The 57,671-nt window shown below is 60.3% G+C and carries 48 protein-coding genes, 2 tRNA genes, 1 other RNA gene and 2 pseudogenes (1 of these 53 running past the window's edge); 40 read left to right on the top strand and 13 right to left on the bottom strand.

Annotated elements, in window-relative coordinates; genetic code table 11:
• Positions 1-238: 238 nt before the first annotated feature.
• From COA65_04400 to COA65_04420, 5 genes and pseudogenes are all read right to left on the bottom strand, one after another.
• Positions 239-1,711: pseudogene (locus tag COA65_04400) on the bottom strand (glycine--tRNA ligase subunit beta).
• Between the two features lie 3 nt (positions 1,712-1,714).
• Complete coding sequence (locus COA65_04405; GenBank protein PCJ60080.1) at positions 1,715-2,587, bottom strand: glycine--tRNA ligase subunit alpha; 873 nt, start codon at positions 2,585-2,587, stop codon at positions 1,715-1,717.
• A gap of 12 nt (positions 2,588-2,599) precedes the next feature.
• Positions 2,600-2,815: a hypothetical protein gene (locus tag COA65_04410; protein PCJ60081.1), complete on the bottom strand. Its 216-nt coding sequence runs from the start codon at positions 2,813-2,815 to the stop codon at positions 2,600-2,602.
• Between the two features lie 100 nt (positions 2,816-2,915).
• Positions 2,916-3,686, bottom strand: coding sequence for a methyltransferase (locus tag COA65_04415; GenBank protein ID PCJ60082.1), 771 nt, complete (start codon positions 3,684-3,686; stop codon positions 2,916-2,918).
• A complete protein-coding gene (locus tag COA65_04420; GenBank protein PCJ60083.1) occupies positions 3,670-3,894 on the bottom strand; it encodes a hypothetical protein in 225 nt (74 codons plus the stop codon). The genes COA65_04415 and COA65_04420 overlap by 17 nt, the downstream gene beginning before the upstream one ends.
• 76 nt (positions 3,895-3,970) lie before the next feature.
• Here COA65_04420 and COA65_04425 point away from each other — a divergent pair, with 76 nt between their 5' ends.
• The 3 genes from COA65_04425 to COA65_04435 all read left to right on the top strand — a co-directional run bounded on the left by COA65_04425 (position 3,971) and on the right by COA65_04435 (position 7,651).
• Positions 3,971-5,056: a farnesyltranstransferase gene (locus COA65_04425; GenBank protein PCJ60084.1), complete on the top strand. Its 1,086-nt coding sequence runs from the start codon at positions 3,971-3,973 to the stop codon at positions 5,054-5,056.
• A gap of 113 nt (positions 5,057-5,169) precedes the next feature.
• Positions 5,170-5,246 (top strand) — tRNA-Pro (locus tag COA65_04430).
• 71 nt (positions 5,247-5,317) lie between these two features.
• Entirely contained in the window at positions 5,318-7,651 is a 2,334-nt protein-coding gene (locus COA65_04435) for a hypothetical protein (protein PCJ60085.1), read from the top strand.
• Between the two features lie 21 nt (positions 7,652-7,672).
• Here COA65_04435 and COA65_04440 read toward each other — a convergent pair whose 3' ends face one another.
• On the bottom strand, positions 7,673-8,800 hold the full coding sequence (locus COA65_04440) for a hypothetical protein (GenBank protein PCJ60086.1): 1,128 nt from the start codon (positions 8,798-8,800) through the stop codon (positions 7,673-7,675).
• Between the two features lie 697 nt (positions 8,801-9,497).
• Here COA65_04440 and COA65_04445 point away from each other — a divergent pair.
• From COA65_04445 to COA65_04465, 5 genes are all read left to right on the top strand, one after another.
• Positions 9,498-10,004: a (Fe-S)-binding protein gene (locus tag COA65_04445; protein ID PCJ60087.1), complete on the top strand. Its 507-nt coding sequence runs from the start codon at positions 9,498-9,500 to the stop codon at positions 10,002-10,004.
• 18 nt (positions 10,005-10,022) lie between these two features.
• Positions 10,023-11,870, top strand: a complete 1,848-nt coding sequence (locus tag COA65_04450) for an aldehyde ferredoxin oxidoreductase (GenBank protein ID PCJ60088.1) — start codon at positions 10,023-10,025, stop codon at positions 11,868-11,870.
• 125 nt (positions 11,871-11,995) lie between these two features.
• Positions 11,996-13,249: an FAD-dependent oxidoreductase gene (locus COA65_04455; protein PCJ60089.1), complete on the top strand. Its 1,254-nt coding sequence runs from the start codon at positions 11,996-11,998 to the stop codon at positions 13,247-13,249.
• Positions 13,246-13,497, top strand: coding sequence for a molybdopterin synthase sulfur carrier subunit (locus COA65_04460; GenBank protein PCJ60090.1), 252 nt, complete (start codon positions 13,246-13,248; stop codon positions 13,495-13,497). The genes COA65_04455 and COA65_04460 overlap by 4 nt, the downstream gene beginning before the upstream one ends.
• Complete coding sequence (locus COA65_04465; protein PCJ60091.1) at positions 13,497-13,814, top strand: hypothetical protein; 318 nt, start codon at positions 13,497-13,499, stop codon at positions 13,812-13,814. Before COA65_04460 ends, COA65_04465 begins: the two co-directional genes overlap by 1 nt.
• 1 nt (position 13,815) lies before the next feature.
• Here the strand turns inward: COA65_04465 and COA65_04470 are convergent, their stop codons facing one another.
• The 3 genes from COA65_04470 to COA65_04480 are packed head-to-tail and all read right to left on the bottom strand — an operon-like array spanning position 13,816 to position 16,241.
• Positions 13,816-14,805 (bottom strand): GTP 3',8-cyclase MoaA, encoded by a 990-nt coding sequence (locus COA65_04470; protein PCJ60092.1) that lies wholly within the window; start codon positions 14,803-14,805, stop codon positions 13,816-13,818.
• A 51-nt stretch (positions 14,806-14,856) separates the two neighbouring features.
• Positions 14,857-15,576 (bottom strand): ABC transporter ATP-binding protein, encoded by a 720-nt coding sequence (locus COA65_04475; GenBank protein ID PCJ60093.1) that lies wholly within the window; start codon positions 15,574-15,576, stop codon positions 14,857-14,859.
• Positions 15,573-16,241 carry an ABC transporter permease gene (locus COA65_04480; protein ID PCJ60184.1) on the bottom strand — a complete coding sequence of 223 codons (669 nt, stop codon included), beginning with the start codon at positions 16,239-16,241 and terminating at the stop codon, positions 15,573-15,575. The genes COA65_04475 and COA65_04480 overlap by 4 nt, the downstream gene beginning before the upstream one ends.
• 170 nt (positions 16,242-16,411) lie before the next feature.
• Here COA65_04480 and COA65_04485 point away from each other — a divergent pair, with 170 nt between their 5' ends.
• From COA65_04485 to COA65_04640, 32 genes and pseudogenes are all read left to right on the top strand, one after another.
• A complete protein-coding gene (locus tag COA65_04485) occupies positions 16,412-17,020 on the top strand; it encodes an ATP-binding protein (protein ID PCJ60094.1) in 609 nt (202 codons plus the stop codon).
• The gene (locus COA65_04490; protein PCJ60095.1) at positions 17,005-17,811 is read left to right on the top strand and encodes an iron export ABC transporter permease subunit FetB; all 807 of its coding nucleotides are present in this window, start codon (positions 17,005-17,007) and stop codon (positions 17,809-17,811) included. The genes COA65_04485 and COA65_04490 overlap by 16 nt, the downstream gene beginning before the upstream one ends.
• Positions 17,812-17,860: 49 nt before the next feature.
• Positions 17,861-17,934, top strand: a tRNA-Gly gene (locus COA65_04495).
• A 57-nt stretch (positions 17,935-17,991) separates the two neighbouring features.
• Positions 17,992-18,816, top strand: a complete 825-nt coding sequence (locus COA65_04500; GenBank protein ID PCJ60096.1) for a sulfate transporter — start codon at positions 17,992-17,994, stop codon at positions 18,814-18,816.
• A gap of 98 nt (positions 18,817-18,914) precedes the next feature.
• Positions 18,915-19,592, top strand: coding sequence for a DNA-binding response regulator (locus tag COA65_04505; protein PCJ60097.1), 678 nt, complete (start codon positions 18,915-18,917; stop codon positions 19,590-19,592).
• Complete coding sequence (locus tag COA65_04510) at positions 19,585-21,036, top strand: two-component sensor histidine kinase (GenBank protein ID PCJ60098.1); 1,452 nt, start codon at positions 19,585-19,587, stop codon at positions 21,034-21,036. Before COA65_04505 ends, COA65_04510 begins: the two co-directional genes overlap by 8 nt.
• Before the next feature lie 104 nt (positions 21,037-21,140).
• On the top strand, positions 21,141-21,335 hold the full coding sequence (locus COA65_04515) for a hypothetical protein (GenBank protein PCJ60099.1): 195 nt from the start codon (positions 21,141-21,143) through the stop codon (positions 21,333-21,335).
• Positions 21,336-21,367: 32 nt separating this feature from the next.
• Positions 21,368-21,649, top strand: a complete 282-nt coding sequence (locus tag COA65_04520; GenBank protein PCJ60100.1) for a hypothetical protein — start codon at positions 21,368-21,370, stop codon at positions 21,647-21,649.
• A 167-nt stretch (positions 21,650-21,816) separates the two neighbouring features.
• Entirely contained in the window at positions 21,817-22,569 is a 753-nt protein-coding gene (locus COA65_04525; GenBank protein ID PCJ60101.1) for a molecular chaperone DjlA, read from the top strand.
• Positions 22,570-22,572: 3 nt separating this feature from the next.
• Positions 22,573-23,439 (top strand): multidrug DMT transporter permease, encoded by an 867-nt coding sequence (locus COA65_04530; protein ID PCJ60102.1) that lies wholly within the window; start codon positions 22,573-22,575, stop codon positions 23,437-23,439.
• Between the two features lie 23 nt (positions 23,440-23,462).
• Positions 23,463-24,194: an N-acetylmuramoyl-L-alanine amidase gene (locus COA65_04535; protein PCJ60103.1), complete on the top strand. Its 732-nt coding sequence runs from the start codon at positions 23,463-23,465 to the stop codon at positions 24,192-24,194.
• A gap of 33 nt (positions 24,195-24,227) precedes the next feature.
• Positions 24,228-24,600: RNase P RNA component class A (gene rnpB / locus COA65_04540), an RNA gene on the top strand.
• Between the two features lie 327 nt (positions 24,601-24,927).
• Positions 24,928-25,398 (top strand): transcriptional regulator MraZ, encoded by a 471-nt coding sequence (locus COA65_04545; GenBank protein ID PCJ60104.1) that lies wholly within the window; start codon positions 24,928-24,930, stop codon positions 25,396-25,398.
• Positions 25,399-25,400: 2 nt separating this feature from the next.
• Positions 25,401-26,402, top strand: a complete 1,002-nt coding sequence (locus COA65_04550; protein ID PCJ60105.1) for a 16S rRNA (cytosine(1402)-N(4))-methyltransferase — start codon at positions 25,401-25,403, stop codon at positions 26,400-26,402.
• A complete protein-coding gene (locus COA65_04555; protein ID PCJ60106.1) occupies positions 26,399-26,689 on the top strand; it encodes a hypothetical protein in 291 nt (96 codons plus the stop codon). Before COA65_04550 ends, COA65_04555 begins: the two co-directional genes overlap by 4 nt.
• Complete coding sequence (locus COA65_04560) at positions 26,686-28,395, top strand: penicillin-binding protein (GenBank protein PCJ60107.1); 1,710 nt, start codon at positions 26,686-26,688, stop codon at positions 28,393-28,395. Before COA65_04555 ends, COA65_04560 begins: the two co-directional genes overlap by 4 nt.
• On the top strand, positions 28,382-29,872 hold the full coding sequence (locus COA65_04565; protein PCJ60108.1) for a UDP-N-acetylmuramoyl-L-alanyl-D-glutamate--2,6-diaminopimelate ligase: 1,491 nt from the start codon (positions 28,382-28,384) through the stop codon (positions 29,870-29,872). Before COA65_04560 ends, COA65_04565 begins: the two co-directional genes overlap by 14 nt.
• Positions 29,869-31,296 (top strand): UDP-N-acetylmuramoylalanyl-D-glutamyl-2, 6-diaminopimelate--D-alanyl-D-alanine ligase, encoded by a 1,428-nt coding sequence (locus tag COA65_04570; protein ID PCJ60109.1) that lies wholly within the window; start codon positions 29,869-29,871, stop codon positions 31,294-31,296. Before COA65_04565 ends, COA65_04570 begins: the two co-directional genes overlap by 4 nt.
• A gap of 11 nt (positions 31,297-31,307) precedes the next feature.
• The gene (locus COA65_04575; GenBank protein ID PCJ60110.1) at positions 31,308-32,396 is read left to right on the top strand and encodes a phospho-N-acetylmuramoyl-pentapeptide-transferase; all 1,089 of its coding nucleotides are present in this window, start codon (positions 31,308-31,310) and stop codon (positions 32,394-32,396) included.
• Between the two features lie 4 nt (positions 32,397-32,400).
• Positions 32,401-33,810 (top strand): UDP-N-acetylmuramoyl-L-alanine--D-glutamate ligase, encoded by a 1,410-nt coding sequence (locus COA65_04580; protein PCJ60111.1) that lies wholly within the window; start codon positions 32,401-32,403, stop codon positions 33,808-33,810.
• The gene (gene ftsW, locus COA65_04585) at positions 33,807-34,931 is read left to right on the top strand and encodes a putative lipid II flippase FtsW (GenBank protein PCJ60112.1); all 1,125 of its coding nucleotides are present in this window, start codon (positions 33,807-33,809) and stop codon (positions 34,929-34,931) included. The genes COA65_04580 and ftsW overlap by 4 nt, the downstream gene beginning before the upstream one ends.
• Entirely contained in the window at positions 34,931-36,076 is a 1,146-nt protein-coding gene (gene murG, locus COA65_04590; GenBank protein PCJ60113.1) for an undecaprenyldiphospho-muramoylpentapeptide beta-N-acetylglucosaminyltransferase, read from the top strand. Before ftsW ends, murG begins: the two co-directional genes overlap by 1 nt.
• The gene (locus tag COA65_04595) at positions 36,073-37,503 is read left to right on the top strand and encodes a UDP-N-acetylmuramate--L-alanine ligase (GenBank protein ID PCJ60114.1); all 1,431 of its coding nucleotides are present in this window, start codon (positions 36,073-36,075) and stop codon (positions 37,501-37,503) included. Before murG ends, COA65_04595 begins: the two co-directional genes overlap by 4 nt.
• Positions 37,500-38,474, top strand: coding sequence for a UDP-N-acetylenolpyruvoylglucosamine reductase (locus tag COA65_04600; GenBank protein PCJ60115.1), 975 nt, complete (start codon positions 37,500-37,502; stop codon positions 38,472-38,474). The genes COA65_04595 and COA65_04600 overlap by 4 nt, the downstream gene beginning before the upstream one ends.
• A complete protein-coding gene (locus COA65_04605) occupies positions 38,471-39,397 on the top strand; it encodes a D-alanine--D-alanine ligase (protein ID PCJ60116.1) in 927 nt (308 codons plus the stop codon). The genes COA65_04600 and COA65_04605 overlap by 4 nt, the downstream gene beginning before the upstream one ends.
• Entirely contained in the window at positions 39,385-40,242 is an 858-nt protein-coding gene (locus COA65_04610; GenBank protein PCJ60117.1) for a cell division protein FtsQ, read from the top strand. Before COA65_04605 ends, COA65_04610 begins: the two co-directional genes overlap by 13 nt.
• Before the next feature lie 20 nt (positions 40,243-40,262).
• Positions 40,263-41,513 (top strand): cell division protein FtsA, encoded by a 1,251-nt coding sequence (gene ftsA, locus COA65_04615; GenBank protein PCJ60118.1) that lies wholly within the window; start codon positions 40,263-40,265, stop codon positions 41,511-41,513.
• 94 nt (positions 41,514-41,607) lie between these two features.
• Positions 41,608-43,221 (top strand): annotated as a pseudogene (locus COA65_04620) (cell division protein FtsZ).
• A 168-nt stretch (positions 43,222-43,389) separates the two neighbouring features.
• Complete coding sequence (locus COA65_04625) at positions 43,390-44,319, top strand: UDP-3-O-[3-hydroxymyristoyl] N-acetylglucosamine deacetylase (GenBank protein PCJ60119.1); 930 nt, start codon at positions 43,390-43,392, stop codon at positions 44,317-44,319.
• A gap of 178 nt (positions 44,320-44,497) precedes the next feature.
• Positions 44,498-45,355, top strand: a complete 858-nt coding sequence (locus COA65_04630; GenBank protein PCJ60185.1) for an outer membrane protein assembly factor BamD — start codon at positions 44,498-44,500, stop codon at positions 45,353-45,355.
• Positions 45,356-45,370: 15 nt separating this feature from the next.
• Positions 45,371-47,074: a DNA repair protein RecN gene (gene recN / locus COA65_04635; protein ID PCJ60120.1), complete on the top strand. Its 1,704-nt coding sequence runs from the start codon at positions 45,371-45,373 to the stop codon at positions 47,072-47,074.
• Entirely contained in the window at positions 47,071-49,176 is a 2,106-nt protein-coding gene (locus COA65_04640; protein ID PCJ60121.1) for a DNA ligase (NAD(+)) LigA, read from the top strand. Before recN ends, COA65_04640 begins: the two co-directional genes overlap by 4 nt.
• Here the strand turns inward: COA65_04640 and COA65_04645 are convergent.
• The 4 genes in view from COA65_04645 to COA65_04660 are tightly spaced (at most 50 nt apart) and all read right to left on the bottom strand, a layout consistent with a single transcriptional unit that may run on beyond the window.
• Entirely contained in the window at positions 49,173-51,176 is a 2,004-nt protein-coding gene (locus COA65_04645; GenBank protein PCJ60186.1) for an X-Pro aminopeptidase, read from the bottom strand. The two genes, COA65_04640 and COA65_04645, sit on opposite strands and share 4 nt — an antisense overlap.
• 49 nt (positions 51,177-51,225) lie before the next feature.
• On the bottom strand, positions 51,226-53,487 hold the full coding sequence (locus COA65_04650; protein ID PCJ60122.1) for a DNA helicase II: 2,262 nt from the start codon (positions 53,485-53,487) through the stop codon (positions 51,226-51,228).
• 50 nt (positions 53,488-53,537) lie between these two features.
• Positions 53,538-54,050: a thioesterase gene (locus tag COA65_04655; GenBank protein ID PCJ60123.1), complete on the bottom strand. Its 513-nt coding sequence runs from the start codon at positions 54,048-54,050 to the stop codon at positions 53,538-53,540.
• Positions 54,051-54,084: 34 nt separating this feature from the next.
• A protein-coding gene (locus COA65_04660) for a methionine synthase (protein ID PCJ60124.1) crosses the window boundary here: on the bottom strand, positions 54,085-57,671 show its 3' portion. Its footprint extends 115 nt past the window's final position; only the last 3,587 of its 3,702 coding nucleotides appear in the window; its start codon lies beyond the right edge, outside the window; its stop codon occupies positions 54,085-54,087.

Consider the following 57,671-nt stretch of genomic DNA (forward strand, 5'->3'; position numbering starts at 1 on the left):
TGGTCAGCCAGCTGTCGAAGCCGGGAATCAGCTGGGTCTGCAACCCCAGGTTGGTTCGTGCGGCGGTGCGCAGGGCGGGCTGGTCCAGTCGGTCCCGGTCGCCGCGCGAGAGGATGCGATCCAGGTAGAGCTGTTCCAGACAGCGATGCGTTAACAGAACGGTTGCGTCGACGGGGGCCACGTCCCGCATCCCGACGGCCTCGGGCAAGCGCCGGGCAGCCCTCTCAAACACCGCGCGCAAGCCAAGCCGCAAGCCGTTCTCCAGAACAAGGCGAATGATGCCAAGGGCGGCGCGACGAAGGGCGAAGGGGTCTTTTGAACCCGTCGGCTTTTCGCCGATCGCGAAAAAACCGACCAGCAGATCAATCTTGTCGGCAAGGGCCAGGGCAACGCTTGCCGGTTTCGTCGGGCAGACATCTTTTGGCCCCTTGGGCGCGTAATGTTCGGCAATCGCGTCGGCCACTTCCGGCGGCTCACCATCGCCAAGGGCGTAATAGCGCCCCATGACACCCTGAAGTTCTGGAAATTCATGGACCATGCCGGAAAGCAGGTCGCATTTTGCAAGCTGGCCGGCGCGGCGTGCGTGGGCCGGCTTGGCCCCGGTCTGTTTCGCCAGACCCGACGCCAGTTCCTGCAGGCGAAAAGCGCGATCCGCAAGGGTGCCGAGGCCGCTATGGAAAACCACCCCATGCAAACCGGGGAACCAATCCACCAGGGCCGATTTTCGATCCTGATCCCAGAAAAATTTTGCGTCCTGCAGGCGGGCACGAAGCACACGTTCGTTGCCGGCAATGATTTCCAGCCCGCCATCGGCGGCCTGCACATTGGCAACCACAAGAAAACGCGGCGCAAGGCTGCCATCCGGTTTCAAAAGAGAAAAATATTTCTGATGCGTCCGCATCGCCATCGTCAGCACTTCCGGCGGCAGTTCCATAAAACGGGAGTCAATATCGCCCAGCAGCACGACAGGCCATTCGACAAGGCCCGCGACCTCGTCAAGCAGGCCGTCTTCGCCAAGCAGGGCCAGGCCATCGTTCTTTGCCGCCAGCGCCGCGTCCGCAGCAATGGCCTGGCGGCGATCGTCCTTGTCCAGCATGACATAGGCCCCACGCAGGCGATTGTGGTAATCGGCAAAGTCCTTCACCTGGAAGGCCTCTGGAGCGAGAAAACGGTGGCCCACCGTCTGGTCCGTGGCCTGGACGCCACCGAAAGAAACCGGCACGACCCGGCCATCGAAAAGGCAGGTCAGCCCATGGAGGGGCCGCACCCAACGCGTGCGGCCCGAAGCCCAGCGCATGGATTTCGGCCAGGGAAAACGGGACAGGATGTCTTCAAGCAGCGGCGCCAGCACGTCCGCCGCCGGCTGGCCCTTGCGTTCAATCGTGGCGAAATAGAATTCACCTTTTGCCGTTTCCCGGCGCTCGCATGCCTCAAGGGAAAGCCCCGTGGACGCAAGAAAACCGGCAACCGCCTTTTCCGGCGCACCCACCCGGGGGCCGCGCCGTTCCTCAACAATATCGGGCTGTGCCTTTGGCAGGCCCGTTACCACCAGCGCCAGCCGCCGGGGCGTTGCGTAAGCGTCAATGGCATCGAAGCCAAGCTCGGCCTGTTTCAGCCCGGCCGCAACGAGGCGTTTGAGATCAACCGCCGCCGGATTCTGCATGCGCGCCGGGATTTCCTCCGAAAGAATTTCGAGAAAAAGCTCTGCCATCGTTTACGCGCCGCCCTCGCCTTCAAGCCAGGCTTCACAGCACGCGCGCGCAAGCTGACGGACGCGCCCGATATAGGACGCGCGTTCAGTCACGCTGATAACGCCGCGCGCATCCAGCAGATTAAAAATATGGCTAGCCTTGATGCACTGGTCATACGCCGGAAGGGAAAGTTTCTGGACAATCAGGTCCTTGCATTCAGCTTCGACGTCGGCGAAGTGATGCAACAGGCGTTCCGTGTTTGCATGTTCAAAATTATAGGCCGAATATTCACGCTCGTTCCGAAGGAACACATCGCCATAGGTCACGCGCGCCTCACCGGGCGCACCATTCCAGTCAAGGTCGAAGACGTTTTCGACCCCTTGGACGTACATCGCCAGACGTTCCAGCCCATAAGTAATCTCGGCCGAAACCGGATCGCATTCGATGCCACCCACCTGCTGGAAATAGGTGAATTGCGTCACCTCCATGCCATCGCACCAGACCTCCCAGCCAAGCCCCCAGGCACCAAGGGTCGGGCTTTCCCAATCGTCCTCGACAAAGCGGATGTCGTGACGCGCCGGGTCAATCCCAAGATGTTTAAGGCTGCGCAGATAGATTTCCTGAACGTCTTTTGGGGACGGTTTTAAGATCACCTGAAACTGGTAGTAATGCTGCAAGCGGTTCGGGTTCTCGCCATAGCGCCCGTCCGAAGGCCGGCGCGAGGGCTGAACATAGGCCGCGCGCCATGGCTTGGGCCCAAGGGAGCGCAGCGTCGTCGCCGGATGAAAGGTGCCGGCACCGACTTCCATGTCGTAAGGCTGCAACAACACGCAGCCTTCCTGCGACCAGAAGGCCTGAAGCCGTAAAATGAGTTCCTGAAAAGAAGGGACTGTCATCGCCGTTCCGCTTTACTTATAGGGACAGTCTTCGATATCGCAGGCGAAGGCGCCCTGGACCGGGCGATAAATTCCACAAACCGGGCATTCCTTCATTTCCAACGCGTCGGAGCCCTTGTCCGTGCCAGGCCGATGCCCGACCATCCCACTAACCCACCGATAGCCGTACCAGAGAACGCCGAGGACAACGCCGGCAACAAGCAGCTTCACAAGACCAAGTGCAAACATATTGGTTCCTCAAATCCGGCACCCATCCAGACCAGACCCGAATGGCACACGCAGATTTGGCAAACATACGGCGAGGAAGGCAGGTTGCCAACCAGCGCCATCACACCGCACCCAGAACCAACGCGTCGGCGGTGCGAAGAACGGCCTGGGCAGCCTTGGTATAGCTGCCGTCCGGTTCGTGAAGCACAAGCCCGTCGCAGAAGTTCTGCGACGCCGCAGCCCCTTTCCGGCCCTGAACGAGGACACGCTTGGCCGCCTTCCCCGCCATGGGAAGAAGCGGCAGGACCTGCAACGCCCCGGCGCCTTCGGCCAGCTGCGCCAGCAATTCCTCGCACCGGTCAAAACGGTGCAGAAAGGTCAGCGTCGCCCCCGGCCGGGCCATGCGAAGCGCAAAGCGCACCCAATCGGCCAGACACGCCCGGCCTTCCACATGGGCGATGGCGCGGTCGGCCGCCGCCGGCAAGACAGCCTTCGCGGCTTCCAGATGCGGCGGGTTCGCCATGACATGGTCATAAGACGCCCCTGCGAAGGGCGCCCCTGCGAAAACCGCAGGCGGGTCCAGCAGATCGCCGGACAGAACCCGCACGCGATCGCCAACGCCGTTCAGGCCGATGTTGCGTTCCGCCAGAAGGCACATGGCGTCCTGAATTTCAAGGCCGTCCACCGCCACGCCCCCAACACGCCGGGCCAGGCAAAGGGCGGCGGCGGCACTGCCAGTGCCGATGTCCAGCACATGGTCGCCATCGCGCGCCGGCACGGCGGCGGCAAGGAAGACCGAATCCATCGCCACGCGGTAGCCGCTTCGCGCCTGGACCAGCCTGACGCGGCCATCCAACAGCGCGTCCTCGCTCCATTCAGGTGCCGTTTTCATTTCCCATCGCTTCCACCTCCTGAAGAATTTCCCGGGCCCTGGAAAAACCGGCTTCGGCCACCATCAACCGCCTTGGGATGGCCGCAGCGCTCCCCTCCAGAATGCTCATATAGGTGTCGAGAACAACCGCCGGAATGGCTTCTTCCTCCAGCCTTGCCAGCATCAGGGAAAGCAGCACCGGTTCGTTCGTTCGTAGCAATTCGACCATAATTTTGCGTCTTTCAGACGGAATGGCCCGCGTTTTTGGACGACAAGCGCCTTGACCGACGCGGAACGGGACTTCTATGCTCGCCAGACCAGTTGCATGTCAAGCAACGCAAGGGATAGAGGTTCAGGTGGGAGTCGTCGTAAACCTTGGCACCGCAAGCCTTGGCGCCGCCGATCACAAGGCGCATGCCGGTTTTGCACAGATAAGCGCGCTGGTTCGCGAGGACTTAAACGCAGTCAATCAGGTCATTCTCGAAAACCTGCAAAGCCGGGCACCCCTTATTCCACAACTTGCCCAGCACCTCATCGCATCCGGCGGCAAACGATTACGACCGGCGCTGACTCTTGTCGCGTCGCGAATGTGCGGTCATAAGGGCACGCGCCATATCGGCCTTGCAGCCAGCGTCGAATTTATCCATACGGCGACCCTTCTTCATGACGACGTTGTCGATGAAAGCGACCTTCGCCGCGGCGAAGCCTCGGCAAACGTGCTTTGGGGCAATGAATCCAGCGTGCTTGTCGGCGATTTTCTGTTCGCGCGCGCCTTTCAGCTGATGGTGGCCGACGGATCGCTGAAAGTGCTTGCCATCCTTTCCGAGGCGGCCAGCACCATCGCCGAAGGCGAAGTCATGCAACTGGCGACGGCAAACGACCCGGAAACCAGCGAAGCCAGCTACCTTGAGGTCATCCAGGCAAAAACCGCAGCCCTGTTCGCCGCCGCCTGCGAAATTGGCGCCGTGCTGGCGGATCGCCCCAAGATCGAGGAAGAAGCCCTGCGAAGCTATGGCCGCAACCTTGGCACCGCGTTCCAGCTTGTCGACGACGTGCTCGACTATTCCGCCCAGCAGGCAATTCTTGGCAAGACGATTGGCGACGATTTCCGGGAAGGCAAGGTCACCCTGCCCGTCGTGCTCGCCTTTCGCCGTGGCAGCAAGGAGGAGCGCCATTTCTGGTGCCGGACGGTCGAGGAACAGGATCAAAAAGAGGGCGATCTTGAACGCGCCATCGACATCATGAAGGCCCATGACGCCTTGAGCGATTCCATCGCACGCGCGCGCCATTACGGGTCCATGGCCCGGGACGCGCTTGGCATCTTCCCCCAGGGACCGGAAAAAGAAGCCCTGGCCGGCCTCATCGATTTCTGCATCGAACGCGCCTATTAAGACTGCGCCTATTCGGCCACGCCTATCAGGCCAAAAATCTGCCAACGACCCCGGCCCACGCGCACCCGCTTGTCGTACGTCCGATTTTAGGGGTATAAGGCGCCCTCACGGATCGGAGTGTAGCTCAGCCTGGTAGAGCACCGTCTTCGGGAGGCGGGGGTCGGAGGTTCAAATCCTCTCACTCCGACCAACTAAATCAAATAGTTATGTCGAAAAAAAACAGGGCACAATGGCCTTCATAAAGAACGCACAAAACGATCGATGAGCACCGACACCCTCGCCGAAGCGCTACGCCACCACGAAGCCGGTGAGCTGGAAAAAGCGGCCGCCCTCTATCAGGCCATTCTGGCAAAAACGCCGGACCAGGCCGACGCCCTGCATCTGCTGGGCGTGCTGACCCATCAACGCGGGGACGCGGAAGCGGCCCTTGGCCTGTTGCGCCGCGCCATCGCACAAAACCCGGACATACCTTCGTTCCACGGCAATCTTGGCAATGTGCTGCAGGAATTGGGGCGGAGCACCGAAGCCATCCCCCATTATGAAAAAGCGCTGGCCCTGGACCCGGACCTGCCCCCCATTCATTACAACCTGGCCATCGCGTTGGCGGCAAGCAACCGCCCAAACGAAGCCGTTCCCCATTTCGACGCCTTCCTCGCCCGCCAGCCCGATCATGCGGACGGACGCATGGCCTATGGCAACGCGCTACGCGCCCTTGCCCGACCCGAGGAAGCTGCGGCGCAACTGGAACGCGCCATCGCCCTAACGCCCGACTCGGCGGCGGCCCACAACCAGCTTGGCAACGTCCTGCGCGATTTGCACGCGCCCGAAAAAGCGCGCCGTCATTACAAAAAAGCGCTGCTTTACCAGCCGGATTTTGCCGAAGCCCACTGCAACCTTGGCGAGATGGCCTATGAAAAGGGCGATTTGAAGCGCGCCATGTTCCATTACGAACAGGCGCTGGCCATGGACGCAGCCTTCCCCGAAGCGCCCCGGATTGGCCTGGCCCAGGTGCTGCAATTCCTGCCGTCCCGGACGTACCGGCCGCCGATCGAGAATTTGCTGCTGCAATGTTTTGCGTCCGATGCCGTCGGGTATCAGAAACTGGCCGCCCTTGGCGCCGAGCAGATTCGTTACAAATATCCCGAAATTTTTGCAACGGACGCGCCCGCGTCCGGCACAGCCACCCCCGACGCGTTCTTAAAGGACCCGCTGCTGCTGGCCCTGCTTGCGAAAACAATCAACATCGACCCCGAACTGGAACGCGGCCTGACCCGTCTTCGCCGCCATTTTTTTCTGGCCGGCGACACGGGCGGCGACATGGGCGGCGACATGGGCGGCGACATGGGCGGCGACATGGGCGGCGACATGGCTTCGGGCGCACGGCCATTCCTGAGCGCCCTTGGCGAACAGGGGCTGAACAACGCTTATGCGTTTCTGGTCACGCCCGAGGAGGAAACCCGGCTGGCCGCCCTGAAAGGTGAGATCGAAACCGGCCTTGCCTTGGCTGGCGAGTTGAAGAAAGACGACGCCTTTTGCCACAAGCTGCTTTTGTTTTCGCTTTACGCGCCCCTGCATTGCCTTGCCGGCATCGACAAACAAAAGGCAGAGCCGCTTGCCGACTGGCCGGACTTCCTTCAACCCATCGTGCAGCGCACGTGGCTTGACTGGTTGGAAGAACAGGGAATCAAAGAGAAGCTGGCGACCCTGACCCCAATTGAGGATGCCATTTCGCGCGCCGTCCGCTCCCTTTATGAGGAGCACCCCTATCCACGCTGGTTTTCCGCCGACCGCCCGCAAGCCCCGGCCCCGGCCCCGGCAAAATCACCCGACGACGGCGACGCACCCAATGAAATTCTGGTTGCCGGTTGCGGCAGCGGCCAGCAGGCGATTTTACGCGCGTTGCGCCATCCCCATGTTCCCATTACCGCCGTCGATTTAAGCCGAACCAGCCTCGCTTACGGCGTCCGCATGGCGCGCCGGCTTGGCGTCGAAAACATCGACTTTCTTCAGGCCGACCTTCTAAAGCTGGATATTTTAAAGAAGCAGTTTCCACTGATCGAATGCGGCGGCGTGCTTCACCACATGGCGGACCCCGTCGCCGGGTGGTCGGTCCTGACCAACCTGCTGCGCCCCGGCGGCAGAATGTTTGTCGCCCTTTATAGCGCGCGCGCGCGCGAGGACATCGTCGCGGCCAGAAAATGGATCGCCGACCTTGGCCTGCAGCCAACGCCGAAAGACATGCGCGCGTTACGCAAACGCCTTTTCTTCGATGGCGATGACGCCGGCCTTCCAGATTTTGAGACGTTCAAGCGCTGCAAGGATCTTTTCGATCTAAATGGCTGCCGCGATCTTCTTTTTCACGTCCAAGAGCATCACTTTACCCTGCCGCAGATCGAAAAGATTCTTGACCAGCTTGGGCTTCGTTTCGCAGGCTTTCACCTGGAAGATCCCAGCATGGGGCCAGCCTATGCAACGCAATACCCTGAGGACCCGACCATGACCAATCTTGGCAATTGGAATCGTTTTGAAGCGGCACACCCAAGCGCCTTTATCAACATGTATCAGTTTTGGTGTGAGAAACCGGTCGCAACCTGAGCGCCGTAGCACCCGCCATCTTTATGTGTGCGACTGCGCATTTTCACCAGCACCCAGCTTCGTCATCCGGCCCAGAAGGTATTCAATATCGCCGCCCTCCAAATCCTCATATTGGGTGAGGATGCGTTCGATAATGCGCCGACTGTACCGTTCCTGATCGGCAGGCCCACCGTCGTAATCCGTATCACCAGCAACGTCGATAGCAATCCGAAAGGCCGGGTACAGATTTTTTGGCAGGCCGCTTCGTTCGTAAATCGCCTGCAGCCCCAAAGGCCCTTTGTCAAAAATCAACCGATAGGCATTCGCGAACGGCGCGCCAACGCGGATTGCCAGGCTGGCAACAAAAAAATCAATGTCGCCGACACAGGCTGCGCGCAAAACGATCCCCGGCGTCAAACGGTTGTTCTCGTACAATTGCCGGACAAGCGCCTCTGCTGACGGTTCGTCGGAGCGCCCATCGAGAAGGCCAAGGGTTGCCCGCTCCCGGCTTTGCAGAATGAGGTCGCTTGCCGCGTCCGGCGGCAAGTCGTGATGCGCCACCAGATGTTCGCGCAGGCTGTCGGAAACAAGCGTCACCAGCCGTTCCGAAATTGAAACCGGAAGCTGCGCGCGCTTCACAATCGGCTCTTGGACCAGATCGCTTTCCCCAAAGCCGTCGATAACCTTGTGCAGCGTATCTTCGGAAAGCTCGGCCCCTTCGTTGCGTACCAGATTGGCGACGATTTTGACCTCTCCTGTTTCGACAAGCGCGTCGGAAATCTGTTCAGAAACCTGGCGGCGTCTGGAAATGGCAAGCTGCTTTTCGACACCCTGGTTCTGAATGATTTCAAGAAGGTCGGCATCCGTCAGCACGTCGCTTGCTTCAAGAACAGGCACCGCAACCGTCGCCACATCCTTGGCCAGCGTCACGGCCACGTCATGGGAAAGAAAGGTGCAGGCCTTCAAATTTTGGGAGAGTGCCTCGCGCACACGAAGCGCCGCATCCTGCATCATGACGCGAAAGATCTGTTCGGCAATGTCGCGTTCGGCCGCGTTCAGGCTACCGGCGTCAAACTGGCTTGCGATTTTGGCCGCCGCGCGTGCGCGTGCGTCCGGCGAAGGATCGCTGAGCAGATGCGCGACGTCCGCCTGGTTAAGCCGCTCCGTCATGCCGGGACCGGGACCGGGCCTGGGCCTGGGCCGGGAAAGCTGTGGCCGGGAAAGCTGTGGGTCAAGAAAGCCATTCCGTTGTGGGTCGCCTGTGGATTGCTTTTCTTCTACAAAATTAGGCGGACTTGGTTAAAGTTTCGTTACGCAGGACGGCCCTTGTGCGTCCTTTATTTGCGCCATTTTCCGGAAAAACCAGCCTTCCGGGTGGTTGCAGGGTGTCTCAAGGGGCCCTATACTTGGCGCTGGGCTGGTTGAACCCTCCAAAAGGGGCAGGCATTGGCAGACAATCCAGGCGAAAATCCGGACTCCAACACCGAACTTCCCGATATTCTCTACCGATGCACAGCGTGCATGTACGTCTACCCACTGCAGCAATCGCCCCGAAAGGATGGGGAGCTGACTTGCGCCCATTGCGGGGAGATTTTCGAGATGACCGAAGAAATGCTTGCCGATCTTGAAGTCGGCGCCTGAGAAGAGGTGGCGGCCTTCGAAACAAATCCGGGAAAAACCGGAAAATCGGAAAAACCCACAAATTCTTTAGAGTTACTCTGGCGTCGCGACCGCTATACAATGCCGTCACCGCCGGAGAACAACCGACAGCAGGGGTGCCACGTTGACAGGCACCCCTTTGGCTTTTAGTTTTTAAACATAGAGCGGCACAAAGCCGCCTATAAAAAGATAGAGGGGGGATACCGGAATGCAGAAATCCCTAAACATCGATCCCAACAAATGCACAGGCTGTCTGCAATGCGAGATGGCGTGCGCCTTTGAACTGGAGGGGTCTTTTAACCCTGCGCATTCCCGAATCAAGATTTTCAACTTCGAGGAAGAGGGGCGTTTCGTTCCCTACACCTGTACGCAATGCGCAGAGGCCTGGTGCCTCCAGGCCTGCCCCGTTGATGCCATCAAGATGGATGCCGGAACGGGCGCCAAGGTAGTGGACGAAGCCATCTGCGTCGGCTGCAAAGTCTGCACTATCGCCTGCCCCTTCGGCACGGTGAACTACAATCAGGCAAGCGGCAAAGTCATCAAATGCGACCTTTGTGGTGGCGATCCGGCCTGTGCGAAGGCCTGTCCGACGCAAGCCATCACCTATGTCGATGCGAACTGGACGGGGCTCGACAAGATGCGAGCCTGGGCCGCCAAAACCGATACGGGCGCAGAGTCGACGACGGACACGCCGCAAGTCTCTGCCGGGCACTAAACATCAGGAGAGATCGCCATGGGTTGGCATAAAAAGCTTTTGCGGGTCAATCTGACAAAGGGAACCTGCGAGACCGAGCCCCTTAACATGGAATGGGCGCAACTCTACCTTGGCTCCCGGGGTCTGGCAGCGAAATACCTCTATGAGGAAATCGACCCCGCCATCGATCCACTTTCCCCCAAGAACAAGCTTATTTTCGCCACCGGCCCGCTGACCGGAACCAGCGCGTCAACGTCCGGCCGTTACACGGTGACCACGAAAAGCCCGTTGACCGGCGCAATCGCGTGCTCAAACTCCGGCGGCTATTTCGGCGCCGAGCTGAAATTCGCAGGCTACGACATGGTGATTCTTGAGGGCCGGGCGAAAGAGCCCGTGTATCTTTGGATCAACGATGACGAGGTGAAGCTGCTGCCCGCCGACAAAATTTGGGGCAAGACCGTCTGGGAGACGGAACCATGGATCAAAAAGACCCATCAGGACCCGTTGATCCGCGTCGCGTCCATCGGCATTGCCGGCGAAGCCGGTGTGAAATATGCCTGTGTTGTCAACGATTTGCATCGCGCCGCCGGACGTTCCGGCGTCGGCACGGTGATGGGATCAAAAAACCTGAAGGCCATCGCATGCCGCGGCACCACGGGCGTGCGGGTCGCGAACCCGCGCGAGTTCATGAAAGTCGCGCAGGCGACAAAACGGGACCTGAAGGAAAGCGCCTTTACCGGTGAAGGGCTGCCGCAATACGGCACCCAGGGGGTGACCAGCGTCATCAACGAATCCGGCATCTACCCGACGCGCAACCATCAGGACGTGCAATTCGACGGCGCCAGCCGGATCGGCGGCGAAGCGATGTTCGAAAAGCGGGCATCGGACGGCAAGACGAACATGGTTCGCAACGCCGCCTGCTTTGGCTGCACGATTGCCTGCGGCCGGATTGCAAAAATCGACCCGAGCCATTTTTCCGTAAAGGACAAGCCGCGTTATCTCGGCGCGTCCGGCGGGCTTGAATATGAATCGTCCTGGGCCATGGGCGGCGATTGCGGCATCGACGACCTTGAAGCCCTGACCTTTGCAAACAGCGTCTGCAACGAGCAGTCGATGGATACGATTTCCTTTGGGGCCTCGCTTGCCGCCGCCATGGAGCTGTACGAACGGGGCTACATCACCGACAAGGAAACCGGCGGCATCAAGTTGAACTTCGGATCGGCGGAAGCCCTTGTCCAGATGGTGGAACTGACCGGCCGCAACGAAGGCTTTGGCAAGGACATCGGCCTTGGCTCAAAGCGTTTGTGCGAAAAATACGGCCATCCGGAAATTGCCATGACCGTCAAGGGCCAGGAATTTGCGGCCTATGACCCACGCGGGGCGCAAGGCATGAGCCTGGCCTATGCCACCAGCAATCGCGGTGCCTGCCACCTTCGTGGCTACACCATTGCCGTCGAGATTTTCGGCGTCCATATGAAGGTCGACCCGCTGGTAACGGACGGCAAGGCAGAGGTTACGAAATTTTCCCAGGATGTCACCGCCGCCATCGATTCAACCGGCCTCTGCGTGTTCCCGAATTTTGCCTGGACCCTCGACCAGTATCAGCAGCTCGTCCAGAGCGGCTGCGAAGGCGACTGGTCGATGGAAAAGATGATGGAAGTCGGCGAACGCATCTGGAATCTGGAACGCATGTTCAACAACAAAGCCGGCCTGACGAAGGCGGACGACACGCTGCCGAAACGGCTGCTCACGGAACCGGCGAAGACCGGCCCCGCCAAGGGGCTGGTTGCCCAACTCGACAAGATGCTGCCGGAATATTACGAGCTTCGCGGCTGGACCCCGGACGGCAAGCCATCCAACAGCACGCTGAAACGGCTAAGCATTTAAGCCGCGCCACAGGTGAAGCCGCCACAGGAATGCCAGGGAAGGTGCCGATGCGTACCTTCCCTGATTCTTTTTCGCCGACGTTGCGCGTGCGCGTCTGATTCGGGCCGCAAGGGAAAGGACAGCGAATGAAGCATGTCATCATTGGCGCCGGCCCGTCCGGCGTGATCGCCGCCACCACCCTGCGCAAATTATGCCCGGAAGACGAAATCCTGCTGATCGGCGGCGAAGCAGAGCCACCTTATTCGCGGATGGCCATCCCCTATTATCTGATCGGCGACATCAAGGAAGCGGGCACCCACCTCAAGACCAGCACCGACTATTACAAAAAAAATCGCATCACCTGTCAGCATGGCCGGGTCACAAAAATTGATCCGAAGAAAAAGGCACTCCATTTAAAAAACGGCAAGACGGTCACCTATGACAAGCTGTTGCTGGCAAGTGGCGCCTATCCAACCCGCCCGCCGGTCCCCGGCATTGACGACCCGGAAATCACCGGCTGCTGGACCCTGGAGGACGCGCGCCTGATTGCAAAAAAATGCAGGAAAGGCGTGAAGGTTCTCCAGATGGGTGCCGGTTTCATCGGCTGCATCATCATGGAAGCGATCGCCGCGACGGGCGTCGATCTTACGATCGTCGAGATGGGGGACCGCATGGTCCCGCGCATGATGAACGAAACCTGCGGCGGCCTGATCAAACGGTGGTGCGAACAAAAGGGCATTGCCGTTTACACATCAACAAAGGTTATCAAGATTGAAAAGCGGGAAGACAAGACACCCCGTTATGCCATCCAGATGGAAGGTGGAAGGACGCTGGAGGCCGATCTGATTATTGCCTCAACCGGCGTTGCGCCCGCCCTCGACTATCTTGATGGCAGCGGCATTGAAGCCGACAACGGCATCCTGATTGACCCGCACATGCGGACAAATCTGGCCAATATTTACGCCGCCGGCGATTGCGCCAAAGGACGGGATTTTTCGACCGGCGGCTATGAGGTCCAAGCCATCCAGCCAACGGCGACGGAACATGGCCGCATCGCCGCCCAGAACATGGCCGGCGTTCCAACGCCCCATCCGGGCTCGCTGAACATGAACGTACTGAACACGCTGGGGCTGATTTCCAGCTCCTTCGGGCTATGGATGGGCGTCGAAGGCGGCGAACATGGTGAATTGCTGGACGAAGAAAATTTTCATTACCTGCGCCTGGAGTTCAAGGACGACGTTCTTATCGGCGCCCAGGCCCTTGGACTGACCCAGCATGTCGGCGTGCTGCGAGGGCTTATTCAGACCCAGACGCATCTCGGCCCATGGAAAGACAAACTGATTGCGGACCCGACCCTTATCATGTCCGCTTATCTGGCAACAACCCAGGCACAAGCATGAAAATTACTCTAAAATTCTACAGCTCACTTAGCGACTTTCTGCCCGATGATGCGAAGAAAAATGTGGGCGAGATGGACTTCGCCGACAATGCCTCCGCTCAAGACGTCGTCAACAGGCTTGGCATTGCCATGAAAATGGTTCACCTGACGCTGGTCAATGGCGTTTACGTCGCCCCCAGCGACCTTGCTGCGCAGGCTCTCAAAGAGGGAGACACGCTCGCCATGTGGCCTCCCCTTGCAGGCGGATAATGCCAGACGCGCCGAAAAGCGAGAGCGCGCCGCAACGGCGCGTGCTTGAGCTTTCCTACAGCCATGTCGAATTGTTCCGCGCCTTCCAAAGAATTTTTGACCCCCTCCCCGTCTGCATCCAGGGAACGGGTCTGACCGTAACGGACGGAAAAAAGAAAATCGTCGTTGCCCTTGGCGAAGAGCGCGAGCGGCGGCTTGGCGCCGAGTTCAAACTTCCGGAAACGACAATCGATTTTGCCTTTCACGGCTATAGCGAGGACGAAGCGAACGCCATTCTCAACCACTTCATTCTGCGCACCCGGCGCGGCGGCGGCTGAATTAACCGCCGGTGGTGCTCATATGGCGACGAAGGGCCGGTGCCGCATCGCGCCGGTCGATGACAAAGTCGTGCCCCTTGGGTTTGCGCCCGATTGCCTCACAAATGGCCTGAACCAGAAGGGCATCGCTTTCGCTCTCTCGGACCGGGGTTCTCAGATCGCCCCAATCGTCCTGACCAAGGCACATGTAAAGCTTGCCGGTGCAGGTCAGCCGTACCCGGTTGCACGATTCGCAGAAATTGTGGGAAAGCGGCTCAATAAAGCCAATTCGGCCGCCCGTTTCCCCAACATCCACGTACCGCGCCGGTCCACCGCTTTGATGGTCGCTGTCGCGCAGGGTCCAGCGTTTTTCAAGCCGCCGGCGCAGTTCTGCCAAGGACAAATACTGGTCCATCCGATCCTGTTCGATCTCGCCCAGAGGCATCGTCTCAATGAGAGTCCAGTCAAAGCCCTGGTCCCCGCACCATGCAAGCAAGGCGTCGAACTCGTCTTCGTTCGTCTCTTTCAGGGCAACGGTGTTGATCTTCACCTTCAGCCCCGCTGCCTTCGCCGCCTGGATGCCTTCCAGCACGGTTTCGATCTTCCCCCAGCGCGTGAGCGCGCGGAACCGGTCCGCATCCAGGGTATCGAGAGAAACATTGATGCGGCGAACCCCGGCTTCGTAAAGCGCCACGGCATGTTTCGCAAGATGGTTGCCATTTGTCGTCAGGGTCACTTCGTCAAGGTCGCCGGTCTTTAGATGGCGGCCCAAATTCTGAAACAGGGTCATCACGTCGCGGCGCACCAGCGGTTCGCCGCCGGTGATGCGGATTTTGCGCACGCCCATGGAAACAAAGGCACTGCAGACGCGGTCCAGCTCCTCCAGGGAAAGCAAATCGCGCCGGGGCAAAAAGGTCATGTCTTCCGACATGCAATAAACGCAACGCAGATCGCACCGGTCCGTCACGGAAACCCGCAAATAGGTCACGTCGCGTCCAAAGGGGTCCATCATGGGTTGTCGGTTCCTTCTTTCCAGCCGTCTGGTGGGGCCACAACCGTCAGTTTACCACGTAAGCCGGCCTGCGAGAAAGGCCACCGCTTCCGGGCTTTCCGGGCCGGAAAAGAAGGCTGCTGCCGGTTTCCGCTCGACCAGCCGGCCGCCGCAAAGGAAAAGGATGTCCTCGCCAAGCCGTCGCGCCTGGCCAAGATCGTGGGTCGTCATCACAATTTTCGTGCCGCTGGCCTGAATTTCAAGAATAACATCTTCAACGATCCGGGTCGCCGCCGGGTCGAGACTGGCGCTCGGCTCGTCCAGAAAAAGCACCTGGGGCCGGACCGCCCAGGCGCGCGCAAGGGCCAGGCGCTGCTGTTCACCACCGGAAAGGACGCGTGCCGGCAGTTTTGCCTTCGCGGTCAGGCCGGTTCGGCCCAGAACTTCTGCAACCCGGCGATGACGTTCGGCCCTCGCAACACCGCGACCGGCCAGGGCATAGGCAACGTTGCCGGCCACCGAACGGCGCAGCATCACCGGGCGTTGAAAAACCATCGCCTGGGCGTGCATCGCTTCTTCCTGGCTGTGTTCATGCCAGGCGATCCGCCCCTCTGTTGGCGACAGCAGGCCGTGGCAAAGACGAAGCAGCAGGCTTTTCCCGGCGCCGTTCGGCCCCAGGATGAGCGTGCGGTCCTCCGCCTGAATGTCCAGGAAAATGCCCTTTAGCAAGGCCTGGCCGCCTATTTCATAGGCAAGATCCGTCAGCACGAGAGGAAAGATTGTCGCACTCATGAAATGCCCCGTCGCGACGCCGCGTTGCCAATCGCATAAACCGCCCCATTGATCAGCAGTGAGATCCCAAGCAGCAGAATGCCCAGCCCAAGGGCAAGGGTCAGATTTCCCTTGCTGGTTTCCAGCGCAATGGTTGTCGTCATGACGCGGGTCACGTGGTTGATGTTGCCACCGACAATCATGACGGCGCCCACCTCGGCCATGGCGCGGCCCAGACCCGCCAGCACCACCGACAGCACCCGGGCGCGCCCGTCCCAAAGCAGGGTTGCCATCATCCGACCGCGGCCAATGTCAAGGGAACGCAAAAGTTCGCCATATTCGTCCCATAAATCGACGACCACCTGACGGGTGAGCGCGGCGATGATCGGCACCACCAGCAACACCTGGGCGATAATCATCGCCGTCGGCGTGAACAGAAGCCCAAGCACGCCCAAAGGCCCGGCCCGGGAGATCAACAGATAAACGATGAGGCCGACGACAACCGGCGGCAGGCTCATCATCGCGTTCAAAAGGACAGCAAGAACGCCGACGCCCGGAAAGCGGAACAATGCGACGGCCGCCCCAAGGGGCAGGCCGATCAGCGCAGCGATGCCAACGGCGGTCAGGCTGACCTGCAACGACAGGGCGACGATGCTGACGAGGTCGGGATCAAAAGCCCCGATCATCGCAAAGGCATGGGCAAAGGCGGTTGCAAAATCGTTCACGGCGTTTCCCTGTGTCTTGAGCCGTCAAAGTATCTCGGGCCGTCGAAAATCTACTGCCCTTTCCGGCGCGTGGAAAGGATTGCAAATCGGCAAACGGTGACGCCGGGCCCGCATTTCGCTACAACCTAGACATGCTGCAGATCAACGCGTTGCAGACGGAGCACCTGGCCGCAATCGATGCCGCGATCGCCAGCGGCGAATGCGTCGCCGTCATGGGGCCAAGCGGCTCTGGAAAAACGCTGTTCCTGCGCGCCATCGCCGATCTGGACCCGGGCACGGGGCGGGTGACCCTAAACGGCGTTGAGCGGCAAAGCCTGACGGCCCCGCAATGGCGGCAAAAAGTCTGTTACCTGCCGCCGGATTCCGGCTGGTGGGCAGACGACGTCGCCGCGCATTTCCCAGACAGCCACGCGGCGCGCGCGCTTTTCCCGCGCCTGGGGCTGCCGGTGACGGCGCTGGACTGGGAGGTCGCACGGCTTTCCACCGGTGAACGCCAACGCCTGGCCCTTGCACGCGCGCTGTTGCTTCACCCCGCCGTGCTGCTTCTGGACGAACCGACATCCGGTCTGGACGCGACCACCATAGCAGCGGTCGAAGCGGTGCTGAAACACGCCCTGGACGAAGGCACCGCGATCGTACTTGTCACCCATGACGCCGCCCAGGGAAAGCGCATGGCAAAACGCTGCCTGCATTTCAACCAGGGACGCCTTGAAAGCGAGGAACAATGGGCGCCGACGTAATAGCCTTAAGCTATGGCGACCTTGCGCTTGCGTCGCTGCTTGTCCTGCTGAACGCGGGCCTTTCTTTCGGCCTGCGCCTGCGCCTTGAAAGCCAGTTGCTGATCGCCGCCCTGCGAATGGTCGTTCAGCTTAGCCTTGTCGGCCTTGTCCTGAACGCGCTTTTCACAAGCGTCTCCCCCGTTTTGACAGGCTTTGTGGCCCTGGCCATGGTGCTGTTCGCCGGTCGTGAAATCGCCGCCCGCCAGGAACGGCGCCTGGCCGGCTGGTGGACCTATGGCCTTGGCACGACCAGCGTGCTGATGGCGGCCATGGTCGTAACGGTGCTGGCCCTCACCACCCAGATTCAACCGGACCCCTGGTACCACCCACGCTTTGCCATTCCCATTCTGGGCATGATCCTTGGCAACACGATGACCGGCGTCGCCCTTGGCCTGAACACGCTGATGACGACGGTCGCGCGCGAACGCGTCGCCATCGAAGCGCGGCTGGCGCTGGGCCACAAATGGCGCGATGCCTTTCGCAACGTCATCCGCGAGGCGATGCGAAGCGGCCTCATCCCGATCGTCAACGCGATGGCGGCGACGGGCTTGGTCTCGCTGCCAGGCATGATGACCGGGCAGATTCTTGCCGGGGCGGACCCCATGCACGCCATCAAATACCAGTTGCTGATTATGTTCCTGATTGTTGGCGGCACCGGCCTTGGCGTCTTCGCAGCGATTCTGGCGGGCGCGCACCGGCTGACGGATTCCCGCCATCGCCTGCGCCTGGATCGCCTGCGCAAGGCCAAGTAAGGCGGCCCTTGCACAAGGGCCGAGCCGCCGCCTAAAGTGGCGGCCGCACGCGGGTGTAGCTCAATGGTAGAGCTCCTGCTTCCCAAGCAGGTGACGAGGGTTCGATTCCCTTCACCCGCTCCATTGTCACAAAAACGGGCCCGCCTGAAAGGGCCCGCCTGAAAGACGCTGGAAAATTTTATGTCTTTTCGAAACGTGCTGTCCGTCCTGCTTGGCCTGTTTTGCATCAGCCCCGTCTGGGCAGCAGAAAAAGTGCTCGTTCTTGCCTCAACGACATCGACGGAAAATTCCGGACTCTATGATTTTCTACTGCCCATCTTCAGGGAAGAAACCGGCATTGCGGTCCGCGTCGTCGCCGTCGGCACCGGCCAGGCAATGAAGCTTGCCCAGAGAGGCGACGCCGACGTTCTGCTTGTTCATCACCGGTCGTCGGAAGATCGCTTCATCGCCGAAGGCTATGGGATCGACCGCCGCGACGTCATGTACAACGATTTTGTGATCGTTGGCCCCGGTGACGACCCGGCCGGCATCCTGGGGGTGCATGATGTCGGCGACGCCCTGCGGAAGATCGCCAAACACAAGGCGATGTTTGTCTCACGCGGTGACGACAGCGGCACCCACAAGATGGAACGCGACCTTTGGCGGGCGATCGATTTCGATGTCCGCCCGGCCTCTGGCGACTGGTATCGCGAGACTGGTTCCGGCATGGGCGCCACCCTGAACACGGCGGCGGCGGCCGACGCCTACACGCTGACGGATCGCGGCACATGGCTTGGTTTTCAGAACCGGCGGCGGCTTATCCTTGCCGTCCAGGGCGACCCCCGGCTTCTCAACCCCTATGGCATTATCCGCGTCAACCCGGAACGCTTTGCGCATTTGAACGCCGAAGCGGCGCGGATTTTCGTCGACTGGCTGACCTCGAAGCGAGGGCAAGCCGCCATCGCCGCCTTCCGGATAAACGGCAAGCAGCTTTTCTTTCCAAATTACAAGAAAAACGCCCCCTGACATCCGGATAGGCTCTCTTTTCCGTCGCCAAGACCGTATACTTCCGAAACTGGATCCTTCGCGACAGGGCGAGCGTACCCGCCAGAAGCAGAGCCTGCATGCGCATCTTAATCATCGAAGACGACCACGAGATGGCGGCCTATCTTATGAAAGGCCTGAAGGAACACGGCTATGTTGTCGATCACGCAGCGGACGGCCGCGACGGCCTTCTGCTTGCATCAACCGGCGATTTTGACCTTCTGATTATCGACCGCATGCTGCCCCATACGGACGGCCTTTCCATCGTCAAGCTTTTGCGCGAACAGGGCATCAAAAGCCGCATTCTTCTCTTAAGCGCGCTCGGCCAGGTGGACGACCGCGTCAGCGGCCTGAAGGCCGGCGCCGATGATTACCTTGCCAAGCCTTACGCCTTTTCCGAATTGCTGGCACGGATCGAGGTTCTGCTGCGGCGCAAGGATAGCGAGGGCGAACAAAGCCGGCTTCACGTCGGCGATCTGGAGATGGACATGATCGCCCGGACGGTCAAGCGGGCAGGCAAAGAAATTGAGCTGAAGCCGCGCGAATTCCGCCTTCTTGAATATCTGATGCGCCACGCCAGCCAGGTTGTCACCCGGACGATGCTGCTGGAAGGGGTCTGGGATTATCATTTCGACCCTCATACGAATGTCATCGACGCGCAGGTAAGCCGTCTTCGCCAGAAAATCGACAAGGGCTTTGGAAAACCGATGATCCATACGATTCGCGGTGCGGGGTATTTGCTTCGTGCAAATGATTAGACTGTTTCGAACCTCGGCCTTTCGAATGGCGGTCCTTTACATGGCCGTCTTTGGGCTGTCCATGTTTGCCATCCTGGGCTTCACCTATTACGCAACGATCGAGGTCATCGACGCGGAAACGAACAACGTTATCGACGCGGAAACGAAAGGGCTTGTCGAGCAATACAGCCTTCTTGGCCTGCGTGGGATCGCCAACGTCATTCAACACCGATCCGTTAATTTGAAGGCACCGGGCGCGGTCTATCTGCTTGTGAACCATCGCTACGAACGGATCACCGGAAATTTAAGCGCCTGGCCAGCCGACACCGCCGAGCCAGCCGGCACCGCCGAGGCGGCCATCCTTCCTCTGGCACCTCCAGAGGACGGCAAATGGATTCATTTCCGTATCAGCCATGGTGAGGGTGAAGAAAAAGTCTCCCGCCAGATGCGGGCGCGAGTCATTGATCTGTCGAACGGCTATCACGCGCTGGTCGGCCGCGACATCGGCGAGCGCGAGCGTTTCCAGGAAGTGATGCGGGCGACGGTTGCCCTGTCGATTTTCCTTATGACCCTGCTGGCCTTTATCAGCGGCCTGCTTCTTAGCCGCCAGATGCTGCGTCGGGTTGATTCGATTGCCAAAATCAGCCGGCAAATTATTGACGGCGATTTGACAAAACGCGTCACCGTGCGCGGAACCGACGACGAGTTTGACCGGCTTTCCGCAAATCTGAACGAGATGTTCGACCAGATCGAACAATTGTTGCTTGGCATGCGCGCCGTAACGGACAGCATCGCCCATGATCTGGGTGCCCCGCTGACCCGCCTGAAAAACCGGATCGAGATGACGCTTCGCGGTGCACCGGACATGAACGCCTACCGGGCCGCCCTGAAAGGGGCCATCAAGGAGACCGATTATATCCGCGCAACCTTCGACGCGCTGATCGACATCGCACGTGTCGAGGCAGACGCGATGCGCCTTGAGATGGCGCCGCTGAACCTGACCGATCTTGCCGAGGAGTTGCTTGAGCTTTACGAGCCAATGGCGAACGAGCAGCAGCTTCACCTGGAAGCCTCCCTCGCCGCAACCGCGCCGGTGCTTGCCAACCGCCAGACTCTGGCCCGGGCGTTCTCGAACCTTCTCGACAATGCCATCAAATACACGCCGGCCGGAGGCACCATCCGGCTGAACGTCACAACGACACCCGAACAGGTCTGCTTTGTTCTTGAAGACAGCGGCGACGGCATTCCGGCGGCGGATCGCGAACGCGTGCTGCAACGCTTCGTCCGGCTGGAAAAGAATCTGGCAACCCCCGGCACCGGCCTGGGGCTAAGTCTTGTCGCGGCGGTGGCAAAGCTGCATCGGGCCACCCTTGAACTGGACGACAACGCGCCGGGCCTGCGGATAACCCTCACCTTCCAGCGCTGCCGGAAAGACGACGGCCAGACGGAAAACCGTCAAGCCTGAGAAACAGGGGGGTTGCAAATAAAGGCGGCTCGCGAGGGAGTTCGCGAGCCGCCTTTCCGGACCCATCAGCCCTCGATTCCACGGCCGGTCAGAAGGGAGCCGAGGTGAGAGCCCGGAAACCTCCGCGACTTGTCATTCGCGGCGGGCTGTACATCGAAGCCTTTAGGGAAAACTTCGATGCGGAGGATCTGTTTTCTGTGTTTGCAGTATCGGTTTTAAGCCACCCCACCTTGCAGCTGGATGACGGCCACATGAATTTTTTGCAATGTTTAAAAACCGCAGAATATCAACGATTTTAGGGCAGATTCGTTAGCGGTCGCGGTCACGCCTGATGAAAAAAGCGGGCGCAGACCGGCGTTTGCTGCCGCCTTCCAAGGCCCGTGGCAAGGAAAGAAAGCCCCGCATGGCCTTGGCCGGTGACGACGCCGACAAGGTGATTGCGTGGCGCAACGCAAAGCCGCTCATTGCCCCTCCGGGCCCGTCCGGTTCATATGCGCAAGCGCAGCCATTTTTTTATGGCGTCTTTTTATGGCGGGATTGCTGCGCCAGCTTCAAGGCTCAGAAGATCGCGCATCCCCTGCAACGCGGCATCGGCATAGCGTTCCATCGTTGAAGGAAATTTCGCCTACGTGCCGGGCAAAGTTTACCGGCAAGAAGGGATCGGAACCAAGGACGGAACCAAAGGCCTCTCAGCCCATATCTGGCGTTGGGCCACGATCCGGTTTAAGGTCGCCGTTGCATTTTTAAGACAAGGCATCCCTTTTTTAAGACAAGGCATCCATGGCAATCTGGGGAAAATTGATCGGCGGCGCCGCAGGGCTCGCCCTCGGCGGACCGCTTGGTGCCATCCTTGGCGCCATCGCCGGCCATGCCTATGACCGCGGCAAGGCTGAGCGCGCGCAAGGCGTTCATGGACAGGCGGGTGCCGACCTGTCCGCCACCCGCCAGGCCGCCTTTACGACCGCCGTCATCGTGCTGTCGGCAAAAATGGCGAAGGCGGACGGCGTCGTCACGAAGGACGAGATCCGCGCTTTTAAACAAATCTTTCACGTGCCGAAATCGGCCGCAGCCGAAGTGGGCGTGCTGTTCAACCGGGCGCGGAAGGAATCGGCGGGCTTCGAGCCTTACGCCCACCAGATCGCCACCCTGTTTGCCCATCACCGCGTCGTCCTTGAAGACCTTCTGGGTGGGCTTTTTCATATTGCCCGGGCCGATGGCTGGGTTTCCCCGGAGGAAATCGCTTATCTAAAAGAGGTCGCCCGGATTTTCGGCTTCGACGCCCAGGCCTTTGAGCGGATTGCGGCGGCGCATCTGGGCGAAGGCAGCGTCGACCCTTACGACGTGCTGGACGTCAAACCCGATATCTCCGACGAAGCGTTGAAGAAGGCCTATCGCAAACTCATCCGCGAAAACCATCCCGACCGGCTGATGGCGCAAGGCATGCCCCAGGAATTCATCGAAATCGCCAATGAAAAAATGGCGCGCATCAACGATGCCTATGCCCAGATTGAAAAAATGCGCGGCCGCAGTTAGGCGATGAAGCCGCAACACATCGCGCTGGCCCTTGCCATCATGGTCATCTGGGGGATGGCCTTTGTTCCCAGCAAGATCGGCATCACCCAGATTCCACCGATTTTTTTTACCGCACTGCGCGCCTGCGTCGTGGCGTTGCTGTTGCTGCCTTTCCTGAAAAGCCCACGCGGCCATATCCGCGAACTTCTATGGCTGTCGCTGATGATGGGGACGCTGCATTACGGCTTTGTCTTTACCGGCCTTAAAAGCATCGACGCGTCCCTGGCCATCCTCCTGGTTTTGATGCAGGTGCCTTTCGCCTCTCTGCTCGCCGTGCCGTTTCTTGGCGAGCGGATCGGCTGGCGGCGCATCATCGGCCTTGTCACCGCCTTTGCCGGCATCGTGCTAATCACCGGCAGGCCGGAAATGCGAGCGGACTTCCTGCCGGTGCTGTTTATCCTGATCGGCATCTTCTTCTGGGCGGCAGCAAATATTCTGGTCAAACGCATGCGGCTGACTGACGGCAACCAGATCAATGGCTGGGTCGCAATTTTTTCGGCACCGCAACTTTTTGCCGTTTCCTTCTTTCTCGAAACCGGCCAGATCGAAGCGGCACAGACAGCCGACTGGACCGCCTGGACGGCGTTGATCTACATCGCCGGGGTCGTCACCGTTATCTCGTTCGCCTTGTGGTACCGTCTGTTACGATGGTACCCGATCAATCAGGTGATGCCTTTTGCCTTGCTGATGCCGATCTTCGGCGTCGCAGCAGGCATGGTGGTGCTGGGCGAAACGCTGGCCTGGCAGACCATTGCCGGTGGCATCGTGACCCTTGCCGGCGTGGCCATCATCGTGCTGCGCCGTCCCGTACGCATCGACGCCGGAATCTGACCGGCGTCTAACCGGAGGCTAAAATGGGTGTCACAATTTTCGAGCACCCCTCCCCGAACTGTGAGCCGCGCCCGCAAGGCGTTGCCATCGATACGCTTGTTCTCCACTACACCGGCATGAAAACGGCAAAAGCGGCGCTTGCACGCCTATGCGATCCCAAAGCCGGGGTCAGCGCCCATTATTTGATCGACGAGGCCGGCCAGATTACGGCGCTGGTGCCCGAAGAAGCGCGCGCCTGGCATGCGGGAAAGGCCTGCTGGCAAGGGGCCGAGAACCTGAACGACCGTTCGATCGGTGTCGAGATTGCCAATCCGGGCCATGAATTTGGCTATCGCCCCTTTCCCGAAGCCCAGATGGCCGCGCTGGAGGGCCTGCTTCTGGGCATCCTCGCGCGCCACACGATTGCGCCCGCCCGCGTATTGGGCCATTCCGACATCGCCCCGGACCGCAAGGAAGACCCCGGCGAGCTTTTCGACTGGCAGCGCCTGGCGCGCGCCGGCATCGGGCGCTGGCCGGACAACCAACGGCTGAACAACCAACGGCCGGAGAACACCCAACCGCCGCCGCCCATTGGCAAGGTACAGACCATGCTTCACCAAATCGGCTACGCGGTGCCGCTCACCGGCCAGGCGGACGCAGCAACGGAAAAAGTCATCGCGGCCTTTCAGCGGCACTTTCGCCCCGCACGCATCGACGGCGTGGCGGATGGCGAAACGGTGGCCCGGCTGCGCGCCCTTCTCGAAGGGGAGGCTTGACCAAAGCCCGCCCAAAGCCTAGCTAAAGAGGAGCCAGATGGCCGGATGGCCGCTTGGCGCGCAAGCGCCGAGAGGAAAGTCCGGGCTCCACGGAAACACGGTGCCGGATAACGTCCGGCGGGGGCGACCCTAGGGAAAGTGCCGCAGAGAGTAGACCGCCGGTGGGTTTCCACCGGTAAGGGTGAAAGGGTGCGGTAAGAGCGCACCGCGTCTCCGGTAACGGAGATGGCAGGGTAAACCCCACCGGGAGCAAGACCAAATAGGGGCGGCAACGCCGCAAGGCAGGTGCGTTTCCGCATCGCTGCCCGGGTCGGTCGCTAGAGGCGTCGGGCAACCGGCGTCCCAGAGGAATGGTCATCCCCTGTGAAAACAGGGACAGAACCCGGCTTACAGGCCATCTGGCATTTTTCTCCAAGAAAAGCGAAAGATAGATTTGTTCCCGTTATGTTCTTATCTTAACGTTTTTCGGGCCTCATCTAGTAATCGCACCGGAAAAGGCCCAAAAAGCGTCGATGGAAGTCTTTCGCTATTTTTCGTGTCGTTCGAAATTCTCCTTTTGAACGAAGGTTTTACTTCCCCGCGTCGTTGACACCCATAAAAACCCATGATATCCCATAATGTCCCAAATTGGGCAGTAGCGCCCAATTCGGACAAGGCCGGGACCATCGCATTGCCCAGGGTTTTTGGGCCCAGGTTCCTGGCGGATCGAAGAAATCGGCGATCGGGGGCCGGAATGGCGCTGTTTCTTTCGACCTACACGAACAAAATCGACAAGAAGGGCCGTGTGTCGGTGCCGGCCTCTTTTCGTGCCGCCATTGGCGGCCAAAGCTTTCATGGCATCGTCGCCTTTCGTTCGTATCGGATGAAGACGATTGAGGCGTTTTCGATCGACCGCATGGAACGCCTGAGCACCAGCCTGGATGCGCTGGATCTTTTCTCTGACGCTCAGGACGATCTGGCTGCGACGATTTTTGCGGATTCGCGCCCCCTTCCCTTCGACAGCGAAGGGCGCATCCTGCTGCCCCCCGAATTTACCGACTACGCAAATCTTCAGGGCCAGGCCGCCTTTGTCGGGCGTGGCGCGACCTTCCAGATATGGGAACCGAAGGCGTTTGAGGCCCATCAGATGTCGGCCCGGAAACGGGCGCTGGAGCGCGGCACGACGCTGCGCCTTGGCCCCTCGGACGGACCGGGAGGCGATTAGCCATGACCCCCCGGACGCGGCACCAGGAAGCGCAACAACAAGAAACCCAAAGCCAAGCCGGTCATCGCCCCGTCCTTCTAAAAGAAGTGCTCGATGCGCTGAACCCGGTGGATGGCGCAACCTATGTGGACGGCACCTTTGGCGCCGGTGGCTATACCCAGGCAATTTTAAAGGCGGCGGACTGCACAGTCTGGGCCATTGACCGCGATCCCGAAGCCATCGAAGGCGGCGCGGCGCTGGCACGCCTTTATCCGAAGCGGCTTCACCTTGTCGAAGGCCGCTTTAGCGACATGGTTGCGCTGCTGGCGCAAAACGGCGTCCACCAGGTGGACGGCATCGCGCTGGATTTCGGCGTTTCCTCGATGCAGATCGACAGCCCCGAACGCGGATTTTCCTTCCGCCAGGACGGGCCGCTGGACATGCGCATGGAAAAGGCCGGCCTGTCTGCCGCCGACGTCGTCAACACCGAAGACGAAAAAACCCTCGCGACGATTTTCTTTAAATATGGCGACGAACGCCGCTCGCGGCATATCGCGCGTCGCATTGTCGAAAGGCGGGCAGAAAAACCGATTACGCGCACCCACGAGCTTAGCGACATCGTCGCCAGTGTTGTGCGGAAGGGCAAGGACGGGATCAACCCGGCGACGCGCACCTTCCAGGCGTTGCGTATTTACGTCAATGACGAGCTTGGCGAAATCGAACGGGCCTTAAACGCCGCAGAAAGCCTGCTGAAGCCCTCGGCGCGAATCGTCGTCGTCGCCTTTCATTCCCTGGAAGACCGCATCGTCAAAACGTTTCTGCGCCTGCGCAGCGCGCAAGCCGCGCGCGCCTCGCGCCATCTGCCCATGAAGCCGGAAGCGGCACAGGCGCCAAGTTTTGCCCTGCTGCACCGCCGGGTGGTGCGCCCAGGCCCGGCCGAGATTGCCGCCAATCCACGGGCGCGTTCGGCGCGCCTGCGCGCTGCGATGCGCACGACCGCCGCGCCTTGGGAGGCGTCCCCATGAAGGGCCCGCTCATTTCCCTCTGGCTGCTGCTGACCGCTGTCATCTGCTTCGGCCTTTTCTTCGCGAAATACGAGGTGCAATCCCTGGAAGGCGAGCTTGCCGCCCTTAACCGGGAAATCCTCAACGGCCAGGGGGAACTCCATGTGTTGCGGGCAGAATGGGCCCTGTTGAGCCGGCCCGAACGCATTCACAGTTTAAGCACGCGCTATCTTGACCTTCGAACGGTGAGCGCGACACGCATTGGCACGCCGGACGCGCTGGCTGCGCATCTGGAGGCCGGCAAATGAACCGCCAGCCCCGCCAGCAAACCGATCGCGCCCACCGCCGGGCGATTGAAACCGGCCGCACGCGCCTTGTTCTGATGGGCGCGCTGGCGATGCTTGCCTTCCTGGCCGTTGGTGTGCGGCTTGTCGATGTGATGGCGCTTCGCGAAGGCCATGAGCCGCGACTGGCCGATGCCAATTTGCCCGTTGTCTGGCAAACGGAACGCGCCGATATTCTCGATCGCAATGGCGAAATTCTGGCAACCAATTTGCGCACGGCATCCCTTTACGCCGACCCCAAGAAGGTGCAGAACCCGAGACAGGCGGCGCAGCGTCTTGCCCGCCTGCTGCCCGGCCTGAACCGCGCCGCAACCTTCACCCTGCTGACGTCCAATCGCCGTTTCATCTGGATTCGCCGCCACCTGACGCCGCGCCAGCAATACGCCGTCAACGCCCTTGGCATTCCCGGCCTTTATTTCCAGCATGAAGAGCGCCGGGCCTATCCCCATGGCCACCTGGCCGCCCATGTTGTCGGGTTTACCGGCGTCGACAATCGCGGCCTTGCCGGAATCGAAAAATCTTTCGACGAGGTTTTACGAAACGGCAGCGGCCCGTTGCGGCTTTCTCTCGACATTCGCGTCCAGCACATTCTGGCCGATGAGATTGCCGGCGCGATGCAGCGTTTTCAGGCCATCGCCGGCATCGGCGTTGTCATGGACGTAACAAATGGCGAAGTGCTTGGCCTTGTCTCGCTGCCCGATTTCGATCCGAACCGACCTGGCGCGGCTTCGCCGAACGCCCTGTTCAACCGGGCGACGCTTGGCATCTACGAAATGGGTTCGACGTTTAAAATTTTTACGGCGGCGATGGCCCTTGAAAGCGGCACGGCAACCATTCAAAGCATCTATGACGCGTCGAAACCGATCCGCGTCGCGCGCTTTCTCATTCGCGATTTCAAACCAAAAAACCGCTGGTTGTCGATGCCGGAAATTCTGATGTATTCGTCGAACATTGGTGCCGCAAAAATGGCCATGGACGTCGGCACCGATCGCCAACGGGCCTATCTTGCAAAGCTTGGGCTGCTGAACCAGGCCGACATCGAGTTGCCAGAGATTGGCACGCCGCTTAGCCCGAAGCGGTGGCGTGAAATCAATCTGATGACGATTGCCTATGGCCACGGCCTTGCCGTAAGCCCCCTGCAATTGACCAGCGCCGTCGCAACAGTCGCCAATGGCGGTATCGCCCTGCCCGCCACGATGCTGCATCAGCCGAACGCGACAGCGGCGCAAGACGCGGCGAAAGAAGGCAGGCGCGTTTTCTCGCCGGAAACGTCCGAAAGGATGCGCCGGCTTCTACGCCTGGTTGTCGCCAAGGGAACGGGCCGCAACGCGGCGGCCAAAGGCTATCTCGTTGGCGGCAAAACCGGCACGGCCGAGAAAATTTCCGCCAAGGGGTACGCGCGCAAATCGCTGCGTGCCTCTTTCATCGGCGCCTTTCCAATGCACGCTCCGCGCTATGCCGTCTTCGTCATGCTGGACGAGCCGAAAGGCGACAAAAAGAGTTTTGGCTATGCCACCGGCGGCTGGGTTGCCGCACCCCTTGTCAGTCGCATTGTCACGCGGATGGCGCCCCTTGTCGGGGTTGCGCCCATCGACGAAAACGCGCCCGCAATCAAACAACGGATGTTCATTGAAATAAACGACCGGGGACAGAAGCTTGCGTCTTTCTGATCTCTTACGCGACGAAGAAATGGCTTTGATGTTTGCGACAACAGGAAAGAACGTGGAAATTACCGGGATTACAGCTGATTCCCGCAACGTCGAACCCGGCTTTTTGTTCGCCGCCCTTCCCGGCGCACAAACGGACGGCGCGCGGTTTGTTCCCCAGGCGCTTCGCCAGGGCGCCGTCGCCATCCTTGGCGCGCCGGCATTAAAAACGGCCTTTCCAGACAGTGGGGCGGAATTTCTTCCCGCAGAAAATGCTCGCAAGGCCTTCGCCATGATCGCCGCGCATTTCTGTGGCGCGCAACCGCGCCAGATCGCCGCTGTCACCGGCACGAACGGCAAAAGTTCCGTCGTCGGCTTTGCGCGCCAGATTTGGGAGCATCTTGGCGTGCGCGCGGCAAGCCTCGGCACCCTTGGCCTTGAACCGCCGCTTGCGTCCGACACCGGCGCGCAAGCCAGCCCGCTCACAACCCCCGATCCTGTAAGGCTGCACAAGCTGCTGGCCGAACTCGCCACGCAAAAAATCGATCACCTGGCGATGGAAGCCTCAAGCCACGGCCTGGAACAGTTCCGCCTGGACGGCGTGCGTGTAAGCATTGCCGTCTTTACGACATTTTCACGCGATCACCTCGATTACCACGGTTCGCTCGAAGCCTATCTTGCCGCCAAGCTTCGCCTGTTTTCGGAATTGCTGGACGAAAACGGCACCGCCGTTCTCAACGCCGACGATGCCGCCTTTGACAGCGTTCAGGCCATCTGCGTCCAGCGCGGCGTTCGCATTTTCAGCTATGGCGAAAAAGGCGACGCGCTTCGCCTGCTTGAAAGCAGACCCGTCGCCGATGGCCAGGACGTTGCCTGCGAAATTCTCGGCAAAAAGACGCGCTTTCACCTGCCCCTTGTCGGTGCCTTCCAGGCGAAAAACGCCTTGGCCGCCCTTGGCCTTGTTCACGCCGCCGGCGCGGACATGGCCAACGCGCTGGCAATTCTGCCAAAGCTTCGCCCCATCCCCGGACGTATGGAAACAATCGGCCGGCTTGCCAATGGCGCGCAAATTCATGTGGATTATGCCCATACGCCGGACGCACTGGCGAACGCATTGCGCGCGCTGCGCCCCTACGCAGCGGGCCGCCTGGTCGTTCTTTTCGGCTGCGGCGGCAACCGGGACCGGGGCAAACGCCCGGAAATGGGCGCGGTGGCCGATGCCCTTGCCGATGCCGTCTTCGTCACCGACGACAACCCCAGAAACGAGGACGCCAGCGCCATCCGCCAGGACATTCTAATTGCGTCGCGCAAAGGGAAAGAAATCCCCGACCGCCGCCTGGCCATCCATGCGGCCATCGAAAGCCTAGGCGCGGGCGACGTCTTGCTGATCGCCGGCAAAGGCCATGAGCAGGGCCAAATCGTCAACGCCGAAACCCTGCCCTTCGACGACCGCGACATCGCCCGCAACGCCATAAGCGCGACAGGAGACACGCCGAAATGACGCGCAAACCCTTGTGGACATCGCGTGAGGCCGAAGCCGCAACCGACGGCACCGGCACAGCCGCCTGGGAAGCAAACGGCGTTTCAATGGACAGCCGCCATCTGAAACCGGGGGATCTTTTCGTTGCTATTTCCGGGCCGAATTTTGATGGTCACGCCTTTGTCCGCGAAGCCTTCGCCCACGGCGCGGCAGCCGCCATTGTCGAAAGCCCGCCGAAGGATCCTTTAAAGCAAGCGCCGCTTCTGATCGTTGCAAATTCGTTTCACGCCCTTGAAGCCCTTGCCCGGACCGCGCGCGAGCGCGCGCGCGCACAAATCATCGCCGTCACCGGAAGTGTCGGCAAGACCGGCACGAAAGAAGCCTTGCGCCTGGCCTTGTCTGAAAGCGGCAACGTGCTGGCGACCCAGGGCAATTTCAACAACGAATATGGCGTGCCCTTGAGCCTTGCGCGTTTGCCGCGCGAAGCCGATTACGGCGTCTTCGAACTGGGCATGAACCACCCCGGCGAAATTCGCCCGCTTGCCAAACTCGTGCGCCCGAAGATCGGCATCATCACAAATGTCGAAGCCGTGCACATGGCCCATTTTGATTCCGTCGCCGAGATTGCCGATACGAAGGCCGAAATATTCGAAGGCATGGACGCGGACGGCATCGTTATTCTGAATCGCGACAACCCCTATTTTTCGCGTCTGGCTGCCGCCGCCAAGGCCCAAGGCATCACGCGCATCCTTGGCTTTGGCGAACACCCCGAAGCTCAGCTTCGCCTGATCAACTGCACCTGCCATGCGCTTTCCAGCAACGTCGTCGCCGAAATCGGCGGCCATGAAATTCACTACCGCCTGGGCGCACCGGGCCGCCATTGGGTCACAAACAGCCTCGCCGTGCTGGGCGCCGTCGACGCCGTAGGCGCCGATGTAAAAAAGGCGGCGGCAAAACTGGCGGGCCTTACGGCACCGGCGGGGCGAGGCCGACGGGTTCATGGCGTCATCCCAAGCGGCAAAATCGAGATTATTGATGAAAGCTACAACGCCAACCCGGCATCCATGCGCGCCACCTTCGACACCCTGGCCGCAACCCCGGCGGGTCCGGTTGGCCGACGCATCGCCATCCTCGGCGACATGCTGGAACTTGGAAAATTCGCACCCCGCATGCATGCCGAACTGGCCGGCGATCTGCTTCGTCACGAAATTGACCTCGTCTTCACGGTCGGCGAATTGATGAAAAATCTCGACCGCGAGATGCCGCCTCACATGCGCGGCGGCCATGCGAACAGCGCCGAAGCGCTCATACCTACGCTTCTGGAAGAACTTCATGGCAGCGATGTTGTTGCCGTCAAAGGCTCGCGGGCCATGAACATGAACCACATCGTTGCCGCCCTGCGCCAAGCCGATTCCGGCATGGCAAACGCAGCCAACGGCCACTAAGGAGCGGCAACATGCTTTTCAATTTTCTGTACCCGCTCTCGGATCAACTGCCGATCCTTAACCTGTTTCGCTACCTGACCTTCCGGACCGGCGGGGCCATCATGACGGCGTTGCTGATCAGCTTCGTTTTCGGGCCAAGCCTTATCCGCTGGCTGAAACGCCGCCAGAAGGAAGGCCAGCCGATCCGCAAAGACGGGCCGGAAAGCCACATTCTCGAAAAGGCCGGCACCCCGACGATGGGCGGCTTTCTTATTCTGCTTGGGTTGCTGGTTTCAACGCTGCTGTGGGCGGACCTGACGAACAATTACATTTGGGCAGTCCTTGGAATAACGACCGGCTTCGGCGTCATCGGGTTTCTCGACGATTTCCTGAAAGTTCGCCGCCGGACATCCCACGGCATGCCGGCAAAGGCAAAGTTTCTTGCCCAACTGGTGGTTGCCGGCGTGGGCATCTATGCCATCATGGCAAACACGCCCGAGCCCCTTGCCACGGGCCTGGCCGTGCCCTTCCTGAAAGACACGCTGCTCAATCTCGGCTGGTTCTTTATCCCCTTTGCCATGTTCGTCGTCGTTGGCACCTCGAACGCCGTAAATCTGACGGACGGGCTGGACGGCCTGGCCATCGTCCCGGTGATGATCGCCACGGCCTGTTTTGCGCTGATCACCTACCTTGTCGGCAACGCCGTTTTTGCCGGCTATCTGCAACTTCACGCCGTTCCGGGTGCTGGCGAACTGGCCGTCCTTTGCGGCGCCTTGCTGGGCGCGTCCCTGGGCTTTTTATGGTTCAACACGCCGCCCGCCATGGTCTTCATGGGCGACACCGGATCGCTTTCCGTCGGCGCGGCGCTGGGCGCCATCAGCGTTGTAACAAAGCACGAACTGGTGCTGGCCCTCATCGGCGGCCTGTTCGTGCTGGAGACCGTTTCTGTCATCGTGCAGGTCGCTTCCTTCAAGCTGACCGGGAAACGCGTCTTCAGGATGGCACCGCTGCATCACCATTTCGAAAAGAAAGGGTGGTCGGAACCAACCATTGTCATTCGCTTTTGGATCATCGCCTCGGTGCTGGCCCTCATCGGCCTGTCCACCCTGAAGCTGCGGTAACGCCATGATTGAAGTCATCGCCTACAAAGATCGCGCCGTGATGGTATTGGGACTTGGACGTTCCGGTCTTGCCACGGCGATTGCCCTGCGCAAGGGGGGCGCCGCCGTTCTTGTCTGGGACGACAACGCTGAAGCACGTGCGCTCGCCCTGCAGGAAGGCTTTCCCGTCACCGACCCGGACGCGATCAACTGGAAAAACGTCGATGCCGTGATCCCCGGCCCCGGCATTCCGCTGACCCATCCCAAACCCCATCCGGTTATCTACAAGGCGCGCGCCGCGCGCTGCGACATTTTGGGCGACATCGAACTTTTGGCGCGCACGCAACCGGAAGCACGCTATGTCGGCATCACCGGCACGAACGGCAAATCGACGACGACGGCCCTGATCGGTCACCTGCTGAAAGAGGCCGGCTATCGGGTGGCCCTTGGCGGCAATCTTGGAACACCGGCGCTGGCCCTCCCCCCCCTGGGACCGGAAGGCATTTATGTGCTTGAGCTTTCCTCCTTCCAGATCGACCTCTGCCCCGCCCCCTTTCTTAAAATTGCCGTGCTTTTGAACATTACGCCGGACCATCTTGAACGCCACGGCGGCCTTGAAGGCTATATCGCGGTGAAACGGCGCATCTTCGACCTGCTTCGCAACGACGGCACGGCCATTGTTGGCATCGACGATTCCCACAGCCGGAAAATCCTGGACGCCATCACCGGCAAGGTTGCACAGCTCATACCGATTTCGGCACACAGCAATCTCGACAAGGGCGTGAGCGCGCGCGCCGGCACGCTTACGGAACGGCTGGGCGAAGACGTGCCGCCGGTCGATTTGCGCGGCCTGGCAGCGCTTCCCGGCGCCCATAACTGGCAAAACGCCGCCGCAGCCTGGGCAGCGGTCCGAACCCTTGGCGTGGCCCCCGCGCCTGCGGCAAAAGCCCTGGCAAGTTTCATCGGCCTGCCTCACCGTCAGGAGCCGGTCGCCATCGTAAACGGCGTCCAATATATGAACGACAGCAAGGCAACGAACGCGACCGCCGCAGCAACCGCGCTAACCTCCCATGACGCCATTTACTGGATTGTCGGCGGACGGCCAAAGGCAGACGGCATCGACGCACTTGCCCCCTGCTTTCCGCGCATTCGCCACGCCTTCCTGATCGGCGAGGCCATGGACAGCTTCGCCAAAACCCTGGACAGCAACGTTCCCTTTACACGCTCTGGCGATCTGGCGACGGCCTTGCGCGACGCCCACAACATGGCCCAGGCCGCTGGCGAGAAAGGGGCGGTCGTGCTGCTTTCACCCGCCGCCGCCTCTTACGACCAATGGAAAAATTTTGAGGAACGAGGGGACGCCTTTCGGGCCGCCGCCCTCGAACTTCCTGGCGCAAAAGCGATCCTGCCGACAAGTGGAGGCATCGTTTCATGACAAGCTTTGCGCGCGCAGATACGAGCGTGTTAAGCCGCTGGTGGTGGACAGTGGACCGCTGGACGCTGGCGGCCATCGCGCTGTTGATAGGCATCGGCGTGCTTGTCGCATTGGCCGCAAGCCCATCGGTTGCCGAACGCATCGGCGTCGAGCCCCTTTATTTCGTCCGCCGCCATCTTATCTTCCTGCCATTGGCGCTGGGCACGGTTTTCTTCGTCTCGCTGATGACGCCCAAAGATGCACGACGTCTGGCCATTTTCGTTTTTCTTGTTTCCATGATCCTGCTTGTGCTGGTCCTCTTTATCGGCACCGAGGTCAAAGGTGCCCGGCGATGGATCACGATCGCCGGATTTTCCCTGCAACCATCGGAATTCATCAAGCCAAGCTTTGCCGTGCTGGCCGCATGGATGTTTGCCGAACATCAAATGAACCATGAGTTTTCCGGGCGCAAAATTTCCATCGCACTTTGCGGAATCGTCCTTCTTCTTCTGCTTGCCCAGCCCGACATCGGCATGGCCATCGTCGTTCTCGTCACCTGGTGCACCCAGCTCTTCCTTTCCGGCCTGCCGCTGCTTTTGGCCGGCCTGCTTTTCCTGCTCGCCATCTCCGGATTGATCGGCGCCTATTTTGTCTTTCCCCATGTGGCGCTTCGCATCGACAGCTTCTTCGACCCAAGTTCCACCAGCGGCTATCAGGTGTCGCGCGCCATGGAAGCGTTTGGAAATGGCGGCCTGTTTGGCCGCGGCCCGGGCGAAGGCCACATCAAGGAAACGATCCCCGATGCCCATGCGGATTTCGTCTTCGCCGTCATTGGCGAGGAGTTTGGCCTGTTCGCCTGCCTGCTGATTGTCAGCCTGTTCGCCTTCATCTTCCTGCGCGGCCTGAGCCGGATGCTGCAGGAAGAGAGCCTGTTTCTTCTTCTTGCCGTCACCGGCCTGCTGACGCAATTTTCGCTTCAGGCGTTCATCAATTTGGCATCGACGCTTAACCTGATCCCAACGAAAGGCATGACCCTGCCCTTTATTTCCTACGGCGGGTCGTCGCTTGTCGCGCTGGCTTTCACGATGGGCCTTGTTCTTTCCTTCACCCGGCGGCACAGCCACTCCCGGGAGAAACTGTGATGGCAGAGGCGCGCAATCTTGTCCTGTTGACAACGGGCGGCACCGGCGGCCACGTCTTTCCCGCAGAAGCCCTTGCCGACGCGCTGACGCGCCGTGGTGTGCGGCTGGCGCTGGCAACGGACCGGCGCGGCCACGCCTATCCCGGCGCGCTGCGCAACCTCGAACGTCACCAAATTCACGCCGCGCCCATGGCTGGGCGAAGCGTGGTGAAACTTTTCAAGGCCGGCTTTGAAATGGCGTGGGGGTATTTGCAGGCCCGCCGCCTGCTGCGCCGATTGCGGCCCCAGGCCGTCATCGGGTTCGGCAGCTATGCGTCGGTGCCCGTGATGCTGGCCGCAAGCCATCTGGGCGTGCCGACCATCCTCCATGAACAGAACGCCGTCATGGGCCGCGCCAATCGCCTGCTGGCACCACGCGTCACAACCATTGCCACGTCCTTTCCGATCACCCGCCATCTGCGGTCAATGGACGAAGCAAAAATTCTTCTGACCGGCAACCCCGTGCGCGAGGCCTTCCATACGGTTTGCGAACGGCCCTACCCACCGCTTGGACTGGGCGACCCCTTCGTCGTGCTGATCCTTGGCGGCAGCCAGGGCACTCACGTCTTTGCCAACGTCGTGCCAAATGCCATGGCGGCGCTTGCCCCGGAAACACGGCGACGCCTTCGCATCACCCAGCAATGCCGCCCGGAAGACCTTGAGGCCGTTGACGCAGAGTACAAGGCCCTTGGGATCAAGGCCGAAATTGCGTCCTTTTTCGATGACGTCCCGGAACGCTTCGCAAAGGCCCATCTGGTTATTTCCCGGGCGGGTGCCTCGACGGTTGCTGAACTGACCGCCGCGGGCAGACCCGCCATTCTGGTGCCTTATCCCACCGCCACGGACGACCACCAGACGGCGAACGCCCACGCCCTGGAGGAGGCGGGCGGCGCCTGGCTGATGCCGGAACCCTTCTTCACGCCGGACGCCCTTGCCGCACGGATCACATCCTTCCTGGAACTGCCGGTGCTCCTCAACAAGGCGGCCACAAGCGCCCATGCCCTTCGCCGCGCTGACGCGGCAGAGCGGCTTGCCGAAGCCGTTTGCAAATGCCTGCCCAACACGAGTGGAACGCCGACCCATGCAACGCAAGGTGTGACGGCATGAACACCCTGACCCTTCCCACCGGCCCCATTCACTTCGTCGGCATCGGCGGCATCGGCATGAGCGGGATTGCGGAAATCCTCCACAACCTCGGCTATCGCGTACAGGGAAGCGATTTGAACGAAAATGCGAACGTCCTTCGCTTGCGCAAGCTTGGCATTGCCGTCGCCATCGGACAGGCCGACAAGAATCTTGAGGGCGTCGAGGTCGTCGTTCTTTCCTCCGCTATCAAGGAAAGCAACCCCGAAGTGATGGCGGCCAGAAAACGGCATATCCCAATCGTTCGCCGCGCCGAAATGCTGGCTGAGCTGATGCATCTTAAATCGGCGATCGCCGTTGGCGGCTCCCACGGGAAGACAACGACGACCTCCCTGATCGCCGCCCTTCTTGAGGCCGCCGACATGGACCCGACCGTCATCAATGGCGGCATCATCAACGCCTATGGCACGAACGCCCATCTTGGCGAAGGCGAATGGATGGTTGTCGAGGCGGATGAATCAGACGGCACCTTTATCAAATTGCCGGCCACAATTGCCGTCGTCACAAACATCGATCGCGAGCATCTCGATTTCTACGGCTCCTTTGCCGAGCTAAAGAACGCCTTCGTGCAATTCGTCGAAAACATTCCGTTTTACGGCTTTTCGGTTCTCTGCATCGACGACCCGGAAGTTGCCGCCATGCTGCCGCGCATCTCGGACCGTCGGCTGGTGACCTATGGGGTCAGCCCCAAAGCGGAGATTCAGGGCCTTAATGTCCGCATCACGCCAACGGCAACCTATTTCGATGCCCGCATCAAGGGGCGCGGCGGCGATCCGGACACGGTCATCGAAGGCTTGCAACTGCCGATGCCGGGGCTGCACAACGTAAAAAATGCGCTAGCCATGGTCACCATCGCCCAGGAAATGCAAATTTCCGAGCCCGTCCTGCGCAAGGCGCTGGCCGAGTTTGGCGGCGTGCGACGGCGCTTTACCAACCTTGGCTGCGTGAACGGCATCACCATCATCGACGATTACGGGCACCACCCCGTTGAAATTGCTGCCGTGCTGAGCGGTGCCCGCGCCATCGCGACGGGCAAGGTCATCGCCGTCTTCCAGCCGCACCGTTACAGCCGGGTGCAAAGTCTTTTCGAGGATTTCTGCGCGGCCTTTGGCGACGCCGACACCGTCATCGTGTCCGACATCTATGGTGCGGGCGAAACGCCGATCAACGGCATCGACCGGGACGCCATTCTCAAAGGCTTGCGCGCCCAGGGCCACGCAAACGCGTTGCCCCTTGAAAGGCCGGAAAGCCTTGCCAGACGCATTTACGACATCGCCGAAGAAGGCGACTACGTCATCTGCCTGGGCGCCGGCGACATCACGGCCTGGGCCCAGGCGCTGCCGGACGCGCTGGCCCGAATTGAAGGAAAACCGCTGGAGGCTAGGCAATGATAGCGGCGGATCGGAAAAACACCGAACGGCTTTGCGATCGCCTGCCCACCGTGCGCGGTAGCTATCAAAAGGCGGTGGCGCTGGGCGCCATGACCTGGTTCCGGGTCGGCGGCAAAGCGGAAATTCTGTTCCAGCCCGCCGATGTCGCGGACCTTGCCGATTTCCTGAAAGGAAAGCCCGCCGATATCGCTGTGACGGTGCTTGGGCTTGGTTCCAACCTTCTGGTTCGCGATGGCGGCATCGCCGGTGTCGTCATCCGGCTGGGCCGCGCCTTTGCCGATATCACGGTTGACGGCACGACCCTTCACGCCGGGGCCGGGGCATTGGATCGCGCCATCGCCATGGCCAGCCGCGACGCCGGCCTCACCGGCCTTGAATTCCTGAGCGGCATTCCCGGCACCCTTGGCGGCAGCTTGCGCATGAACGCCGGTGCCTATCAGCACGAGATGAAAACCTGCGTCGAGACGGCCGAAGCGCTGGACCCAGACGGCGAACGCCACCCGCTTTCCCCAGACGATCTTGGCTTTACCTATCGCCAGTGCGCCGTGCCAGAAGACTGGATTTTTATCGGCGCGACTCTCAAGGGCGAAAAGGGCGACCGCGAGGCCATCGCGCGGCGCATTGCCGAAATTGCCGACACCCGGGAGGAAACTCAGCCGATCCGCACACGCACCGGCGGCAGCACATTTGCCAACCCGCCCGGCGCAAAAGCCTGGGAGCTGATCGCCGCAGCCGGTTGCCGCGGCCTGAAGATTGGCGGCGCGATGGTGTCTGAAAAACATTGCAACTTCCTGATCAACACCGGCACGGCGAACGCCGCCGACATCGAAGCCCTCGGCGAAGAAATTCGCCGCCGTGTTTTTGCGAAAAGCGGCGTCTGGCTGGAATGGGAAATCCGCCGCGTCGGCAACCCCCTGCAAGGGGGCCCCCTGCAAGGGCAGCCCCAGGCCAAGTCCGGAGGCGCGCCATGACGAAAAAGGCGAAAACAATCGCCGTCCTGATGGGCGGATGGTCCGCCGAACGCGACGTCTCCCTTGCAAGCGGCGCGGCCGTCGCCAACGCGCTGACCCAAAGCGGCTGCCGCGTCCAACGCATCGACGTCACCCGCGACATGCGCGCCTTGCTCGACCAGCTCGACCCAAAGCCGGACGTTGTCTTTAACGCGCTCCATGGACGCTTTGGCGAGGACGGCGGCATCCAGGGCCTTCTTGAAGGCCTCGGCCTGCCCTACACCCATTCCGGCGTTCTTGCCTCGGCCATCGCAATGGACAAGCCGATGACGCGGCGTCTGTTTGCCGAAGCCGGCATTCCCCATCCCGATGGCGGCGTCTTTCCCTGCAAGGCCGTGCAAGCGGCCCATCCGATGGAACCGCCCTATGTGCTGAAACCGCTCAACGAAGGCTCCAGCGTCGGCGTCCGCCTGGTCCTGGCAAAGGCAGACGCCCCCGGCTGTGGACCGGATTGGGCCTTTGGCAAGGACGTGCTGGTCGAACGTTACATTCCCGGCCGTGAAATCTGTGTCGCCGTTATGGGGGACGCCGCCCTTGGTGCGATCGAGATCCGCCCCCGGGAAGGCTTTTACGATTACGCGGCAAAATACACAGAAGACCGGGCCGAGCACGCCATGCCCGCACCCATCGCGCCCGAGGCCTATGAAGAAGCGCTGCAGCTTGGCCTGCGCGCCCATTGCGCCCTTGGCTGCAAAGGCGTGACCCGGGCCGATCTGCGTTACGACGACAGCCATGGCGAGCCTGGAAAATTCTACGTCCTTGAAGTCAACACCCAGCCCGGCCTGACAACGCTTTCTCTCGTTCCAGAGATCGCCGCCCATGCCGGCATCGCATTCCCGGAACTCGTCACCTGGATGGTGGAGGACGCGCAATGCGAAAGCTGACCGCCAAATTCCTTCCGGGGAAGAAGAAAGCAGCACCGCGCAAACGCCGCCGGACGCGGCGACCCGACCGAAGGCGCACGCTGGGTCTTTTTCTCACCACCATGCTTTTCGGCGTCCTGCTGGGTTTCGGCTGGGCCTGGTGGTCGGGATGGGCCATGACAGCGCGCGCCGAGCTTGCGTCCTGGGCCGTGGAAAAAAGCATTGCCAGCGGCCTTATCGTTCGGAAAATTGAAATCGAGGGCTACGCCGAGACGCGCCGAAAGACGATCCTAGACGCCCTTGGCGTGCAGGCCGGCGACCCGATCCTCTCCCTTGACCCGGCCAAGGCGCAGGCCGCCCTTGAAGCCCTGCCCTGGGTGCAGACGGCCGCCGTCGAGCGGCATCTGCCGGATCGCATTCGCCTTCACCTGACCGAGCGCGAGCCCCTGGCCCTTTGGCAGAGCAACGGCAAGCTTGCGCTTATCGATGTGGAAGGCGTTGTCATCCAGCGCGGCAAGCTGGCGCGGTTCCGGACACTGCCGGTCGTGATTGGCGGTTCGGCACCGAAAAAGGCGCAGGCCTTGTTCGCAACGCTTGGGCGCGAACCCGAACTTGCCGCCCGGGTCGCCACCGCGACGCTGATCGGCCGGCGGCGATGGAATCTGCGCCTGAAAAACGGCGTCGAAATCTATCTGCCGGAAGAAGGCCTCGCTACCGCCTGGGCAACGCTTAGTGAATACGAACGCCTTGAAGGCATCACGCAACATAAGGTGACGGTGGTTGATCTTCGCCTTGAAGGGCGGCTTGTCGTCCGCATCCCACAAATAAAGACAAAGCCGGGCCACCGGCCAGAACGCGAAACCTAAGAGCACCAGGAACGAATGCCATGACACTCGCAAAAACACGAAACGGTCTGATCGCAGCGCTGGATATCGGCACGACGAAGATCTGCTGTTTTATCGCCGAGCACAAAGACGATGGCACCCTGAACGTGACCGGCATCGGCCATCAGCGGTCAAAAGGGCTGCGCGCCGGCGTCATCGTCAACATGGAAGCCGCCGAACAGGCCATCCTTGCCGCCATCACTTCGGCAGAGACGATGACGGGGGAAACCATCCGCGAGGTCATCGTCAACCTTTCCGGTGGCGCGCCGGGGTCAAAACTTGTCGATGTTGAGGTTCCCTTGAGCCGGGACGCCATCGGCGACAACGACATCCACCGGGCAATCGCGGAAGGGTTCCCCAACGACCTTCCGGAAGAACGCGCGCTTCTTCATACCATCCCGACCGGCTATCGCATTGATGGCAGCAATGGCATCGACGACCCACGCGGGATGTTCGGCCACCGTCTCGGCGTAAAAATCAATCTGATTACCGCCATGGAAAGCGCCGTGCGCAACCTTTCTGTCTGCATCGAACGCTGCCATCTTGATGTGCGCGTCATTGTCGAATCGGCCTTTGCCGCCGGCCTTGCGTCCCTTGTCGATGACGAAATGCAGCTTGGGGCGACGCTGATCGATATCGGCGGCGGCACCACCTCGATCGCCGTGTTTATGGAAGGCAACGTCTATTACACGAACAGCATCCCGATCGGCGGCCAGCATGTAACGAATGACATCGCGCGCGGACTTTCCACACCGATCACCCACGCCGAACGCATGAAAACGCTGTATGGCAGCGCGCTGACATCCCAGACGGACGACCGCGAACTAATCGACGTGCCTTCTGTCGGCGAAGACGAACGCGCCCGGGCCAATCACGTGCCGCGCTCCATGCTGACGGGGATCATCAAACCCCGCATGGAGGAAATCTTCGAGATGGTCCGCAACCGCCTTGAAACAAGCGGCTTTGACCGTCTTGCCGGCCGACGCGTCGTCCTGACCGGCGGCGCCAGCCAGCTTCAGGGAACCCGCGAACTGGCTGCCGACATCCTTGGCAAACAGGTGCGCCTGGGCCGACCGATCCGCATTCGCGGTCTTGCCGAAGCGACTGGCGGCCCCGCTTTCGCCACATGCGCAGGCTTGCTTGGCTACGCCCTTCGCGACACCCCCGACCCATCGGGCAAAATTATTTTTTCCCAATCGCGGCCAAGCGGCCGCACAGGCCGTATCGGCCAATGGCTACGTGAGAATTTTTAATCGGAGACAAGCAGTTGAAAAACCCGACCAACCAATCAAGAACCATCGGCAGGGGCCGAAAAATTAACGAAAACGGATCACCTTGGAGGCAATCATGACGATTAACCTGACAACGCCTGAAAACTATGACCTGAAACCAAAAATTACCGTGATTGGTGTCGGTGGCGCCGGTGGCAACGCGGTGAACAACATGATCGATGCCAATCTGGAGGGTGTCGAATTCCTGGTCGTGAACACCGACGCCCAGGCGCTTGCGCATTCAAAAGCATCGCGGAAAATTCAAATGGGTGTTGGCATAACCCGGGGCCTCGGCGCCGGCTCGCGTCCCGAGATTGGGCGCGCCGCCGCAGAAGAGGGGCTTCAGGAGATTCTCGACCACCTGGAAGGCAGCAACATGGTGTTCATCACCGCCGGTCTTGGCGGCGGCACCGGAACCGGCGCCGCACCGGTGATTGCGCGCGCCGCCCGCGAGAAGGGAATTCTCACCCTTGGCGTCGTTACCAAGCCTTTCGCCTTTGAAGGCACCCAGCGGATGCGGATCGCCGAAATGGGCATGACGGATCTGCAACAATATGTCGACACCCTGATTGTCATCCCCAACCAGAACCTTTTCCGGATCGCGAATGAATCGACGACCTTCGCCGACGCCTTCCGGATGGCGGATGACGTTTTGCAATCCGGTGTGCGCGGCGTAACCGACCTTATGGTCATGCCCGGCCTGATCAATCTGGATTTTGCCGACATTCGCACCGTGATGAGCGAAATGGGCAAGGCAATGATGGGTACCGGCGAGGCCGAAGGCGACCAACGGGGCATGAAAGCCGCCGAAGCCGCCATCGCCAATCCGCTGCTTGACGACGTGACGATGAAGGGGGCTCGCGGCGTGTTGATCAACATCACCGGCGGCCTCGACATGACACTGTTTGAAGTAGACGAAGCCGCGAACCGGATCCGCGAGGAAGTGGACCCGGAAGCGAACATCATCTTCGGTTCCACCTTCGAAACGGCCCTTGAAGGCCGCATGCGGGTTTCCGTCGTGGCAACCGGCATCGACCTGGATGCGGCCGCCGCACCGAAGCCAAAGCGGATCAGCCTCGTCGCCGATCACGGCCAGCCGATTGTAATAGAAGAAGGCGCAACGGCACAGGCCAAACCAATTCCGGCCGAACCGGCCCAGGCCGAAGCAACCCAGGCCGAGGCAAAAATGGAGATGGCAGAGCCGGCGGAACCGGGCGCGGCAATGGACGAGCCCTTCATCGCCCCACGGCCAATGGAATCGCAGCCAAAAACCCCCGCAACCGGCGAGGCGGACCCCTTCGCAGCGGCAGCAATGACAAACGGTGGCCGCAAAGCAACCACAGGCCATCGCCCAAGCCTGTTTGAACGGATGCTGGGAACCGGTCGCGCGGCCCGCAACCATGAAAAGGTCGCGATTCCGGCAACGGCACCAGCGGCAACACCACCACCTGCCCCGGCAGCGACCATCATGACACCACCACCTGCCCCGGCACCGGTCATGGCGAGCCCGGAAGAAATGCCGGAAAGCGCAACARMMRTSMCGGMMMSSGCMCCNRSCGNCAKGNCGCAGGCCGRATGGACRCCATCGGGTCAGGCGTCCATKCCCACCGTCAGCACATCGGCAACACCCGAACATGAGGAAGAGGATCTTCTCGAAATCCCCGCCTTCTTGAGACGGCAAGCGAATTAGGAATCGACTATTTCTCGTAACATTTTGTAACAAAACGTGATTTGAATGCCCGGGGGGTTATTGGTACACCCTCTGGAGCATTCAGATTTTGGTTAATACCCTGCAATCCAGGGCCTTTCCTGGGACATCTTTTACAGCAGCACCTCTTGCAACAATGGCTTCACACGAATGACCGTCTTCCAAAAAACCCTGCGTAGCAAAATTTCCTGTTCCGGAACGGGTCTCCACAGCGGTGTTCACATCGCCATGACGATGCACCCCGCTGCGCCGGACACGGGCATTCTCTTTCGACGCACGGACATTGCCGGTGCCGGTGCCGAGTTGCCGGCGCGCTGGGATTGCGTCATCGATACCTTCATGGGCACAACCATTGGCAATGCGGAAGGCGTTCGGGTCGCCACCATTGAACATCTGATGGCCGCCCTTCGCGGCTGTGACATCGACAACGCAATCATCGACCTCTCAGGCCCGGAAGTGCCGGTGATGGACGGCAGCGCGGCGCCCTTCGTGTTTCTTATCGAATGCGCCGGCATCGAGGAACAGGCCATTGGGCGGACGACGCTTGAAATCACGCGACCGGTTGTAATCCAGGACGGCAAGCGCAGTGCCGCGCTGCTACCGTCCCCGGGTTTCACCGTCGAATGCGAAATTAACTTCAAAAGCGAGGCCATCTCCCGGCAAAGCTGCCTTTTCCATCTGGTCAACGGCACCTTCAAAACGGACATCAGCCGGGCGCGAACCTTTGGCTTTGAGAACGACGTCATCAAATTACGGGCGGCAGGTCTGGCGCTTGGCGGCTCACTGAAGAACGCCGTCGTCGTCAGCATGAACGGCGACCGGGTGCTGAACGAAGAAGGCTTGCGCTACGAGGACGAATTCGTCCGTCACAAAGCCCTGGATTGCATCGGTGACCTTTACCTGGCCGGCGGGCCGATCTCGGGCCTTTACCGCGGCATCTATTCCGGCCACACCCTGAACAACCAGTTGCTGCGCAAACTTTTCGCCGAAAAGGACGCCTTCCGCCGCGTCCCAGCGGAAGCACCCTCCCACAAAGTTGCCGCATGGGCCTCGCCACCGTTGAGCGCTGCCGAAGCCTGACCCCCAAGCCCCAGGCCGGGGACCAAAACCTTTCTCAAAACCTGACCCTTCCGAAACCGGACCCAGCCCTGGCCTCAAACCACTGGGAAAAGACCCTCGACATGATATATTGCGGGGCAACGAGGGAGGGATGGCTGGTCGTCATGCAACCCTCAGGAGCTTGATGACACCCCCGATGATGCCATTCTCAATGATGCCAAGACGATTTTCATTCTTCCGGCGGTTTTTGATGGCGTTCGCCGTCGTTTTCACGCTGGCCGCCTGTGCCTCCGACAACGAGGACACGGGCACCTATATCGACGAAGAAGACACCCTTTTTACCGACCGGCCGGCCTCGGAACTCTACAACCTGGCGATGGACACCCTTCTCGAAGGGAACGTTAAAGGTGCCGTCGAAAATTTTGACGCGGTCGAACGTCAGCATCCCTACTCGATCTGGGCCACAAAAGCCCAGTTGATGTCCGCCTACAGCTATTATCTGCGCAACGATTACGACGAGGCGATCGCGGGCCTCGACCGGTTCATCCACCTGCATCCCGGCCACCAGGATACGCCTTATGCGTATTACCTGAAGGCGCTCAGCTATTACGAACAGATTTCCGATGTGCGGCGCGATCAAAAAATGACCGAAGAGGCCGCCAGGGCGCTTGGGACACTTATTCGCCGTTTTCCAGAAAGCAAATATGCCCGCAACGCGCGCCTGAAACTGGACTTTACCCACAACCATCTTGCCGGCAAGGAGATGGAAGTTGGTCGCTATTATCAACAACGCGGCAACTACCTTGCCGCCATCAAACGCTTTCGGGGCGTCGTCGAACGCTACCAAAACACCACCCAGGTGGCCGAAGCGCTGCACCGGCTGACCGAATCCTATATTGCCCTTGGGCTCATCTCGGAGGCCCGCAAATCCGCCGCCGTGCTTGGCTATAATTTCCCAGGCAGCCCGTGGTACCAGGACAGCTACGACCTGTTTGCGAAGAAGCGGCTTCGCCCCGTGTTGGCGGCAAACCCTTCTCCAGATGAACCCGGCAAATAGGGCGCCTGAGCGCTTATGCTTACCGGCCTTTCCATCCGGAACTTCGTTTTAATCGATCGGCTGGACCTTTCCCTTCATAAAGGCCTTTGCGTTTTTACCGGCGAGACCGGTGCCGGAAAATCCATCCTGCTGGGCGCAATCGGGCTTTCCCTTGGGGAACGCGCCTCGCCAACGTTGCTTCGCCCCGGCACCAAACAGGGAAGCGTCGCGGCAGAATTTCTTCTGCCCCCGGACGACGCAACCCAGGCGAACCCGACACGCACCCTCCTTGCCGAAGCCGGCCTTGCCGAAGCCTGCCTTGCCAATGAGAGCCGCCAGTTGATTCTACGGCGTGTGTTTTCAGCCGACGGCAAAAGCCGCGCCTTTATCAACGACACCCCGGTCAGCGTTTCCACCCTGCAAACGCTTGGTGCCAGCCTGGTTGAAATTCAGGGACAGTTCGAAAACCGGGGCCTTCTTAACCCCGCAACCCATCGCAAAGCGCTGGATTTATTTGGCGATTACGACGCCCTGCAGCACAAAACCGCCGCCGCCTTCAACGCCTGGAAACAGGCGGAAGACGACCTGGCCGAAGCGCAAAGGACACGTCAGGCCGCCACCGCACAGGAAGAAAATTTGCGCCAATACGCCGACGAGTTATCGAGCCTGGCCCCACAACAGGGCGAGGAAAAGACCCTCAGCGAAACGCGCGAATGGCTTCGTCACGGCGAGCAATTGGCCGAAGCCCTGCAACAGGCAAAGACGGCGCTGGGCGCTGAGAAAAGCGTCGAAGACGCCATCGGCCTTGCCCGGAAAAGTCTGGAGCGGCAGGCGGAAAATGCCAAAGGAAATTTCGACCCCATTCTGGAAAGCCTTGCCAGCGCCGCCCTCGAAATCATGGAAGCCGAAAATGCCATCGCCCAGCTTGGCGACGCGATGGAGGCCGACCCGGGGCGTCTCGATGAGGCCGAAGAACGCCTGTTTGCCTTGCGTGCCGCCGCGCGCAAACATGGCGTCGAGGTGGATGCCCTGCCCCGCCTTTACGACGAGTTTAAAGCCACCCTTCAGGCCCTTGAAGTGGCGACGGAGAGTTTGCGTCAATATGAAATTCGGGTTGCCAAAGCGCGCGAAGCCTATCTGCAAACGGCCAGCGAGCTTCGCAAGGCCCGCAGCCACGCAGCAAAGCGTCTGGACCAGGCAATCGGCAAGGAACTCGCCCCCATCAAGCTTGAAAAGGCCATCTTCCGAACCACGCTTATGCCTCTGGAAGAGGCGCGCTTTACGGAACAGGGCATGGATCGCATCGTCTTTGAAGGCGCGATGAATCCCGGCACCCCCTTGCGGCCGCTTGCAAAAGTCGCCTCGGGCGGCGAACTGGCCCGGCTGATGCTGGCCCTGAAAGTCGTGCTGTCACACGCAAACCCGGTGCCGTCCCTGATTTTTGATGAAGTCGACAGCGGCATCGGCGGTGCCGTCGCCACGGCGGTCGGCGAAAGGCTGGCGCGGCTGGGAAACGGCCTGCAAATTCTTGTCATTACCCATTCCCCCCAGGTGGCGGCCATCGGCGCGCATCACTGGCGCGTACACAAATCGACTACCAAAGCGGGCAGCGTGACGAACGCCGAGAAACTTTCCAAAAAAGGCCGCCGCGAGGAAATCGCCCGCATGCTGGCCGGTGCCGAGGTAACGGACGAAGCCCGCGCCGCCGCCGATCAACTGCTTCGGGCACAAAAGCCATGAAGCGACACGCGTCTGAAAAACCGGTGGACGCGCTAAGCGAAGCAGAAGCGGCAGCAGAACTGGCCTGGCTGGCGCGTGAAATTGCATCCCATGACGAAGCCTATCACGGGCGCGACGCGCCGCTTGTCGCCGACGCCGAATATGACGCCCTTCGCCAGCGCAACGCGGCGATTGAAAAAGAATTCCCCGGCCTTGTCCGCACCGACAGCCCGTCAAAGCGCGTTGGCGTGACGGCGGCGGAAGGCTTTGGCAAAGTTTCCCATTCAATCCCGATGCTGTCCCTTGAAAATGCCTTTGACACAGAAGACATCACCGCGTTCTTCGACAGCGTCCGGCGGTTTCTGGGGCTTGCCGCCGGCACCGTCATCGAGGCCACTGCCGATCCAAAAATCGACGGCCTTTCGGCGGCGCTTCACTACAAGAATGGCACGCTTTCTCTGGGCGCGACGCGCGGCGACGGCACCACCGGCGAGGACATCACTAAAAACCTGCGCCAGATTGCCGACATTCCAAAGACGCTTGAGGGAAAAAATATCCCCGCCATGTTGGAGGTCCGGGGCGAGGTTTATATGGCGCGCGAGGATTTTCTAAAACTGAACGCGGCCCGCAAGAAGGCAGGGGAAGCTCCCTTCGCCAATCCGCGCAACGCCGCCGCAGGCTCGCTGCGCCAGCTGGATTCTTCAATCACGGCAACGCGCAAACTGCGCTTCTTCGCCTATGGCTGGGGCCAGACCAACGCACCCCTTGGCAAAACCCAGCGGGAAGCAATGATGCGGCTGAAACAATTCGGCTTTCCCGTAAATTCTGAAGCCATGCTTTGCAAAAACGACGGCGCAACCGATGCCTTCTACGAAAAAATTCAAGCGACCCGCCCCGACCTTCCTTACGACATCGACGGCATCGTTCTGAAAATCAACCGGCTGGACTGGCAGGAACGACTGGGCAGTGTCAGCCGCGCGCCACGCTGGGCCATTGCGCGTAAATTTCCAGCCGAACAGGCCGAAACCATCCTGCGTGATATCCAGATTCAGGTGGGCCGCACCGGCGCGCTGACCCCCGTTGCCGTACTGGAACCAATTACCGTTGGCGGCGTCGTCGTCAGCCGGGCGACCCTTCACAACGCCGACGAAATCGCGCGCAAGGATTTGCGCGTCCATGACCGCGTCGTCATCCAGCGTGCCGGCGATGTCATTCCGCAAATCGTTCGCGCCATCAAGGAAAAACGCCCGGACGGCACGACGCCATTTGATTTTCCCAAAAAATGCCCGGACTGCGGCAGCCTTGCCATTCGCGGGGAAGGCGAAATCATCTGGCGCTGCACCGGCGGGATGATCTGCCCGGCCCAGGCCGTGGAACGGCTGCGCCATTTCGTTTCGCGCAACGCCTTTGACATCGAAGGGCTGGGGAAAACACAGGTGGCCGCCTTCTGGAAAGAAGGCCGCATCAAAGACCCTGCCGATGTTTTCCGCCTTAAAGCGATGGATTCCAAACAGAAAGCGCCCCTTGCGGATTGCGAAGGCTGGGGGGATTTGAGCGCGAAAAATCTTTTTAAAGCCATCGCCGCCAGACGGGAAATCACGCTCGAGCGGTTCATCTACGCCCTTGGCATCCGCCGGGTCGGTGTCGCCACGGCGCGTCTGCTGGCCAAAAATTATGAAAGCCTTTCAAACTGGCGGGCGGCAATGGCAACAGCAGAAAACCGCGAAAGCGCTGCCTATCAAGCCCTTCGCGACATCGACGGCGTTGGCCCGGGCGTTGCCGACGATGTCTTGAGATTCTTCGCTGAGCCGCGAAATGCCGCCATGCTGGACGCCTTAGCCATGGAATTGCGCGTCAGCGACTTTGTGGCACCAACAGCTTTGTCTGAAATTACCGGCAAGACGATCGTCTTTACCGGCAATCTTGAAAAAATGACACGCGCCGAAGCAAAGGCACGCGCTGAGGCGCTGGGCGCAAAAGTTGCCGGCACCGTTTCGACCAAGACGGATTTTGTTGTCGCCGGGGCCGCCGCCGGGTCCAAGCTGAAGAAAGCAGAGGCCCTTGGGGTAAAAATTCTGGACGAAGCGGCGTGGCGGAAACTGGCCGGGCAGGAAGCCCCTTAAATCGGCTGGGTTGCCGCCTTCAACCAATCGCGTTCGGACGTACCCAGAAGCGGCGACAAGGTTTTAAACACGCGCGCATGGTAAGCGTCGAGCCAGGCCGTTTCCGCCGGGTTCAGAAGCGCCGCGTCAATCAAAGAACGATCCATCGGGGCCAGCGTCAGGGTTTCAAATTCCAGAGCCGTCCCATCGCCGGCAAGACCCACCCCGGCCACCACAACCACAAGCAGATTTTCGATGCGAATGCCATAGGCCCCCGCCTTGTAATAGCCGGGTTCGTTCGAAAGGATCATGCCGGGACGCAAGCCCACGGCATTGGGCCGTTTTGAAATTCCCTGGGGGCCTTCATGAACGCCAAGATAGCTTCCCACCCCGTGGCCGGTGCCGTGATCATAATCCAGACCAATTTGCCACAAGGGGCCGCGAGCCAGCGCGTCCAATTGCGAACCCGTCGTCCCTTCCGGAAACCGCGCCTGGGCCAGGGCGATATGGCCCTTGAGCACACGCGTGAAACGGTCGCGCTGTTCGTCATTTGGGATACCAATGGCAAGGGTGCGCGTTACATCCGTCGTGCCGTCAAGATATTGCGCGCCGGAATCAACCAGATAGAGCATGCCCGGCGCAAGGTTGCGATCCGTTTCCGGGCTGACCTGATAATGCACGATGGCGCCATGGTCGCCGCCCCCGGAAATGGTCGGAAAGCTTAAATCCTGAAAATATTCGCCGTGGCGGCGAAATTCTTCAAGGGCATCGGCGGCGGAAATTTCCGTCAAGCGACCCTTCGGCCCTTCTTCGGCAAGGAAGCTTAGAAAACGAACCATTGCGACCCCATCGCGAATGTGGGCCGCGCGTGCGCCTTCAAGTTCGACGGCATTTTTGCACGCCTTGCCAAGGGCGCACGGGTCCAGCCCTTCGCGGACAGACGCCCCCGCCTGGCGCAGACGGGCATCGACCCAAACGGGCGTGCTGCGCGGATGGCAAAGGATGGTGCGCTTTTCCCGGCCAAGCTTTGCCAGCACATCCGCCAAATCGCGCCTTGGCTTCACGCAAACGTCCGGTCCAAGATGGGCGCGCAGGTTCGAGGAAAGCTTTCTTCGATCAAGGAACCAGTCGAGGCTGCCATCGCGGTAAAGGATCGCGAAGGAAAGCGGCAGCGGCGTGTGCGCCACATCGCCACCGCGCACGTTTAACAGCCAGGCGATCGTTGCCGGTTGCGACAGAAAGGCTGCGTCTGCGTCCCCAAGGGAAGCCGCGATTTCCACGCGCTTCGCCGTACTTTCACGACCGGAAAAACGCAAATCATGGGCCCGGACCGGCGAAAGTGGTGGCGGCGGCCGGTCTGCCCAGATGCAATCCACCGGATTTTCTTCGCAGGCAACAAGCGTCGCCTTCGCCACCGCGCAGGCCTTTGAAAAGGGCTTTAGACCGGATGCCGTCAGCAACCAGGGGTCAAAACCGATTTTCATGCCGGGTTCAAGCGCCGCCTGCAACCATTTCCCAGGTGGATTTTCGATTAAATGAAGAGGCGTGAAGCAATCCGGATCGACCTGTTCGCGGACCTGCAGCGTGTAGCGCCCATCAACAAAGATTGCCGCCTTCGCAGGCAAAACAACGGCGAAACCGGCAGACCCTGTAAAGCCGGTGAGCCAGGGAAGGCGGGCAGCCGCACGGGGAATGGTTTCGCCCTGATATTCATCCTCCATTGGCACGAGAAAGCCGTCCAGTTTCTGGCGCGCAAGTTCCGCCCGCAACGCATCGAGGCGACCGGATGTCACTGGTGTTGATTCTTCCCGTGCGAAACTGGTGCGCGTTTCCGTTTCCATAGAAAGCAGGGCGGCGCGTAAATCTGGCGGCGGCGGCGAAGGCAGCAAGGCAAGCCAGGCGGTTGCATCGATCCCACGAGGCGCCGCCGCCACCCCGGCCACAAGATCGCGGATTTCCGCCGTGGATGCGCGCAGCCCCGCCTTTTCAAGCAAAGGCGTCAGCGGGTCTACGCCTGCCATTTTTTCCGCTTTTTTCAAACTCTTAGCCCTGGTGCCAACGCCGGAACGCTTAGGCCGCCGTTACGAAACTTGCCATGACCTTTTTTCGTCCGGCCTTGTCGAAGAAAACATCCAGCCGGTCGGATTCCGCCGCGCGCACAAGCCCATAGCCAAATTTTTGATGAAAGACGCGCGCGCCAACAGCAAAAGCCGATGCCTCACTGGCAAGCTCGCGGCTTTTTCCTTCCACCACGCGATTGCGGTCCGCGCGATGACCACCCTTGCCCTTCCAGTGATAGCCGGATTTTGCTTCGCGAAGCCCGCGCGCACCGCCGCCACCCGCGCCGCTGTAAATGCCCGTCTCGCGATCCACCTCGACATGTTCGCCCGGCAGTTCGTCTAGAAAACGCGAGGGCACGCTGCTTTGCCACTGATTGTAGATGCGACGGTTCGCGGCATAAGACAGATAGATGCGCTTGCGCGCTCGCGTCAGGCCGACATAGGCCAGGCGGCGTTCTTCCTCAAGGCCGTTCTTGCCCCCTTCATCAAGGGCGCGCACATGGGGAAACACCCCATCCTCCCAACCGGGCAGGAAGACGGTATCGAATTCAAGCCCCTTGGCGCTGTGCAACGTCATCAGGCTGACCATTTCGCTGCCCTCGCCGCCCGCTTCCTTGTCCATGACCAGGCTGACATGTTCGAGAAAGCCGGGCAGGTCTTCGAATTCTTCCAGCGCCGCCACCAGTTCTTTCAGATTTTCAAGACGGCCCGGCGCATCCGGCGATTTGTCCTTCTGCCACATTTCCGTATAGCCGGATTCGTCCAGAATAAGTGCCGCCAATTCGCCAGCCGCCATCCCATCGAGAAGCCCGCGCCAACGGCTGAAATCTTCCAGAAGCCCGGCCAGGGTTGCCCTGGCCCGTGGTTTCAGTTCGTCCGTCGTGACCAGCCGGGAGGCCGCAATGGCAAGGGACACCGATGCCGCGCGCCCCAATTGATGCACCGCCTGCAACGTCGCCGCCCCGATGCCGCGCTTGGGCGTGTTGACGATGCGCTCGAAAGCGAGGTCGTCTTCGGGCTGAACCAGCACACGGAAATAGGCGATCGCGTCGCGAATTTCCTGACGTTCGTAAAAACGCAGGCCACCGACGACGCGATAGGGCACGCCAAGGGTAAGAAACCGTTCCTCAAATTCACGGGTTTGAAATCCGGCGCGCACCAAAATGGCCATTTCGTTCAGGGAATTTCCCTTTCGATGCAAATTTTCAACGTCGTCGCCGACAAGGCGCGCCTCTGCCTCGCCATCCCAGACGCCGCGCACGACCGGGCGCTCGCCCTCTTTATCCTCCGTCCAAAGCTCTTTGCCGAGGCGGCCCGTGTTTTTGGCGATAAGGCCGGAAGCCGCACCCAGAATATGGTGGGTTGACCGGTAGTTGCGTTCAAGTCGCACGACCTTCGCACCAGGAAAATCTTTTTCGAAACGGAGGATGTTGTCGACTTCCGCCCCCCGCCAGCCATAGATCGACTGATCGTCATCGCCGACGACGCAAATGTTCTGGTTCTCCTTCGCAAGCAGCCGAAGCCACAGATATTGCGCGACGTTCGAATCCTGATACTCATCGACAAGCAGGTATTTGAAGCGTTGCTGCCAGGTCGCAAGCACGTCTTCATGGCCCGTGAAAAGGGTGAGGCAGTGGAGAATCAAATCGCCGAAATCGACGGCGTTCAGCGCCTTTAGCCGCTCCTGATAATGGGCGTAAAGCTGAATTCCCTTGCCATCGGCAAAATCGGACGCGTTGGCAGCAGGCACTTTGTCCGGCGTCAGGCCGCGATCCTTCCAGCGCTGGATCACATTGGAAAGCACCCGCGCCGGCCAGCGTTTTTCATCCAGATTGGCCGCCGACAACACCTGCTTCAAGAGGCGCAGCTGGTCGTCCATGTCTAAAATCGTAAAGCTTGATTTCAGGCCGAGAAGCTCGGCATGCCGCCGCAGAATCCGGGCGCAGATTGCATGGAACGTCCCAAGCATAAGCCCTTCGGCAACGGGGCCGATAAGCGTGCTCACGCGCGCCTTCATCTCGCGCGCCGCCTTGTTCGTAAAGGTCACGGCCAGAACCTGGCCCGGAATAGCCTTGTGGGTCATCAGAAGATGCGCAATGCGCGCCGTTAGCACGCGCGTCTTTCCCGTGCCCGCCCCGGCCAGCACAAGCAGGGGGCCGTCAAGGGCTTCCACCGCCTGACGCTGTTCCGGGTTCAAACCAGCCAGATAGGGCGCGTCCAAACCAGCCGGCGACGGAATGGGGATTGTTTCTGCCATGTCCAGTTCTGTCATGCCTTCTTATACCCCATTCTGCCGTCTGGTAACGTCATCCTGGCACCCCCTCAGGAAGTACGCTTTCTTTTCAGCGCGATGTGGCGACCTACGGCATCAGGGACCGGCAATTTTGAATGGGCCTGAAGAATTTTTTCGAGGCGCCCAAGCACGTCTTCCGGGAACGGTACGGCGGCTCGTTTTGTCATATCGACATGAACGGCCATCAATTCCTGAGTTGCCGAAAGATATTCCGGATCGGATTTGTGAAGTTCAAAGAAAAGATGGATGCGTTTTTCGTCATAACCGAGAAGCCGGACGGTGACATGGATGGGGTCGCTCAGGCGAAGTTCGCGCTTGTAAACGACATGGGATTCGACCGCAAAGACGGAACGCTTGTGAGCCTTCACATATTCCGGCCCGACCCCGATGCGGGTCCACCAGAGATCCGTCGCATCGTCAAAGGCGCGTGTGTAATAAGCAACGTTCATATGGCCGTTAAAATCAAGCCAGCTTTCCGCGACCTTGCTGTGAAAGTCACAAAATGGCGCTTGAATCGTCTCGTCGCTCGTCGCGTTACTCATGGAATTCCCTTTTTACGTTGCCGGCGGATGCAAATTACTTGCGCTCATAGGACAGGTTTTGCGCAAGGGTGAATTCGGCCTGTTCAACCGTGACCCCCTTGCGTCTGGCATAATCTTTAACCTGATCGCGCCCAACACGCCCAATGCCGAAATATTGGGCGTCTTCATGGGAAAAGTAAAAGCCCGAAACCGAAGCCGCCGGCAGCATGGCGTAGCCGTCCGTCAGCTGAATGCCGGCGCGTGGCGTTGCCTCCAGCAGGTCGAAAAGCGCTTCTTTTTCGCTGTGGTCCGGACAGGCCGGATAACCCGGCGCCGGGCGAATGCCCTGATAGCCCTCACCAATCAGCCCGCGATTGTCCAGGTCTTCGTCCGGCGCATAGGCCCAGAATTCCTTGCGCACGCGTTCATGCAGACGTTCGGCAAAGGCTTCGGCCAGACGGTCGGCCAGGGCGCGCAAAAGGATGCCGTTGAAATCGTCCAGTTCGCCGGCAAACTGGCTGAGCCTTTTTTCAATCCCGACCCCCGCCGTCACCGCAAAAACACCGAGATAATCGGCAACGCCGCTTTCCTTTGGGGCAACAAAATCCGCCAGGCTGAAATTCGCCCTTCCTTTCGATTTCGCCATCTGCTGACGCAGAAAATGAAAGGTCGTGCGCATTTCCTTTCGCGTGTCGTCTTTATAAATTTCAACGTCATCGTCGTGGACAGCGTTCGCCGGAAAGAACCCGAAGACGCCTTTTGCCGTCAGCCAGTTTTCAGCAACGATGCGGTCCAGCATCGCGTTCGCATCCTTGAACAAGTCACGCGCCACCGCGCCCACTTTTTCATCCTTGAGAATAGCGGGATAGGTGCCTGCAAGCTCCCAGGTGCGGAAAAACGGCGTCCAGTCGATGCGCGGAACCAACTCGGCCAGCGGATAAGCATCCAGGGTTTTCAAACCCAGAAAAGCGGGACGCGGCGGCGTTGTTTTTGGCCAATCGATCTGAAATTTTGCCTTGCGAGCCTCGTCGAGACGCAAGCCCGTGCCGCGTTCGCCTTTCGCCTGGTGACGGGCGCGCAGGGTGTCGTACTCCGTCTTGATCTCAGCCACAAAAGCGTCCCGCCTGGTCGCGCTCATCAGGCGGCTGACGACGCCAACGGCGCGCGATGCGTCGAGCACATGGACCGTTGGCGCAGCGCGATAGCTGGGCGCAATCTTCACCGCCGTATGAACCTTTGATGTGGTCGCACCACCGATCAGCAACGGCACGGTGACGCCTTGCCGCTCCATTTCCGTGGCGTTGATCGTCATTTCTTCCAGGGAAGGCGTGATCAGCCCGCTTAGGCCAATAATATCGACCTTTTCTTTTTTTGCCGCCTCTAGAATTTTTGCGTAAGGGACCATCACGCCAAGGTCCAGCACTTCGAAATTGTTGCATTGCAGGACAACACCGACGATGTTTTTTCCAATGTCGTGGACGTCCCCCTTGACGGTTGCAAGCAGGATCTTTCCTTTCTTCGCCACACCATCGCCGCCTTCCGCTTCGATGAAGGGGAGCAGATGGGCAACCGCCTGCTTCATGACGCGGGCGCTTTTTACAACCTGGGGCAGGAACATTTTTCCGGAACCGAAAAGATCGCCGACGATGTTCATGCCGTCCATTAACGGTCCCTCAATCACCTCAATGGGGTGCGCTTTCAAAAGGCGAGACTCTTCCGCATCGGCGACGATGTAATCCGTCAGGCCCTTGACCAGGGCGTGGGCCAGACGCGCGTCAACCGGCGCGTCCCGCCAGGAAAGGTCTTCCTTGTTTTCCCGCGCTGCGCCCTTGACCGAGCCGGCGATTTCAAGAAGGCGTTCCGTCGCATCCGCCCGCCGGTTCAAGATGAGATCCTCAAGGCGTTCGCGCAAATCCGGCGCAATCCCCTCATAAACAACCAACTGCCCCGCATTCACGATCCCCATGTCCATGCCGGCCTTGACAGCGTGGTAGAGAAAAATCGCGTGCATCGCCTCGCGCACACCGTTGTTGCCGCGAAACGAGAACGAGACATTGCTGACGCCGCCGCTTGTCAGCGCGTGGGGCAGCGTCGCCTTGATCTCGGCGATGGCACCGATGTAATCGCAGGCAAAATTGCGATGGACGTCGATCCCCGTGCCAATGGGAAAGATATTTGCATCGAAGATAATGTCTTCGGCCGGGAACCCCACCTGTTCGGTCAGGACGCGGTAAGAACGCGTGCAAATTTCGACCATGCGCGCCTGGCTGTCCGCCTGGCCCTTTTCATCAAACGCCATGACAATCACAGCCGCGCCATAGCACCGGATCGCGCGCGCAATTTCGACAAAGGCCGCCTCGCCTTCCTTCAGGCTGATCGAATTGACGATCCCCTTGCCCTGAATGGATTTGAGGCCAGCCTCAATCACGGACCATTTCGAGGAATCGACCATGACCGGCACACGCGCGATGTCCGGTTCCGCCGCCACCATGCGCAGAAAGGCCCCCATGGCCGTTTCCGCCTCCAGCATGGGGTCGTCCATGTTGACATCGATGATTTGCGCGCCGTTCACCACCTGGCCGCGCGCAACGTCAAGGGCGGTGTTGTAATCTTCGTCGCGAATAAGCGACGCAAAACGCGCCGAACCAGCAACATTTGTCCGCTCACCAACGTTGACGAAGCCCGTGACCGGGCCAAGGGTCAGCGGCTCCAGCCCGCTTAGGCGGCAGCGCTTTTCAATGTCGGGGATTTTTCGGGGCGCGACATCGGCGACCGCCGCCGCCATGGCGGCAATGTGGTCGGGCGTCGTTCCACAGCAACCGCCAATGAGGTTCACCAGGCCGCTTTCGGCAAATTCCTGCAACTGGCCGGCCATCTCGTCCGGCGTCGCATCGTAGCCCCCAAACGCATTGGGAAGGCCCGCATTTGGATGCGCGCTGACATAGGTGCCGGCAAGGCGGGCGATTTCCTGAATATGGGGACGCAATTCCTTTGCCCCAAGTGCACAATTAAACCCGATGGCCAGCGGGTCGGCATGGGCGACGGCATTCCAGAAGGCCTCCGGCGTCTGGCCGGAAAGGGTGCGGCCCGAGGCATCCGTAATCGTGCCGGAAATCATCACCGGCAGGCGAAACCCTTGCGCCGCAAAACGCCGCAGCACGGCAAAGATCGCCGCCTTTGCGTTCAGGGTATCGAACACCGTTTCGATCAAAAGCAAATCGGCGCCACCGTCGATCAGGCCCCTGGCCGCTTCGTCATAGGCCGCCACCAATTCATCAAAGGTGACGTTGCGAAAGCCGGGATCGTCCACCTTTGGCGACATCGACGCCGTGCGGTTCGTCGGGCCGAGAACGCCAGCCACAAAGCGCGGCTTTTCCGGTGTCTTCGCCGTCATCGCCGCCGCCGCCTCACGCGCAATGGCCGCACCTTCGCGGTTCAACTCGTAAACAACGGATTCCAGCCCGTAATCGGCCTGGGCAATCGCCGTTGAATTAAAACTGTTCGTTTCAATCAAATCGGCGCCAGCTTCCAGATAGGCGCGGTGAATTTCACTTAAAATGGCCGGCTGGGTCAGGCTCAACAAATCGTTGTTGCCTTTGAGGTCGATTTTGGAATCGCAAAAACGCTCACCCCGATAGCCGG

The sequence above is a fragment of the Rhodospirillaceae bacterium genome, assembly GCA_002746255.1.
GTDB lineage: Bacteria > Pseudomonadota > Alphaproteobacteria.

Excerpts from the sequence above, each read along its gene's own strand:
- COA65_04415 (PCJ60082.1), bottom strand. The coding sequence starts at position 3,686 with ATGAAAACGGCACCTGAATGGAGCGAGGACGCGCTGTTGGATGGCCGC.
- COA65_04630 (PCJ60185.1), top strand. The coding sequence starts at position 44,498 with ATGCCATTCTCAATGATGCCAAGACGATTTTCATTCTTCCGGCGGTTT.
- ftsA (PCJ60118.1), top strand. The coding sequence starts at position 40,263 with ATGACACTCGCAAAAACACGAAACGGTCTGATCGCAGCGCTGGATATC.
- COA65_04610 (PCJ60117.1), top strand. The coding sequence starts at position 39,385 with ATGCGAAAGCTGACCGCCAAATTCCTTCCGGGGAAGAAGAAAGCAGCA.
- COA65_04555 (PCJ60106.1), top strand. The coding sequence starts at position 26,399 with ATGAAGGGCCCGCTCATTTCCCTCTGGCTGCTGCTGACCGCTGTCATC.
- COA65_04405 (PCJ60080.1), bottom strand. The coding sequence starts at position 2,587 with ATGACAGTCCCTTCTTTTCAGGAACTCATTTTACGGCTTCAGGCCTTC.
- COA65_04525 (PCJ60101.1), top strand. The coding sequence starts at position 21,817 with ATGGCAATCTGGGGAAAATTGATCGGCGGCGCCGCAGGGCTCGCCCTC.
- COA65_04655 (PCJ60123.1), bottom strand. The coding sequence starts at position 54,050 with ATGAGTAACGCGACGAGCGACGAGACGATTCAAGCGCCATTTTGTGAC.
- COA65_04530 (PCJ60102.1), top strand. The coding sequence starts at position 22,573 with ATGAAGCCGCAACACATCGCGCTGGCCCTTGCCATCATGGTCATCTGG.
- COA65_04470 (PCJ60092.1), bottom strand. The coding sequence starts at position 14,805 with ATGATGGACCCCTTTGGACGCGACGTGACCTATTTGCGGGTTTCCGTG.
- COA65_04560 (PCJ60107.1), top strand. The coding sequence starts at position 26,686 with ATGAACCGCCAGCCCCGCCAGCAAACCGATCGCGCCCACCGCCGGGCG.
- COA65_04460 (PCJ60090.1), top strand. The coding sequence starts at position 13,246 with ATGAAAATTACTCTAAAATTCTACAGCTCACTTAGCGACTTTCTGCCC.
- COA65_04645 (PCJ60186.1), bottom strand. The coding sequence starts at position 51,176 with ATGGCAGGCGTAGACCCGCTGACGCCTTTGCTTGAAAAGGCGGGGCTG.
- ftsW (PCJ60112.1), top strand. The coding sequence starts at position 33,807 with ATGACAAGCTTTGCGCGCGCAGATACGAGCGTGTTAAGCCGCTGGTGG.
- COA65_04500 (PCJ60096.1), top strand. The coding sequence starts at position 17,992 with ATGTCTTTTCGAAACGTGCTGTCCGTCCTGCTTGGCCTGTTTTGCATC.
- COA65_04535 (PCJ60103.1), top strand. The coding sequence starts at position 23,463 with ATGGGTGTCACAATTTTCGAGCACCCCTCCCCGAACTGTGAGCCGCGC.
- COA65_04475 (PCJ60093.1), bottom strand. The coding sequence starts at position 15,576 with ATGAGTGCGACAATCTTTCCTCTCGTGCTGACGGATCTTGCCTATGAA.
- COA65_04600 (PCJ60115.1), top strand. The coding sequence starts at position 37,500 with ATGATAGCGGCGGATCGGAAAAACACCGAACGGCTTTGCGATCGCCTG.
- COA65_04605 (PCJ60116.1), top strand. The coding sequence starts at position 38,471 with ATGACGAAAAAGGCGAAAACAATCGCCGTCCTGATGGGCGGATGGTCC.
- COA65_04580 (PCJ60111.1), top strand. The coding sequence starts at position 32,401 with ATGATTGAAGTCATCGCCTACAAAGATCGCGCCGTGATGGTATTGGGA.
- COA65_04480 (PCJ60184.1), bottom strand. The coding sequence starts at position 16,241 with ATGATCGGGGCTTTTGATCCCGACCTCGTCAGCATCGTCGCCCTGTCG.
- COA65_04490 (PCJ60095.1), top strand. The coding sequence starts at position 17,005 with ATGGGCGCCGACGTAATAGCCTTAAGCTATGGCGACCTTGCGCTTGCG.
- COA65_04455 (PCJ60089.1), top strand. The coding sequence starts at position 11,996 with ATGAAGCATGTCATCATTGGCGCCGGCCCGTCCGGCGTGATCGCCGCC.
- COA65_04570 (PCJ60109.1), top strand. The coding sequence starts at position 29,869 with ATGACGCGCAAACCCTTGTGGACATCGCGTGAGGCCGAAGCCGCAACC.
- COA65_04410 (PCJ60081.1), bottom strand. The coding sequence starts at position 2,815 with ATGTTTGCACTTGGTCTTGTGAAGCTGCTTGTTGCCGGCGTTGTCCTC.
- COA65_04520 (PCJ60100.1), top strand. The coding sequence starts at position 21,368 with ATGAAAAAAGCGGGCGCAGACCGGCGTTTGCTGCCGCCTTCCAAGGCC.
- COA65_04595 (PCJ60114.1), top strand. The coding sequence starts at position 36,073 with ATGAACACCCTGACCCTTCCCACCGGCCCCATTCACTTCGTCGGCATC.
- COA65_04650 (PCJ60122.1), bottom strand. The coding sequence starts at position 53,487 with ATGACAGAACTGGACATGGCAGAAACAATCCCCATTCCGTCGCCGGCT.
- COA65_04450 (PCJ60088.1), top strand. The coding sequence starts at position 10,023 with ATGGGTTGGCATAAAAAGCTTTTGCGGGTCAATCTGACAAAGGGAACC.
- COA65_04575 (PCJ60110.1), top strand. The coding sequence starts at position 31,308 with ATGCTTTTCAATTTTCTGTACCCGCTCTCGGATCAACTGCCGATCCTT.
- COA65_04505 (PCJ60097.1), top strand. The coding sequence starts at position 18,915 with ATGCGCATCTTAATCATCGAAGACGACCACGAGATGGCGGCCTATCTT.
- COA65_04425 (PCJ60084.1), top strand. The coding sequence starts at position 3,971 with ATGCTCGCCAGACCAGTTGCATGTCAAGCAACGCAAGGGATAGAGGTT.
- COA65_04435 (PCJ60085.1), top strand. The coding sequence starts at position 5,318 with ATGAGCACCGACACCCTCGCCGAAGCGCTACGCCACCACGAAGCCGGT.
- COA65_04465 (PCJ60091.1), top strand. The coding sequence starts at position 13,497 with ATGCCAGACGCGCCGAAAAGCGAGAGCGCGCCGCAACGGCGCGTGCTT.
- COA65_04510 (PCJ60098.1), top strand. The coding sequence starts at position 19,585 with ATGATTAGACTGTTTCGAACCTCGGCCTTTCGAATGGCGGTCCTTTAC.
- COA65_04485 (PCJ60094.1), top strand. The coding sequence starts at position 16,412 with ATGCTGCAGATCAACGCGTTGCAGACGGAGCACCTGGCCGCAATCGAT.
- COA65_04545 (PCJ60104.1), top strand. The coding sequence starts at position 24,928 with ATGGCGCTGTTTCTTTCGACCTACACGAACAAAATCGACAAGAAGGGC.
- murG (PCJ60113.1), top strand. The coding sequence starts at position 34,931 with ATGGCAGAGGCGCGCAATCTTGTCCTGTTGACAACGGGCGGCACCGGC.
- COA65_04640 (PCJ60121.1), top strand. The coding sequence starts at position 47,071 with ATGAAGCGACACGCGTCTGAAAAACCGGTGGACGCGCTAAGCGAAGCA.
- recN (PCJ60120.1), top strand. The coding sequence starts at position 45,371 with ATGCTTACCGGCCTTTCCATCCGGAACTTCGTTTTAATCGATCGGCTG.
- COA65_04625 (PCJ60119.1), top strand. The coding sequence starts at position 43,390 with ATGACCGTCTTCCAAAAAACCCTGCGTAGCAAAATTTCCTGTTCCGGA.
- COA65_04420 (PCJ60083.1), bottom strand. The coding sequence starts at position 3,894 with ATGGTCGAATTGCTACGAACGAACGAACCGGTGCTGCTTTCCCTGATG.
- COA65_04440 (PCJ60086.1), bottom strand. The coding sequence starts at position 8,800 with ATGACGGAGCGGCTTAACCAGGCGGACGTCGCGCATCTGCTCAGCGAT.
- COA65_04550 (PCJ60105.1), top strand. The coding sequence starts at position 25,401 with ATGACCCCCCGGACGCGGCACCAGGAAGCGCAACAACAAGAAACCCAA.
- COA65_04445 (PCJ60087.1), top strand. The coding sequence starts at position 9,498 with ATGCAGAAATCCCTAAACATCGATCCCAACAAATGCACAGGCTGTCTG.